A 57671-nucleotide genomic window follows, 5' to 3' on the forward strand; every position below is an offset into this window, starting at 1 on the left:
ACAAACGTGCCACGGTTTCACTTGGCTATATTGGCTTGTATGAAGTGGCTTCTGCCTTTTACGGCGGTGCTTGGGAGGACAATCAAGAGGCCAAAAACTTTACACTGGATATTTTAAAAGAACTGAAAAAAAATGCCGACAACTGGGGCAACGAATACGGCTATCATTTTAGTGTCTACTCTACACCGAGCGAAAGCTTGACTGACCGTTTTTGCCGTTTAGATACTGAAAAATTTGGCATCGTCGAAAATATTACAGATAAAGAATATTACACAAATAGTTTCCATTATGATGTACGCAAAAATCCAACGCCTTTTGAAAAACTTGATTTTGAAAAGGATTATCCAAAATACTGTTCTGGTGGTTTTATCCACTACTGTGAATACCCCATGTTACAGCAAAATCCCAAAGCACTTGAAGCTGTCTGGGATTACGCTTATGACAAAGTTGGCTATTTAGGAACCAATACGCCAATTGATCATTGTTATGCCTGTGGTTTTGAAGGGGACTTCCATCCAACTGAACGTGGCTTTGAATGTCCAGAATGTGGCAATCATGATCCTAAGACTTGTGATGTCGTTAAACGGACTTGTGGTTATTTAGGTAACCCGCAAGCTCGCCCAATGGTACATGGTCGTCACAAAGAAATTTCCTCTCGTGTGAAACATTTAAAAAATTAAACTCGATTATTCTATAGAAAGAAGTTTTGCTGATGCGTAATCCGAAACCACAAGAATGGAAAACCGAAGACTACAGCCAAAAAAAGATTGCCGATTACAAAGCGTTCAACTTTGTTGATGGCGAAGGTGTACGCAATAGTTTATATGTGAGTGGCTGTCTCTTTGCTTGTGAAGGTTGTTTTAACAAAGCTGTCCAAAATTTCAATTACGGTACGCCGTTTACAGAATCTTTAATGAATCAAATTATTGAAGATTTGTCCCATGACTATGTCCAAGGTTTGACTCTTTTGGGTGGTGAACCCTTTCTGAATACAGATGTTTGTCTTAGTGTAGTCAAACGTGTGCGGGAAACATTTGGCTCAGCCAAAGATATCTGGTCTTGGTCAGGGTATACCTTTGAAGAACTACTTTTAGAAACGCCTGATAAGCTTGAACTACTCCATTCAATTGACATTTTAGTCGATGGGCGTTTTGAACTGGCAAAACGTAATTTAAATTTACAATTTCGTGGCAGTAGTAATCAACGGATTATTGATGTACCCAAATCACTTGCTGCTGGCAAAGCTGTTATTTGGGAAAAATGTCATGACGCCGAAACGTCTTATGAACAAATCAAAAAATCAATTTAAAAAAGTTAGCCCTTTAGCCATCTCTTGAGGATGTGGCTAAAGGGCTAACTTTTTTCCCATAAAGGTAAAACAATGTTTTCATACGCTAGTGGATCTAAATTCGTTAAAGTAATGCCTAATAAACGGATTCCTTGTTCTAAACCTAAAATATCTTCCCAAATTAAATTCGCTTGATAGAAAAGTTCTTCTTTTTTAGAAATATATTCAGGTAATGTCACACGTTTCGTAATCGTCGTATAGTCAGTATAACGAACTTTCAGGACTACTGTTTTGCCATGTTTTTGCACTCGTTGCAATGCATGCTCAACACCTGCTGCTAATTGTCTCAATTGAGCCGTAACCTGCTCTTCCGTCGTTAAAGGGGTGCCGTAAGTATGTTCCTTGCCTACCGACTTACGATCTCTAGTCACTTGAACTGGCGCATCATGGATACCACGGACTTTACGATACAATGAATAACCCATTTTACCGAATAACCGAATCAACGTCATCTCATCTTGCTTGTATAAATCTGCTCCAGTAAAAATCCCTAGTTCATGCATTTTAGGCACTGTTTTTTTCCCGATTCCGTGGAAATCTTCAATCGGTAATGCTTTCAAAAAATCTTCGGCCTCTTCTGGTAAGACAACCGTCAGGCCCTTTGGTTTCTGGAAATCTGATGCTAACTTGGCTAAAAACTTATTGTAACTAACACCTGCCGAGCAAGTTAACTGCAATTCATGCCAAATATCATATTGGATCATTTTCGCAATTTTAATAGCCGACTTACTGTTGACCTTATTTTCAGTTACATCTAAATACGCTTCGTCAATAGATACTGGTTCAATCACATCTGTATAGCGGCGAAAAATTTCACGGATTTCTTGAGAAATTTCACTATATTTCTGATAATTACCTGGCTTAAAAATGGCACTTGGACATAGTTCATACGCCTTTTGAGCACTCATAGCCGAGTGAATACCGTACTGTCGAGCAATATAATTCGCTGTGGTCACCACTCCTTTGCCCCCAGTATCACTTGGATGGCGCGCAATAACTAACGGATGTCCTACTAGCTCTGGATGATCTCGTTCTTCAACTGAAGCAAAAAACGCGTCCATATCTATATGTATAATTTTTCTCGACGTATCTTTTTTTAAGGGAAAACGTAATTCGCTCATCATTTTGATTCGCCTCCTCCCTCCATTATATACGAACGTCCGTTCTTTTTCAAATTGAAACTTCTTTATTTCAACCAGAAAAAGCTGAAAATCCGTGAAGTTATAAACACAGATTTCCAGCTTTTTAATTAAACAATCAATTGTTTTTGTTGATTATAGTAGCCTTTATAGGCAAGATACGTTGCAATCACTGAACCAATACTTGTTGCTGATAGCAACATAAAAGTCACCATAATCTGATATTTTATCGCATGGACCGGATCAACGCCCGCAAAAATCAAGCCTGACATCATCCCAGGCAAACTAACAATTCCGACAGTTTTGGCAGAATCAATCGTCGGTGCCATTCCGGTTTTCACACTTTGTTGGATAATTGGTAAAGAGGCGAGTTTGATAGTTGCACCTAATGCTAGTTTCTCCATTACCGCTTGCCGTTGGTTTTGAAAAAGAGTATCTAAATTGCGATAGCATAAACCAATTGCCACCATCGAATTGCTGGCAATCATCCCACTGATAGGAATGATTTGAGAAGGAATAAATTTAATAGAACCAGAAAAAATCAAAATACCAATGGTAATTCCTGTGCTACAACCAATTGCAATGAAAGAAATCAAAAAGCCCTTTTGTAATTGCTGGCTGCGTTTTTTTGCATTAAAGGCTGCGTTGGAAACAATCACCAAAACCATGATGAGCGTTAAAATCAGGTTATTGACTTGAAAAACATATTTTAATAAATAGCCGACTGCGACTAATTGAATGACTGCTCGAATCACACTAATAATAATATCTTTGGTAAAACCTAATTTTTCTTTAGTACTAATAATTAATGCGACCACCACTAGCATGGCTGAAAAAAATAAGGATAAATTATTAACTGCTAAATCCATCTGTCGGCGCCACCTTTCCTGCTACAATACGAATCACTTGCTGTGCTTGCTGAATTTCTTCGGTATCATGCGTGACACGAACCAGCGTGACTCCTTGCTCTTTGTTTAATTGGTTTAACAATTGATTGACAATCTGTTTGCTTTCTTCATCTAATCCCGTTGTAACTTCGTCTAATAATAAAACATCTGGTACAAAAATAATGTTTCGTAGCAAAGCAACCCGTTGTCGCTCACCACCAGAGAGTTCAGCTATTTTCTTTTCAAGATAAGCAGCGGGCAATTTCACTTGTTGGAGCAATGCCACGACTTTTTCCTGATTAAACGCTTCTTGTCTGACGGTAAATGGAAATAATAAATTATCATACACGGTTTCACCAAATAAAGTTGGCTGCTGAAAACAATAAGAAACCTTTTGGCGGTATGTTTCGATTGGCATTGTAGTAATTGGCGCTTCTTGATAAAAAATTTCGCCTTCTGTAGGACTTAATAATGAAGATAAAATTTTTAAAAATGTACTTTTCCCGCTACCTGAAGGACCAACAATTGTTGTATTGCTGCCTGTTTCAAATGACAAATCAATATCAGAAAGAATGCTACGACCATTTACTTGATAAGACACGCCTTCTGCTCGCAATAAATTACTCATGTTTCTCTCCTTTTTTAAATGGAATGATATTCTTTATATACTTCTTGTTTTTTTACATTTCTCAATTTGGCCACTTCTTTGATTGCCTCTTTGGAACTCCGTCCCTCTTCCTCCATTAAAACTTGCACATGTTCCTTGAGGGAAATAGCTGGCATTGCTGCTATTGTCTCTTTCTCACCAGTAAATCCGCTAACTAATAAACAACACTCGCCTTTTAGCGTATTTTCTGCTAAATATTCTGTTAGTTCACCTAAGGTACCACGCAAATACTCTTCATGAAGTTTCGTTAATTCTCGACAAATCACAGCGGGGCGTTCTTGACCATAGACTTCAGCAAACGTTGCGACCGTTTTAGCAATCCGATAGGGGGACTCATAAAAAATCTGTGTCGGCCGTTCTTCTTTTAATGCTGATAACACGTCTTTCTGTTCTTTTTTCTTTCTTGGTAAAAAACCATAAAACGTAAATGGCTGTGGTAAAAGACCCGAGGCAATCAAGGCGGTCATTCCTGCCGTAGGTCCTGGCAAGGCAATCACTGCCAGTTCTTCTTCAAGACATGCTGTAACCAATTCATGACCAGGATCACTAATTGAAGGCATACCTGCATCGCTAACTTGGGCAATCGTTTCACCACTCAGCAATCGTGTAATCAGTTGAGGAATTCGCTCTTTGTAATTATGTTCGTGTAAACTAATTTGTGGTGTTGTAATCTCAAAATGATTTAGCAATTTTTGTGTGTTTCTTGTGTCCTCACTAGCAATCACCGTTGCTTCTTTCAATATGTTTAAACAACGAATACTCATATCTTCTAAATTGCCGATCGGTGTTGGGACAAGATACAATTTTCCTTTTGTTGTTTGCTTATCAAAACTTTTCTGTTTTTGCATAGCGCATCCCTCATTTTCCTTTTTCGTTCTATAAATAGATAAAGGTTTGATTTGACAATCGATTGACTGTCAAACCAAACCTTTCCTTTTTATTTGCAGTGTCCACTAGACTTAACGCGTACGTTCCCCATAAATAACATCAAGACAAAAGGCACATTCTTCATCATTTTCACGTCTTGAACCATATAAAATATTGCAGACATGGAAGCCCTCTTCATAAAGTTTTTCCAAATTCATACGTGATTTTGATAGCTCTTGTTTTTCAGTTTCAGTTGTATTTCCTGCTAACTTATTCAGTTCTTGGAGATGCTCCCGTAAGCGTTGGTTTTCGATTTCTAACGTGGTATTTTTTTCTACCAACTCATGGAGTGCTGCTTTAATTTCTCTTAATTGTGTCACGGAACTGTCTAAATCAGTTTCCAACGAATTTAATCCATCATAGAGCGAACGTTTATCCATTTTGATCACCTTTTTCAGCAGCAACTTTCGCAGTAGCTTCTTTGATTTCTTCGTAATCATAATCCGCTGCGATTTCACGACCATGCAGACGAACTTTGACAATCCGACTTAATAGATTCAACCCGACGACTTTGCCTTTGCCATCTGGTGTTATTACTTCTTTTCCATAATCTGGTAATTCTTTTTTAGCGGCTTCATATTCGTCGTTTTCATATTTCAAACAACACATTAAGCGGCCACATAATCCCGAAATTTTGACAGGATTTAAAGATAACCCTTGATCTTTAGCCATTTTGATTGAAACTGGCATAAAATCTCCTAGAAATGTTGAGCAACACAGTTGTCTGCCACAAGGGCCAATGCCACCTAATATTTTCGCTTCATCTCGGACACCAATTTGACGTAACTCAATTCGCGTCCGGAAAATAGCCGCTAAGTCTTTGACTAATTCACGAAAATCAATTCGCCCATCTGCCGTAAAGTAAAAAATCATTTTGCTACGATCGAAGGTATATTCTACTCGCACTAATTTCATTTTTAAGTCATGAGCTCGAATTTTTTCATTGGCAATGCTTTTGGCAGCTTCTGCATCAGCCAAATTTTTTTGTTCTTTTTCTAAATCATTGGCTGTTGCTTTATTTAAAATGGGTTTTAGGTCCTCTGGTAAATCGTCTGAATCGACTGTTTTTTTAGGAATAGCAACAGTAGCTAATTGTTTTGACTGTTGAGATTCAACGAGTACTTTCTCATTATAAATATACTCAGATTTTCCAGGAGCAAAATAATAGATATGACCGGCTTCACGGAAGCGAACTCCTACTACTTCTACCATTTTATTCCTCCTAATCTAGTTCAAGTGAACGTCGCTTCAATCGGTTAAGGAACTTGCTGAAACAACTAAGTTCCTACTATATTATGAAACTGAATGCCACTTGGCACTTTTTTCCTTTATGATTTAGGGTGAATCATTTGGATAACTAATTGTTCACAAACATTTTGCCAACTAACATTGGCAGTCCATTTTTGGCGTGCTTTCAAAATTAGCGCCAACCGTTCCGCCTGCTCTTCCGTTATTTTTTTGGCTTGCTGTGTCGCAACACTTTCTTCCAATAATTGACGGTAATAAACCATGAGCAAGTCAAAGCTAAGCGCTTGTTGTTCTTTTTCCTTAAATACTTTGACCATTTTCTTCTGAACGTAGATAAATGCCTGTAAATCATTACTTTTTAGATAATTAAACCATTGCAAAATGATTTCCCTAGCTTCATTAAACCATTCATCTTGAGAGATTTCAACTGCTTTCTCAAAACTATTTGTCAGCTCAGCTAAAAGGGTTGCAGTCTTTTCACCAATCCCCTGTTTGATTAAGCGATCAATTAATGTTTTTTTGACTAATGGTTGAAAATGTAAGGTTTGGCATCGTGATTGAATCGTTGGTAAAATTCGAGAAAGCGAAGTGGTTTCTAAAATAGCTAAAATTTGTCCTTCCGGTTCTTCTAAAAATTTTAAGAGACTATTGGCTGCGCCGGTACTCATTTTATCTGCTTCTTGAATTAAGAAAACTTTTTTAGCAGTCTCGACCCCACTTTTAGAAAACTCCGCTTTTAATTCACGGATTTGGTTCACTTTGATGGTTTGCCCATCTGGCGCAATTCTTAAAACATCTGGATGTTCATTTTCATTAATCCGCACACAATTATGGCATTCGTTACAAGGCTGTTGATTTACTAAATTCGTACAAAAGACATGTTTCGCCATCCATAAGCCAAATTCTTGTTTTCCAGTTCCTGTATCTCCTTCAAAAAGATAAGCATGGGCAAGACGACCATGCTCAAAACTTTTTTGGAGTTGCTTGTACAGCAAAGGTTGCATTTGCTGTAGCTGTTGTGCTTCATTCATCTTAATATTGATGGAATCCTTCAACTGGTAAGACGAAGCAAGTAGCGCCGCCTACTTCAACTTCCACAGGATAAGGAATTTGGCCATCCATTGTGATATCTAAAGTCACAGGTGTTGAAACATATTGTTTTCTTGATTGACATGTTTCTTTAATTAAAGCTAATGTTTCGTCGACACGTTCATCATCAATCCCAATAATAAATGTGCTGTTTCCCGCTTTTAAGAATCCACCTGTTGAGGATAATTTTGTAGCACGAATATTGGCATCAATAAATTCGTTGGCTAATCGGTTACTATCTTTGTCTTGTACAATGGCTAAAATAATCTTCATGGTCTACACCTTCCTATAATTAAAAGTTTTCTGGATAACGTTCAATAATCGCCTGATACGTTGCTTCTACGACAAGTTCTAAACTCATCCGTGCATCAATCTTTTTGATACGTTGTGGATTTTCTTCTGCTAATTTCAAATATTCATGACGAACACGTTGATGAAATTCTAATCCTTCTGAATCTAAGCGATCAATTTGCTGTGTTCGATTTTCTTGAATCCGCCGTAAGCCAGTATCTGAGTCAACGTCTAAATAAATTGTAAAATCTGGTGAGACACCTTCTGTCGCAAACGCATTAATTGAAGCAATTGGTGCAATCCCAATTCTACGCCCAGCGCCTTGGTAGGCTAATGAGCTGTCAACAAAACGATCACATAGGACTAAATGACCCGCTTCCAAAGCTGGCAAGATTTTTTCCACTAAATGTTGACGACGAGCAGCTGCGTAAAGTAAAGCTTCTGTTCGCTCATCCATTCTGTCATTTCTTGGATCTAAAATAACTGTTCGAATCTTTTCGGCAATCGGTATGCCGCCTGGTTCTCTTGTGGTGACAATTTTTCGTTTTGACTCTTTAGCTAATCTTTCAGAAACTTCCTTCAAAACACTGGTTTTGCCAGCGCCATCTGGACCTTCAAATGTGATAAAAATACCCTGCACGTGCGAAAACTCCAATCAATTTTTACTTGTATCTATTATACTTCATCTTGCTCTATCAGTCTAATTGAAATCCTTATGTCCTATTTAAAGTGATGCATCCGCTGAAAAAAAGAAACTGAAAAAGAAGTACTGAAAAACTTGAACTGCGACATTTTCTCACAGAAACGACCTACTTCGATTTCAACCTCTTTTTCCAACGATGTTTCTTTTAAATTTCTCGACGTCCTTCGACTGCTTTTAGCAAGGTTATTTCGTCTGCATATTCAATATCGCTGCCGACAGACAAGCCGTGTGCCAAACGAGTAACGGTGATTCCAGCTGGTTTAATGAGCCGTGATAAATACATCGCCGTCGCTTCTCCTTCAGTGGTAGCGTTGGTTGCTATAATGACCTCTTTCACTTCATCATCGTGCAATCGTTTGATCAAAGAGGCAATATTAATATCTTCTGGTCCTGTTCCTTCCATCGGTGAAAGCACCCCGTGGAGTACGTGATACAAGCCTTGATATTCACGCATTTTTTCCATTGCCATAACGTCTTTTGGTTCTTCCACTACTAAAATAATACTACGGTCACGATTTTTATCTTGGCAAATTTCACAAGGATCTTCTTCAGTAATATTTCCGCAAATACTACAGAAATGGAGATCTCTCTTGACACTAATTAGCGCTTTTGCAAAAGCATTAGCATCTTCTTCTTTCATATCAATTGTATAAAAAGCAAGCCGTGTCGCTGTTTTTTGACCAATTCCTGGTAATTTCATATAACTTTCAATCAATTTTGCAATCGGTTCTGGATAATTCATGAGGCTTCTACAGTCCTTTCTTAGCAAGGCGTTTCTGTTATTACTGAGCGAGTTATAACAGATTTTGCGTCACTGAATATCTTATCACGCCCTGTCAAAAAAGCAACTGACAATTACTGCTTTCTAATACAAAAACAAGTCGTTAGTTACGAGCACTAAACGACTTGTTTTTGTATTAACCAATCCAGGTTTCGTGTGTATAGGCCATTTCCCAAAAAGCGTATTCCATCTCACTGCTGATAACAAAAGCGGTGATCATAGCTGCTTGTTCTTGTGGTGAACTTTCTTCATATAATTGGTCTAACAGTTGGCGTTCCTCTTGGACGTGTTGGTACGCTTCCTCCCCAGCATAGGTTTCAATCCAACGTTGGTACAGTGGCTCTGGTGAGTGTTGTTTGACTAACTGTGCACCAATTTCTTGATAGAGCCAAGAACAAGGCAACATACTTGCTGCGGCCGTCTTAGGCGTTCCTTCAATAAGTTGGCGATACATATGAGAAACATAGTGATAAGCGGTTGGTGCAATCGGTGTCGCTGCAACTTCTTCTTCCGTAATTGCTAGTTCTTCAAAAAAAGTTTCACGAATAGCTAATTCGCCCAACGCGAGATTTTCCGCATTTGTTAAGAGTAATTTTTTCAATCGAGGTTGTTGCGTTTGTGCCGCAATCAAGCGATAAAGTTGACTAAAGTGTTTTAAATAGTAATGATCTTGAATTAAATAGTAGCGAAAAATCGTTGGACTCAAGGTTCCTTCATGTAACTCTGTGATAAAAGGATGCTGAAAACTTCCTTGCCAAGAAGCTTGCGCTTGTTCTTTGGCTTGTTCTGTAAATGTCATAGGTTTCTCCTTTACGTTAGAAAAATAAACAAATTGGTAAAAATGATGATCAAAATAGCAAGCCCAAGACTGACTTTTGCTGACACAAAATGCTCTTTTCGACTTCTGGTGGCTCCTTCTTCATAGCCATGGGCAGACATTGCTTCCGTATATTTATCTCGCCAGGAAACAGCAACGAGCAGTGTTTTAACATAAAGCATCGGCGACCAAAAATGAAACGTTTTGCCACGGAGTAGGCTTGCTTCTTTTAAATCATTAATTTCTCTTTTCACTTCCGGTAAGGCGTGAACCACCACTAAAATTCCATAAACAAAGTTTGGTGCTAGCCCCTTTTGTTCCAATAACAACAATAATTCTTCAAAATCAACGCCTACAGCAAAAGCTAGTCCTAAACCGGCAAAGGCATACGTTCGACTAAACAAAAGCCAGGCTTGTTGACTACTCGTACCATACAAATAAATAGACCAAAACGTCCCGATTGCTGGTAAAAGTGGCAAGAAAAATAACCAAAGCAGTAAGCGGGATTTTCGCTGGCCTATTAAAAAAATGACACAACCCATAAAAACCGCCAAATTTGCCAAAATTGACTGAGAAAAAGATAATTCAAAGGTCAAAATAAGAATCAAAGAAGCATAAATTGCTGCATCTGTTTGCTTTATTTGCATGTGGTTCCCTCCTGCCAGATAATCAGTTGTTGCTGCAGCAATTCTATTCGGTAATTGCTCACGCCAGAGAGAGGTTCTAGCCGATGCGTGACGATTAGAAAATCTTGTTGCGCACTTTTTTCTTTGATCCATTCAACAAAATAATTGCATGCTCGCTCATCTAATCCAGCAAAAGGTTCATCTAAAAGTAAACAGTCCAAATCTAAGCTCAGCAAACTAATTAATTGCACCATCTTTTTTTGCCCTTCACTTAGTTGAAAAACACTGTGCTCTAGTTTTTCTTTTAAACCTAAAAAAGTTAAGGCTTCCTCTTGTTTTCTTCTTTTTTCTGCTGTCATGTTCTGACCAAACAAAAGCTCTTCTCGTAAAGTCAACGTGACAAACTGACGATTGGCTTGTTGCACCGCTAATGTCATGTGTTGATACAATTTTTTTGAAGCCCGCAAGCGGCGGCCTGCCAAGAACATTTTTCCTTGATATTTTTGTCTCTGAACGATGGCTTTTAATAAGGTGGATTTCCCCGCCCCATTTGGCCCCGTCAACGTGGTAATTCCTTTAAAAAAAAGCGCTTCTTTTTCTTCAAGTAGCACTCGTTTTCCCTGAGACAAACGAAAATTTTTCAATTGGAGCATTGGTTGTTTTACCACAGAATTTGTGAGTTGAAATGTCTGCGGTTTTGTTTTGATAAACGTCAACGGTTGCTTTTCAAACTGGCCATTTTTCAACGTGACGACTTGGTCCACAACATCAGCGTAATCGCTGAAATCGTGGTCGCACACCAAAATCGTTTTGCCTGCTTGATGGAGTCTTGCTAAAATTTGAATAAATTGTTTTCGAGAGGTTGGATCAATACTTGCAAAAGGTTCATCTAATAAAAGAATATCTGGGTTCATTGCTAGCAGAACTGTCAACGCCGCTTTTTGTTTTTCACCACCAGATAACGTCGCTAATTCTCGTGTGAATAAGGTTTGAGTCTGAACAAGTTGAAGCGCTGTTTGGATTTTTCGATTCATTTCTTCAGGCGGGATTCCTAGATTTTCTAAAGCAAAAATCAGTTCTCGTTCCAAGGTTTTCATTGTAAATTGTTGACTGGGATTTTGAAACAGCATGCCAATTTTTTGCGCCTTTTCACGAGTTGATAATTGTCGGCGTTCCATTCCTTCAATCAAAATTTCTCCTTGGTAATCAAGCGGAGCAAATCCGGCAATCAATCGTAAGAGCGTTGATTTTCCACTACCACTATCGCCAATTAATAAGGAAAACGTTCCTTGAGGAATTGCTAAATTTGTCTTTTCAAACAAGGGTTGTTCTCGTGAAAAGGACACAGCTTTTAATTGGATACTATTCATTTTGCCTTCACAGCTAACCCTTGCGCAGACTGATACATTCGTAAAATAACTTTCGTTAAGAAAATACCAAAGAAACAAATAGAAACGAACCGAACGCTAATTAAAGCAATGTTCATCCCCAGACCGTAATTGCCATAACCAAACTTAAAGTATTCATACACATAACTAAAAATAGTCGTCCCAATCGCACTATAAAATAACGTTAGTGTATCGTACCGTTTGTAGCGTGTCACAAAAAAGCCACTTTCACTACCTAGGCCTTGAATCACACCAGAAATTAATACACTAGGTCCGAAATACGAACCATAAAGCATTTCTGCCAAAGCGGCTAAAACTTCCGCCAAAACAGCACTTCCCGCTCGTGGAATCAGCATCGCTGCAATTGGTGCCACCATGGTCCACATTCCAAATAAAAGCTCATTGGCAAATGGACTCAGTCCTAATGGTAACAGCGCAGCATTCAATAACGCATAGAGGAACCCTGCCCCCATAAAAACACCGCCAAACAAAAAGGCTAAAAAAGCGAGTAAGACGACTTGTTGCAATGACCATTTTTTCAATAAAAAAACTCCTTTCTCTTAACAAAAAGCAAAAGGAGTGACTTAAATAAACCCTGATAAAAGAAAACACACTCATCCTAGGACAGAATGAGTGCGTGAAAAATCAAAGTAAATCGGCATTTCCCTGCGACAGTACTAACTGCATCAGGTTCAATGGGTATCATCTCAGCCATAACAGCACCCCAAATGTTTTTTATTAAAATGTACTTTTACTATAGCATAGAATAATTATAAAAACTAGTCTTGGCACTTTTTTCTTTCATCAAAAGCTGAAGAAATCAAACAATTTTGTAAGATAACTGTTAGGCAAATAAATGGTTGGTTTTTCTGAACTTTGTTATATTGTTCTTTATGAAAGAGAGGCGTTTATACTATGGGTAAAACATTAACTGGCTTTCATTTGAAAGTCATTGGGGTTATTTCAATGGTCTTTGACCATCTATTGCAATTTTTTAGTTTTTTAGGCGTGCCTGGTTGGTTCGGATGGATTGGACGAATTGCTGCACCTATTTTCTTATTTGAAAGTTCTGAAGGCTTCATTCACACAAGCAATCGGCGAAAATACATGTTCCGGTTATTGTTAGGTTTCTGGATTATGGGGATTCTGAACGGCATTTTAAATGCGTATTTTTCAACAGGTGGCTTAATTATCAATAATATTTTTGGGACGTTATTTTTAGGTACGGTCTACATGCAGTCTATGGACTATTTTAAACAAAAACAAATTGGTAAAGGGCTTCTTTGGTTTATTGTGCCTTTATTAATCAGTGCTCTACCTCTCGTTGTTTTTAGTTCTCCAGACATATTAAGCAACCCTGCTATCTTAATTGGTTTCCAAATTTTCAATCTGATTGTGCCATCACTAATGATGACAGAAGGTGGGTTTTTATTTGTTCTCTTGGCCGTAGCTTTTTATTTATTCCATGGCAAAAAGTGGTTACAAATTTCAGCAATTGGCGTTGTTGCGTTGATTTCAGCAGCCAGCTATAATTTCCAAGAACTATTCGGGGTGAACCACCAATGGATGATGATTTTAGCAGCGATCCCAATTGTTCTTTATAATGGTGAAAAAGGCCGTGGCATGCGGAATTTCTTTTATATTTTCTATCCAGCTCACATTGCTATTTTTGCAATTATTAGTTTCTTCATGCAACGTTAATTATTTTCTGCTTGACGATTGCCTAAAAACTGTTTACAATGCAACATGTAAACAAATCGTACAGATAACACGCAAGTTGCGTGTCGAGAGAGAGGCGGTTTCTATTCTTATAGAAACTGCTTCTATTTTTTTACGAAAAAATGAAAACTATAGAGGTGATTAAATGGAACAAAAAAACGTACGATTATTCCCTGCCGTTTTAGCGACAGGAATTATGTCTTTTGCTGGCGTATTAATTGAAACAGCAATGAATGTAACCTTTCCGACATTAACAAAGGAATTTGGTGTTTCCACCGGTACCGTGCAGTGGGTGACAACGATTTATTTATTAGTTATTTCTATCATGGTGCCCTTATCCAATTATTTATTAAAAACCTATTCGCTAAGACGCTTATTTATCGTTGCGAATCTTTTCTTTTTGATTGGTTTAGCGATTGATGTCTATTCGCCATCTTTCAGTATCTTGTTATTAGGCCGACTCTTCCAAGGGGCTAGCACTGGGATTGCTTTGCCACTGATGTTTCATATTATTTTGAACTTTACCCCGCTGGAAAAACGAGGAACGATGATGGGGGTAGGCACATTGACCACTTCAATTGCTCCAGCCATTGGTCCAACGTATGGTGGAATCTTAACATCTTCCCTGTCTTGGCACGCCATCTTTTTATTCTTAATTCCTGTTTTACTACTTTCTTTGTTTATGGGATTATCGGCTATTCCAGAAATACCTGTTAAAAAAACCACCACTCTTGATTTGGTTAGTTTAATTGGTATTGCCCTGTTATTTAGTGGTTTGTTGATGTTTTTAAGTAAAATTGGCACATTGTTTGGCTGGCTTTCACTTCTGGCAGCCGTTATTGGCTTTGTTATTTTTTATAAACGAGCAACGACCGCTGAACAGCCACTAGTTCGTTTGACAATTTTAAAAAATCCCGCCTTCGTTTTATTTTTATGTGGCTTTTTAGTTTGTCAATTCTTATTGTTAGGTATTTCCTTTGTCTTACCAAACTTTGTTCAAATCGTCCTTGGAAAAAATGCGTTTGTAGCTGGGCTAGTCATGTTGCCAGGTGCTACAGTCGGGGCCATTTTGGCACCACTTTCTGGACGAGTGTTGGATCAATACGGCGCTAAAAAACCTATATTATTTGGCTTAAGTTTGGCGACAATCGGTTGGCTAGCTTTAACAATTTTACTAGAGATGCCTGTTTTATTAGGATTCGTCGCTGGACATGTTACCTATATGATTGGTCTAGGTTTTGCATACAGTAATATGATGACGACTGGTATGAGCTTGTTAGAGGAGAAAGATTTTGGCGACGGTAATACGTTATTTAATACACTTCAACAATTTTCTGGCGCTATTGCGACGGCCATTGTAGCGACGATTATTAATATCGCTCAAGACCACGCAGATAATTTTGCTCAGGGGACAACGATGGGCTCCCTCATTTCTCTGATTTTCTTGTTAACCTTATTAGTAATTGTTTTAATTGCTTGCTGGAATTATTTCCGCAAAAAAGCTTAAAAAAAGTAGCTGGTCCGTTCCGTAGTGACCAGCTGCTTTTTTCTAGTTTTCTAAAGATAGTTGTTTTTTTGTTCTTCTTGCTTCCGAATATAAAGTACGAACAAGACGGCAATCAACACGATAAAGCCACCAAAAATCGGTGTATATGTTACTGATAAATGTTCTGTGACCACCCCACCTGTCATTGAGCCGACGGTAATCCCAATATTAAAGGCTGCAATATTAAAAGCTGAGGCCAAAGTGATATCTTCTGGAACATACTTTTCCGCTAATTCTACAACATATAGTTGTAAACCAGGTACATTCATAAAGGCAAATAGACCCAACATCAAACTTGCTAATAAGCCTAGAAGACTGTTATCCATTAAAACAGTAATAAATAAAAAGACTAAGGACAGAATTAATAAGCTAAACATTTTTACTAACGAATCTAAAGGTTTTTTATTTGCCCAGTGACCACCTACTGTATTGCCAATTGCGACCATTACGCCATAAACAACTAAAATAATCACTACCGCGTTGGCTGAAAAGCCTAAATTTTCCAATAACGGTGACAAGTACGTATATGCAGCAAACGTTCCACCATAACCAAAAGCAGTAATTAGAAAAGAGAAAACAAGGGGTTTGTTCGTAAAAATCCGCGTGATTCCTTTTAAGTCAACCTTCCCTGGTATCGGTAAATTTTTGGGAACTAAAAAATAACTAGCAATCAGTCCCACCAAGCCAATACTGGCTATAAAAAGAAAGGACATATGCCAAGCTGTTTGTTGCCCAATAAACGTCCCTAAAGGTACGCCAGTCACTGTTGCAACCGTTAAGCCTGTAAACATAATAGCAATGGCGCTGGCACGACGTGATGGCGGCACAACATCTGCGGCGATGACAGTCGAAACAGACATGAAAATGCCATGCGCCAATGCAGAAAGTATCCGCCCTACCAATAAAATAATAAACGTTGGCGCAAATGCAGCAATTAAATTCCCACTAATGAAAAGAAGCATAATCCCCAGCATTAATGAGCGACGATTCCATTTTCCTGTCAAAATTGTTAATAACGGCGCCCCAATTGTCACACCTAAAGCGTACAAAGAAACAGTCAAACCTGCTTGGGAAAGACTAATATGAAAACTTTTAACAATCATTGGTAATAAACCCACACTAATAAATTCTGTTGAACCGATTGCGAAAGCATTGATAGCTAATGCAAAGAGCGTTAAATTTGGTGAAATTTTCTTTTCCATTCTCTTCCTCCTAAAAAACATTTGAATTTCAACAAAAATTACTATATACTAAGATTGAAATTTTGATAAGTACCTACTTTTTTGTATCATAGGTACCTTTTAGTAACTTTTGTTTATTATCAATCTATTAAGGAGGAATGTTTTTTGGAAACTCGTACATATGCGATTGGTGTCGAAGCAACGATGGATGTTATTGGCGGCAAATGGAAACCAATTATTCTGTGTAATTTACGGCACGGCGCCATGCGCCCTAGCGATTTAAAACGCGGCATTACTGGCATTAGTCAAAAAATGCTGACACAACAATTACGGGAACTCGAAGAAGACAACATTATCGAGCGAAAAGTTTACAACCAAGTTCCACCAAAAGTCGAATATTATTTAAGCGATTATGGTCAAAGCCTCTCTGCTGTCTTAGATAACTTATGTAATTGGGGAGAATCCCACGTGGCTCATTTGCAAGAACAAGGCCAAGAAATTTATTTAAAATGTGAAGATTAGTGAACAAAACGTTTATAAACTATATTAAGAGGGAACTTTAAGCTATTTAAAGCCTGGGGAAAAATCTAAAATGATTTTTCCCCAGGCTCTTCTTATGCTTTAATAACTTGAATATCTTGCGTTAATTGGGCCCAATGATTAGTAGGTCCGTGACCATGTCCAACAGAAATTGCTTGGCTAATGGCCCCTTGTATAAACTGTTTGCCAATCACAATCGCCGCTTCTAACGGCGTACCTTTTGCTAATTCGGCTGCGATACACGCTGAAAAAGTATCTCCTGTTCCATGAGTATTTTTCGTTACAATTCGTGGTGCACTTAGCCAAAAGCTCGAACCGTCTTCCATTAACACATAATCAGCCGCTTGTTGATTTGTGCTATGTCCGCCTTTCATAATAATATTTTTTGTGCCCAATTGCTGTAATTTTTTTGCTGCGGTCTGCATTTCTTGTTCTGTCTTGATGGTCGTCTCTAGTAAAACTTCCGCTTCTGGTAAATTAGGTGTCACGACCGTTGCTAATGGCAACAGTTGCTCTTTAATCGTTTGAACTGCCTCGGCTTCTAACAAATGATGTCCACCTTTAGCCACCATTACAGGATCGACAATCAACGGACCAAAATCAACTTTCTGCAAATTGCGAACAACAGCTTCGACACGCTCACTATCTGCTAACATCCCCGTTTTCGCTGCCCCAATTTTAAAATCAGCCGCCAGTGATTGAAATTGTGCATCAATAAATGAACTAGGAATCGGTAAGCTATCTTGCACGCCATACGTATTTTGTGCCGTCAATGCAATGACAATATTTAAGCCAAATGCCTGCCGTGCTTGAAATGTTTTTAAATCTGCTTGCATGCCAGCTCCCCCACCAGAATCAGAACCAGCAATCGTGACTACTTGTGGGGTCAAATTATATTCGGTCATTTTCTCGCCTCCAACATTCGCTCCGTTACACGCATCAACCCTTGAACTTTCTCGGTTATCTGTTCAGCCAGCATAATTTCACTGACCAGTGAAACACCAGCCACTCCCGTTCCCATAAGTTGTTCTATATTCTCTTCTTTGATTCCACCAATCGCTACAACAGGAATCGTGACTGCTGCGGCAATTTCAGAAAGTGTCTGCAAAGAAGTTAACGGACTGTCCTTAGTCGTTGTGGGGAAAATTGCGCCCACGCCTAAATAATCAGCGCCCTCGTTTTCCGCTTCAACTCCTCGTGCCACCGTTTTGGCTGAAACACCTACGATTTTTATGGACCCAACCAGTTTTCGCACAAGAGCAACCGGTAATTCATCATCCCCTATATGCACACCTGCCGCATCCACTGCCAAGCAAATATCGACACGATCATTAATAATCAACGGAATCTGATACGCATCTGTTATCGCTTTAACTTTCACTGCTAATTCGTAAAAGCGCCGTGTTGACACTTTCTTTTCGCGCAGTTGGACCAATGTCACTCCACTGCGACAAGCAGTTTCAATTCGTTTTAAAAATTCAGTATCACTAAAATCATACCGACCTGTCACCAAATAAACTTTCAATTGTTCTCTCATAGCACTCGTCCTTTCACCGCCTCAAACCAATCCTTCTCCTTCATTAAAAGAGATAACTGATTTAACGTATTTTGGCGAAAATCGGCCAGCCCTTGGCTCTTAGTCTTGGCTTTTTCTCCGCAAAGATTAAAATAGCTCACTGCGGCTACTGCCGCAGTCATTGGCGCGTTGCCTTCACCTAATAAAGCGGCAACTAATGCGCCGACTAAATCGCCCGTGCCAGTGAAACAATCCAACTCAGGAACGCCATTTTGTAAGACAATCACTTGCTCTTGGCTAACCAAGACATCTTGAATCCCTGTTGCTAAAAATACCGTCTGGGGAAACTTTTGTGTTTGTTGACGTAAAGCTTGAATCAGCTCCTCAATTGCTTCTTCACTTTGATCCAAAGGGCTGCCATCCACTCCTCGGCCATGACTCACCAACTGGCAAAAAGTCCGCATTTCTGAAAGATTCCCTTTCACAACGGTTGGCTGATTGTGCACCAGCTTTTCCCCGACTTCATTTCGAATATCACTGGCGCCATAACCGACTAAATCGACTACGGTCGGTTTATTCACTTGCCGAGCATAATCACTAGCTGCTAACAAGCTTTGCTCTCGTTCTTGTGATAAATGGCCTAAATTCAAAACCAAGGCACTGGTTTGCTGAAACAACTGCGGAAATTCCCGGGGATCATCTGCCATAATGGGTTTAGCATCAATATAAAGTAATGCATTCGCCATAGACTCACACGTAATTTCATTCGTAATGCACTGAATTAATGGTGCCGTTGTCAGTGGAAAAATCGTTTCAAACTTAACGCTTGTTTTCATAAAAGTACCCTCCCAAAAATAATTCCTGTGTTTGTTTAAATACCCGAGTTTCTTTCAGTTTTACTAAGACAAGCCAAGCAATCACTGAACCAATCAGTGTGGCACCAATAAATCGTGGTGTATAAATGAACCAATAAAAATTCTGCTTACTGCCAGTAAACCAAACCATTACAGGATAGGACAATAACGAGCCAATGATGCCTGTCCCAAAAATTTCCCCTAGCATCGACCAGCCTAATTTTTGTCCCCATTGATAAAATAAACCAGCAAAAAACGCGCCAAAGACGGCACCTGTTAACGCTAATGGCGGAATACCTAAGAACGTCATACGGATTAAGCCGCAGACAAGTGCCATGAGAGTTCCGTAAAGAGGACCTAATAAAACTCCGGCAATAATGTTCATGACACTGGACATAGGGGCCATTCCCTCAATTCGCATTAACGGCGATAATACAACGTCCATCGCAATCATTAAAGCCAGTAACGTAACTCTGTGGATTCGATTTTTTTCCACGTAAAAAAACTCCTTTCTGCGAGAAGCAAAAGGAGGCGCGACTGAAAAAGACAGAAAAACCCAACCACAAATAAACGTAGTTGGGTGCAATAATCGGTCAAAATTTCAAGACATTTCCCTGCGCCAGTCCTAACTGTTTCAGGTTCCATGGGTATAATCTCAGCTAATAGCACCCCAAATGTTTCTCTTCAATTGGCTTTAGTATAGCATAGTTTTTTGGAAGCGACTACTAAAATTGCCAAAGAGTTTTCCCACAAAAACAGAAAAAACGTCATGCCCAAAAAGTTCGATTTTTTGGGCATGACGTTTTTCATACTTTCGTTGGTCTTATTTTTTAGAATCCTGGCATTCCTTTGGTGTATTTACCTAAAGTTGCTTCGGTTTCTTTTTCAATTTTTACTAACGCATCGTTGACAGCCATAATGACTAAATCTTGTAACATATCAACGTCTTCAGGATCAACCACGTCTTCTTTAATGGTCAAATCTTTCATTGTGCGATCACCAGTAAAGGTCGCTGTCACAAGTTGATTGGTTGCTTCACCGATAAATTCTTTTTCATTTAGCGCTTCTTGCGCTTTGGCCATTTCTTTTTGCATTTTTTGTACTTGTTTCATCATGCCTTGCATGTTGCCCATTCCTCGCATCATAATTCCTCTACTCCTTCGTATTAATCATCTAGTACTTCGACAAGCTCTTCACCAAACATAGCGATTGCTTCATCTACTACTGGATTTTCTTGTGAATGTTCATTTGTTACAGGCGGTTCGTCCGCTAGACGAGCCATTTCATTTTCAGGTTCAGAATGATTCAAACTGCCCTGATTTTGGTTAATAAAACTTTGTCTTAGTTTTGGCCAGCTTTCTCTAGTAATGCAGACCATCTCTGGTGTATAGTCCATCAAACGGCTTAAATTATTATTGAAAGCTAACTGCATCTCTTCATCGTCTGTTGCACGAGCACAAACAATCTCATAGTCAAATGCCACCACGATCCCCTTAGGACTTGCTGCGACAGGTTCACTAGCCTTTAGCATCGCTCGTTGAGTCACAGATAATGTTTGCAGTAAGTCTTCCCAAACATTTTTCACATTCATTAAATGTGTTCTAGTCGCTTCGTTTAAGACTTGATATACGCGTTCTGTGGGTACGCGGAACGAACTTTTTGGCGCTTGTGGTCGTGCTTGTTGACGTGGCGCATCTGCTTCTTTGACAGCTACACCGTGTTTCTTTAATTCAGCCAGTTCTTTCTTCAGTTGCCCGATTTGATTTTGTAAATCTGCTAATTCTGGATTTCCCTCTGCACTACCACCTTGATTAGTTGTTTCTGGCGTGTTGTGTTTATTGGGTTGCACCGTTTTAGCTAATTTGACAGTGGCTACTTCCAGATAGATATTCGCATTGTTGGTAAAGCGGATCTCATTTTGTGTGTCACTTAAAATTTGGATTAGTTGGTAGATTTTTTCAGCAGGTGTTTGTGTAGCTAGTTCCTTAAATGCTTCTGTCAAAGTTCCTGCTTTTTCTGCTAATAACTTCGGTGCTTGCTGATACATCAGCAAATCTCGACAATATAATAACAAATCTTCTAAGAAACGGCGCGCTTCTTTACCTTCGCCTAAAATACTTTCCAAGCCTTCTAATGCTCGTTCAACATCACCGGCGACACAACACTGAATATAATGATCCATCATTTCATAGGTTAGGCTGCCTGTCACTTGCATTGCATCTTCCAGTGTTACTTTTTCATCACTAAATGAAATCGTTTGATCCAAGATACTCAAGGCATCTCGCATCCCACCTTCCGCAGCACGTCCAATCACATAAAGGGCTTGTTCCTCATAATCGAGAGCCATTTCCTGCATGATATGGGCCATATGATCGACGATATCTTGCGTACTAATTCGCTTAAAATCAAAGCGTTGCGTCCGTGAGATAATCGTTAACGGAATCTTGTGTGGTTCAGTCGTTGCTAAGATAAAAATAACATTTTGTGGCGGTTCTTCCAAGGTTTTTAAAAGTGCATTGAACGCGCCTGTTGATAGCATATGAACTTCATCAATAATATAAACTTTGTACTCGGCTTGTGTCGGTGCATACTTTGCTTTATCACGAATATCACGGATTTCTTCCACGCCATTATTACTCGCCGCATCAATTTCAATGACATCATTTAAACGACCTTCCGTAATGGCTACACAGGTTTCACAAACATTACAAGGTTCACCATCTTGACTATGTTTACAGTTAATCGCTTTAGCGAAAATTTTTGCGGCACTGGTTTTACCTGTACCACGAGGGCCAGTAAATAAATAGGCATGAGATGTTTTCTTTTGCACTATCGCATTTTTCAGTGTCTGAGTAATTGCTTTTTGTCCTACTACGTCATCGAAACGTTGTGAACGCCAGACCCGATAAAGTGCTTGATAAGCCATTTTTTACCCTCCCTTATTTTTCATTCTTATCTATTATACGTGATTTTTAGTCATTCGGCATCTTTTTTCTTTTAATGAGTCACTGGCGCAACCATTGCTAAAAAAGCCGCTTTTCCTTCACTTGTTTCTGCAAACGCACTGGCTTCTTTTAATCGCTGTTGATACGCTGAAGCGACAGTTTCAAGTGCCTGCGTTTTCTGGTTGTTCCAAGTCGTTAAACCTTGGACTTCTGCTAACGTTAACGAAGGCTTTGCTTGAGGTCGACTAAAAATTAAGTCCATGACATATAAAAGTTCTTTTCGTCGGGCAACGATTTGTATCTCATCCGTTGGCAGTTTCAGCATTTGCCATTGCTCAAAAATATCATTTGCGGCTTGGGCAACTTCTGACGCATTCGGTCCCTCTAAGCGAAATGTCGCAACTGGCCAATTCACCATTCCTGCGTTGATTAAAGGATAGTTAGCTAACTCAACATATTCTGAAATGCTCGCTTCGGCTAATGGAAATTGTTGCAAACCCGTTTGATAATAGACATGCTCATTTTGTTCAAAGACAGCATCAATCCCAGCAAAATAATGAGGAAAGACCTCAACAATTTTCAACAATTGCTGAAAAGTCTTAACTGAACGTTTCGCTGCCTGATGTTTTTCAAACGCAATCACACCTTGTTGCTGATATTGTGCCTGTTTTACAAAGGAAAACCCCCAGCTTTCGCCATCTAAGTTCATTCGAATCACTCGATGGTTCGTAGTCGCAGGAAATTGCTGACTTCCCTGGTAGCCTTCTGTTGCCATGCACCATTCACAGCGGGGATAGCTTTGTGCAGAGAGCGTTGCTTTTGACGCCTCACTGTGGACCTTATTTGCTAAAAAATCACCATAGACTGTTGAAAAAACAACAGGTTCTTCCTGTTCAATGACCGTACCGTTTTTTTGACAAAGTTGGTAAAAATACTCGGTAGCCTCTTGTGGCTCTTTGGCATAATGTTGCGCAAAAAAAGCATTAACCACAGAAGGTGGCGGTGTCAACAAATCCATCAATTGCACCATGAACTGTTCTTTTTGTTGCTCTGTTTTTACAAGTTGATTGGCACTCGCAATTTGACACAATTGTTCCGCCAAATCAGCGGCGGGTGTTGCCACAGGCCGTATGTCTACTTCGCCTAATTCTTGTTCACCAATCATTGATAATAAACGATTCTGAAGATATAAGCGATCCAATTCCATCCAACCACCTGCTTGAATAGCAAGTGTGGTAAAATCGGCAATCATTTGACTCGTGGTCATCGCTTCATTCCTCCTATTACTTTTCTTGATATCCATGTGGATGAGCTTGGTGCCATTGCCAAGCGGTGGCGATAATGTCCTTGACCTCAGTTACTTCTGGTTGCCAGCCTAAAACTCGTTTGGCTTTTTCACTAGAAGCAATCAACGTACTAGGATCCCCTGCTCGGCGTGGGGCGATTGTCGCAGGAATTTCTTGGCCTGTCACTTCGCGAGCAGCATCTAACATTTCTTTAACAGAATAGCCGTTGTTGCTTCCCAGGTTAAAGACGTCACTTTCGCCGCCATTTTTCAAATATTCTAAAGCCAAAATATGTGCTGCAATCAAGTCTTCAATGTAAACATAATCTCGAATGCACGTGCCATCTGGTGTATCATAATCATCCCCCAAAATACTTAGCTCTGCTCGTTGGCCTAATGCCACTTGTAAAATAATTGGCACAATATGCGTTTCTGGCGTGTGATCCTCACCAATTGAGGCATCTTTTTTTGCTCCTGCAACATTAAAATAACGCAAAGCAACATATTTCATTCCATAAGCGTTGTCGCACCATTTCATGATTTTTTCCATCATTAATTTACTTTCCCCATACGGATTTTTAGGATTCGTTGGGGTTTCTTCTGTAATAGGCATTGCTTTTGGTTCGCCATAAGTGGCCGCTGTGGAAGAAAAAACAATGTGTTTCACCCCGAATTCTTGCATGACTTCCAAGGCAATTTGCGTGCCGTGAACATTGTTATTGAAATACATTAACGGTTTCTCCACGGATTCTCCTACTAAAGAATTGGCCGCAAAGTGCAACACCCCTTCAATTGATTCCTTTTCAAAGACACTACGTAAAAAAGCTTTATCACGAATATCGCCTTCATAGAAAGTCGCTTGTTCATGAACTGCTGAACGATGCCCCGTTAATAAATTATCAACAACAATAACGGCATATCCTTTTGAAATTAATTGATCGACGGCATGTGAGCCAATGTAGCCTGCGCCACCTAATACTAAAATAGACATAAATACGCTCCTTTTACTCCCTAATTTCTTTTTCTATTGTACCATTAAATAAGGTTTACTTCTGAATTATTTCATTTTGTAAACAGGATTTAATTTGGCCATTTCTCCTTATTCATTTTTCCTATAAAAATACAGAAAAGACTTGGTAAATTTTAACAAATCTCTAAATTAGTCGTAGAGTTTATGAAAAATCATTGTAACTATTGGATTTTTTTGCTTTTTTCCGTCATAATAGAAACAAATACAATTTGAAAGAAGGAATGAACGATGAAAAAATTTGTATCAGGTATGTTAGTCGGTACTGCTATCACAGTTGCTGCTTTAGCCGGTGTGGCTACAACTATTAAAAAAACAGTCATTGATCCAATTGAAGAAAAAGAAGATATGATTGAAGAAAACCGTAAAAAAGCGATGCGTAAACGTATTGCACGTTAAAAAATAGCTGTGACGTTGAGATAAAAAATCTAACGGCAAGAAATCAACAGGAGCGCTTCTGGCTTGGTTGATTCTCTTAAGCATAACAAGTGGTCATCCATCAAAGCGATGGATGACCACTTGTTATGCTTTCTTTTTTACCAAAGGAGCTGACTATTTTTCTTAACTATTAAAAATAGTGGCAGCAATCCGATCCATATCGCGCATATTCCAAGGATCCACACCCGGACGAGCTGCAGCGGCTGTTAACCAATGAATACCTTCTGTTGGAATACCACAACTAAAAAGGCCTGTCGCCACCTGTCCATCTTTTGTGATGACTTGATTCGTGGCAGGCACAATCAAGAGTGCACCTGTTTTGACTATTTGACCATCGGCTAATGCCAGTTGATGGAGCGTAGCTAGCTTATCGGCTAACAACTGCCTCGTTAAAGGATTCAAACTTTTTTCATTATTAACTTTGGGAATGCGCGCTTCAATTAAAAAGTGACTATTATACCGATTTTCCGGAAACAAATTAGCATAAGTAATAAATTGACCCGCTTTCATTTCGACACGCATTTCTGGCCCCAGAATCGTGACTAATCCCAGTTCAACTAACGCCTGTAGCTCTTCTGTTCTTTCAACAGAAGGTCCCACTGACAAAAAGGTATTCAACGGGGTAAACCAATGCCACAACCACTTTTGACTCTCGTCATTCGTTAATAACCCTTCATCCAAAACAAAGCGAATCTGATCTCTTAAATCTTTTAAACTGTCTAAAGCAGTGGTCAAAGGACCGCTAAGATTGCCTTTCTCTGCTTCTTGAATATCCCATTTTAAATACTCTAGTAAAAACGAACGAAAACTTTCATGAGTGGTTTTCTTTGTTTCAGGATGTTCTAACGCTTGCCAATCAAACCAATCTTGTTTTTCAAAGTGGGCTAAGCTTTCCGACGCTCCCTTGGTTTGAATAAACAGCTGTTGAAAGGCCTCTTTAGAAAGATGCGGATATTTTTCTTCGATTAAGCAAGTGTAATACACATATTCCACTTCTTTTTTTAAATACCAAAAAAACTCTGCACCTGTAACCTGTCCTTTTTTACGACATTCAGCTAAATACGTTTCGGTTAAAAAAACAGGCTGATAGGTTTCCCCGTAACCTTTTTGATTAATCCCTCGAGGATGAGAAGGAAAACCGCGACCAGAACCAGCAATAATAATAGGCTCTCTTCCAGAAGGTTCATAACGTAAGCGGCCATTTTGACGAGAAAAAACACCCCCGCGGCCAATCGTCAAGGCAGATAAATAGTCAAAAAATGCCAAACCTAAGCCTTTTAACACAACGGGTTGTTTTGCGGGTATATTGGCAAGTGCCAATAAAGCATCCGCCGCATTTTTAGGAGAAGAATAAAACAAACGATGCTCCTTGGCGTAGTCCGCAAGCTCTTGTTCAACAGTCGTTAATTCATTTTCTTGGTGACCCATGGCTAAAATTACTTTGTCTGCCGTAAACTCAATGGATTGGGTGTACACATAATAGTTATCCTCTCCTGCCCGTACAGCAGTTACTGGCTCTTTAAAAAACGTCAGCGATGTTTGTTCGTTACATCGCGTGGCTAAATACGTATAAAACCATTTTTGGTACATGCCATAAAAAGCCCTCGAGCAGTGATCATTCGGTCCAAGGCGATGACATTCTTTCAACAACTCAAGATAATTATAGGGTTGTTGCTGTTGAATGTACTGCGCAGCTTCTGTTTGGGTCCATTCATAGAGAGTGGGTCCCTTGACAATTGGTCCTTCGCCACTAAAAGATTCATCTGTAAATAAAGTGACTTGACTAATCACGGTGTTCATTAATAAATAATTAGGTTGCTCTGCTCGCCAAATTTTTCCACCTGGACCGTATGGATCAAACAACGTGAGCTGAACATTTATTTCCGTTTTACGAGCCCATTCAATGACTCGTTCTGCAGCTGATAAGCCTCTGGGTCCAGCACCTACAATTGCAATTTTCATCCAATCACCTACTCTATTTTTCTAATAATTCTTTTAAGACAACCGCTTGATTATGCACTGTATCTTTCGCCCCATAGACCAGCGTGACTACTGGCTGATTTTTTACAATCGTCTGTAACTGCTTAAACGCTGTGGCAGTTGGCTCATGTTTCAATTCTTCTTGGTATTTTTGTTTAAACTCAGGATACTTATTTGCTTCATGATTAAACCATTTCCGTAGCTCTGTACTTGGGGCCACTTCTTTGAGCCATTCATCTAACTTTTCAGATTCCTTAGATTTTCCTCGTGGCCAAACACGGTCAACTAAAACACGGTAGCCATCTTGCTCTGTCGGTGCTTCATATGCTCGCTTGATTTGAATCATCTGCCTTCACCTCTTCTCTTTATTGTAGCTCAAAAAGTGAGGACTGACAAAAAGCAGCATCTCTATTAAACTTTCCTATACAAAAAGAGTTGGTCTCAATGAAGACCAACTCTTTTTGTTATTAACTATTTCTCTTTTTCACTTTCCCAGTCCAGCCATCATAGCCGCCTTTTAAAATATAAATATCAGTATAGCCATTTTTGCGTAATAAATTAGCTGCTCGGATACTTAAAGCTTTCTTCTGATCATAAAGATAAACAGGTTGATCCTTACGAAGAGAACCAATTGTTGTTTTTAACATGCTGTATGGCATGCTGCGCGCCCCTAAAATATGCCCAGCATCAAATGTATCTTTCTCACGAACGTCAATCACTTGTGCTTTACGCATTGTTTCTTTAAATTCTTCTTCCGTCAGCATTTTTGCTGAACGTTTCACCATAATTTTCAAATATAATTCATTGAATACCATCGCTAGTACAATAACTAGCAAAATGCCATTGATTACCCATAAAATACTCATTCTAAAAAGCCCTCTCTATTTCTCTTTTGAAAATTGTAATGCTAGTGAAGCGGCACCAATGACGCCGGCCTCATTACCTAGCTCTGCTAATTTGATTTTTGTACTATTTCGAACTTGCGGGAAGGTAAATTCTTGGAAATATTTTTCGACACGACTACGTAAAAATTCTCCTGCTGCAGAAACACCTCCACCGATAACCACGCTATCTGGATTTAACGTGTTACCTAAGTTTCCTGTGGCTAAGCCTAAATAGAAACAAACACGATCCACAACCATTAAAGCAAAATGATCGCCTTTTTCAGCAAATTCAAAAACATCTTTACTCGAAACATCTTGTCCATCATCAATCGCTTGTTTCAGTTCAGAGTCACCTGCAAACTCTTCTGATAAATGACGTGCAACACGAACGACACCAGTGGCACTAGAAACAGTTTCTAAACAGCCACGTTTCCCACAGGTACAGTCAAAGCCGTTAGGATCAACCGTCACATGCCCAACTTCACCAGCGCAGCCAGCAACACCGTGGAGCAATTCTCCCGCTGCAACAATGCCTCCGCCAACACCTGTTCCTAAAGTAATAAAAATCACGTCGGGATTGTTTTCCCCCGCGCCCTTCCAACGCTCACCTAAAGCGGCAACATTGGCATCATTATCTAATGCAAACGGAATTCCTAAAGCAGATTCGATTTGTTCTTTGACAGGCTGTACAGTCGTCCAGTTTAAATTATAGGCACCTACAACAGTTCCTTTTTCAATGTCGACACTTCCTGGTGTTCCCATACCAATTCCCACAAAATCTTCTTTTTTCATATTATAAAGATCTATACGGTGACGAATACTTTCAATAATTGATGGCACAATATGCTTGCCATCTTCTAAAATATTCGTTTCAATACTCCATTTTTGTTGAACAACGCCATCAGTTGTTAAAATAGCAAATTTGATGGTCGTTCCACCTAAATCAATCCCAATAATCTTCTTATCCATTTAGTCGATTCCTTTCTGCTTCCCTCTAGATTCTTCTATTCGATGCTCTCTTTGCAAAATATGCCGGGCCTGTAAATACGTATCTCGGTCTACCAATTGACCTTCATACAATTTTTTTAATTCAATCATCATTAACTCAATATCATAAATCCGTGCACCGACATAAATATACATCCCAAACTGTTTAAAAAGTTGTTGTACATCATATAACGTTTCCATACGAAAACACTTCCTTATTATACAGGTAAACCGTATTTTTTAAAACCCAATAACAGACAAATTACGACAAGAAAAATAAAAATTAACGTGGCCATAATTCGCTCGTGCTTATTAAATGCTTCTTCACGATTTGGAACAGCAAAAGCCGTCGCTACTAATAGTCCACCGATTAGACCGCCAACATGACCCATCATATCTACAGAGCTACTAAACAAGTTAAATAACAAATTAATCACAATAAACATTGAATAGCGTTGCACCATATACATAATCGCTGGATTGTCTCTAAAATGGCGTCCTAAAATAACAAATGCGCCAAACAAACCAAAAAGCGCTGTACTAGCACCCGCTGAGACACTGTTGGGTGTCCCAAAGGCAAAACTGGCGATATTTCCAGCAATCCCACTCAATAAATAAATGCCCAAATAGCGCCAATGCCCATAAATTGCCTCAACCTGTGCGCCGATATAATAAAGAGTAACCATATTCAAAATAATATGCATAAACCCAATGTGAAGAAACATTGGCGTGATAAACCGCCAGTATTCATGATTTTGAGCTACCAGTGGACGAACCATTGCTCCCCAATTAACTAAGTTTAAAATATTTTCTGATCCTCCAGTTAATTCCAATCCAAGGAAAACAATGATTGAAATACCTAAAAGGGCATACGTAATGAACGGCTGATTTTTTAGCCGTTTCAATTTCATTTCTGTTTGATAATTCATTCCATTCCTCCTATTGTATAAATAATTGTTCGATTGGCTGATCAAACGCTTCTGGTTGCCATTGCTCATGGAGTTGTTCACTAAAAACTAAACTACATGAATGGCCCGAAAAATGTTCCAAATAACGATCATAAAAACCACCGCCAAAGCCTATTCGATAGCCAGCACGATTGAAAACAATCCCTGGCACAATCAATAAATCAATCGCTGTAGCTGTTATTTCTGCCGCTGTTAACGGAGGTTCTTCCACGCCAAATGCACTGGTGTCATAAACCGTCTCTGGAAAGACTTGATAAAAGTGCATTTTGCCTCCTTTAAATGTTCGCGGCACCGCCACTTGCTTGCCCTCTTGCATGGCCCTTTCGAAAATTGGCTGTGTTGATAATTCTAGCGGTAACGACCGAATCATTCCGATTGTTTGTGCTTGTTGCCATTGCTGACTAGCAAACAACTGTTCATAGAGACTTGATTCTTTATGTTGTTTAATTTCTGGATGTTGTTTTAGCCATTCCAGGGCAGTTAAGCCCACTTTTCTCAACTTGTTTTTCTCCATGTACACCTTCAACCCCTTTTCTGTTAAGTTTATAGAAAGTGTTCTTAAAAAACAAGCTGATTCCCCTTTTCTCTTTGAAAAATCCCGTTATTTTTCTAACGTTTTTGACGCTTCTTTAAAAAAGTCAACAACCAAATCCATTGTTTCTCCTTTCACTAAATGCCGCTCACCGATTTCCGTTATAAATTGCGTATTTCTCGCATACGTTTTCCCAGACACTAATTGTTCAAAATCAGCCATGTCTTCATAGGGAATTTTTTCATCTTCCGTTCCATGCCAAAACAGCATCGGTCGTTCTTGCAGTCTTTCTGGCGTTTGTGATAAATCGTATTGATGCACCCAACTTAGCAACAGTGGCAAGTCTTTAGGCACAAAAATAGCAAATTCTTTCGCCCGTTGAATCACTCGCTGAATATAGCGCGCCGGATAGGGTGTTCCCATTAAGCAAGCAGCAGCTTGAATCTCAGGATGTTGGGTCATAAGAGCGCTGGTAGTAATACCGCCCATGGATACACCACCCACGCCAATCCAATTTTCTTTAATCAACCCTAATTTATGAAAATGATGGATAATTACTGGAAATTCAATCAAATTATATTGAATGCTACTCCAAAATGTAATCGAAGGAATCGTGGAAATAGGTCCTGTTTTTCTTTCTCCATGGTTCATGGCATCTGGTAAAATGACCCGAAACCCCTCGTGTGCTAATTTTCTTGCTTGTGTTAAAGATAATTCTTTAGCTGATTGCCAACCATGATAGTAAACAATTAAAGGTAATGCTTCGTTTTTTTGCTCTTCTGTTGTCACTTCTAATGCTGGAATTTTTGCTATGTAGCGATGTCTAATACTGATTTTCATTCATGATTCCTCCATTATAAAATATCTTCTCTTATTTTACCGTTTTTTGATAAAACCTGCTCCTTATATGATTTATCAAAAAAATCACAAAATATGCGAATTCGCATTTTCCTATTTTATTACTTTCCGTTATAATCATTTTATTAAATACAAAGGGGTGTTTTTATGGTTAAAATTGAGGAAAAAGGCAAAGTAACATTTGGACAAGCTTTTAAAGATTATTTTCGTGGATATGTTGATTTTAAAGGTCGGACCACACGTGCTGGTTATTGGTGGATGACACTGGTATTAAGCATTTTAGCACTTATTTTTTATATTGCCATTGTCGGCAAAGCCGTGTCAGCAATTTTAGCAGCTGAATATTTTGAAACCTATGATTTTGGAAACTTATTACCGTTGATGCTTTTTGCACTTGTTTTATGGTTAGCTTTATTATTACCAACGTGGGCAATGTGTGTCCGTCGTTATCGTGATGCTGGGATGACAGGTTGGGGCGTGCTTGTTTTATATCTACTTTCTATTGCCTGTAGCTATACACAAGTTTTCTCTGTTATGTCAACACTGAAATATGATGTTCAAACAGATACTGTGATAACAGGTGGCAGTCCCGTCTTCTTATTTTTCACTCTTGTGATTAGTCTGTTTTTCTTCTTACTAACAGTCTTACCGACAGATAAACTAACAACAACTAGCCAAAATAGCGTCTTACGCTTCTTCTTCCGTTACAAAGAAGTGAAGTAAGGAAAAGTTTTAAGCCTTTCTTTTAAAAGAAGGGCTTTTTTCTTATTTTAAAATCTTTATGATAAAATAAGAACTAGTCTAGCTAAAAAAATGGAAGGAGAAAATATGGCTACTTTTAAACGGATTCTGAATCTAGAAAATTATATTTTTAGTTTTTTTATTTTATTTGTCTTTTACGGCGCAATTAACTCTCCCTATTCGCTGGTAAAAATTCTTTGGGGAAAGCCTAAGCACTTGCTTGTTTTACTTCCTCTATTAATTATTCTATTGTTGATTATTTATAAAAACAAAAAATTTCTTTACACTAAGATTCAAGCGCTCTGGCACTTAATAAAAACCCATGATCGTGTGGTTATTATTGGTAGTTTGATCAGTTTATTTTTACTACAACTTTTACTCCTGACGCAGATTACTGTGCCGATTGGCTGGGATGTTTTTGACAACTTTCATAGTATTACCACTGAAAATAAGGATTATTCAAAAATCGTACTTTCTTTAAACCCCAATAACGAATTTTTCTTTTTCATGATGTATTACCTGAATAAATTTTTGCGTTTCATTGATGTAACAGAGAGCTGGAGCAATACTTGGTTTAGTTGGCAAGTGGTTAATTGCTTGTTTATTAATAGCAGTTTATTTCTCTTTTGTCATGCCTCTAAACGTGTCTTTAATCCATTAACGGCCTTCGTTGCTTATAGTTTATTTTTTCTTTCTTTCGGATTGTCTCCATGGTTACTAACGCCTTATACAGATACGGCCGTCTTATTGTTCATCAACCTAGTTTTTTTTGCATATAGCCTTTTTGACCAAGTTTCCCATCCCTTCATAAAATATTGTTTATTACTGTTTATTGGAATTGGCCTAGCTTGGTGTTTTTTAATGAAACCTTCGTCTATTATCTTTTTTATTGCATTTAGTTGTATCAAAGTGCTGCAACTTCTTTTAGTAAATCGGAACAAACAGTCTATCGTAAAATTAACCGTGGTTGCTCTCTTTTTACTGACTGGTTTCGCCAGCGCATATTATAGTTTTCAATTTTTTGTGGAAAAACAAACGATTACGGAAATCGATAAAGAACAAGCCAAACCTTGGACACTTTTTGTAATGATGGGTTTGACTGGAACTGGCGGTTACAATGATGCAGATACACAAGCAGTAAATCAGTTGCCTACACAAAAAGCCAAAAAAGCTTATACCATAAAAACGATTCAAGACCGTTTAAAAAATAAAGGATTCTTCGGTTATCTCCGTTTTCTGGCTCAAAAAAATCGTCATAATACTGCCAATGGTGATTTTGACTGGGGTTGGGATGGCGGTGATTTAATCCCAGAAACACCTTCTAAAAATCGTTGGCAAGAACACTTGCGGTCACTGTATTATCCGCAAAATCCCAAAAGTAACTATCTACGAATTTATATGCATTTTTTCTATTTACTCACATTACTAGGTCTATTGTTCAGTATCCCTCTAAAAGATTCAAAAAATAACTACGCGATTTTAAAATTAGCTTTCATTGGAGCTATTCTGTATTTATTGCTCTTTGAAGGCGGCCGCTCTCGCTATCTAATCCAGTTTATGCCGTTTTGGTACTTGTTATCAGCGAGTGGTTGGCTGGGGTTGAGAGAGATTCGAAGATACAAAAAAACAGTAAAATAGAAAAGAGGATTGAGTTAAAAATGAAAAAAAGTTTACTGGGGTTGATTGTTTTTTTATCCTTACTGACCCTTACTTCTTGCAGAAATAAAGTGACCACAAAAGAGCTAATGGCAAACGAGTGGGCCGTAAACTCCAACGTTGATGAAGTAGTAATGATTGTATCATTCAGCGAAGATACCGCTACTTTCAAAATCAATACAGATGAACACACATCAACTGCAAAAAATGATTTGGAAAAAGCAGGCGAAGAATTAGGTAAACAAATTGCAAATAAAATAGAATACAAAGTCAAATACCATCTAAAAAACAATCAAATTCGTTGGAAAAATGAAGGAAAAGAAGTAGCTTACAAGATAAAAAAAGAAAAGCAAAATCTACTTTTCACTCCTACTAAGACAAACAATTCTGATAACCAAACAAAACTAGTTTTGAAACCTTACACAAAGAAAAGTATTGATTCTTCCACTCAAAAAGATAAAACGGAAGAAACCAGCTCTAATTATCAAAACGTCTCATCTGAAACAAACCAATCTACCTCTTCATCTACTACTAAAGAACCGCTACCACAAGTTAGCTTAGCTGATTTTATAGGCGGTTGGGGTATTCCTCAAAGTGATAACTTATTTTTTATAAATGCTGACGGAACACTCACTAGCATAACTCAATCGAATGTTCCTCTTCAAAATGTAAGTTTTTCTGTGGATGAGAATGGTAATCAAATAATGACGTTTCTTTTGAATAATACGCCCCGAACAGTAACGAAAAATAATGATGGTACTTTAACTGTTAATGGACAAATATACACTTATCTAGGTAATATTACGTTGGAACAATTAATTGAAAGAAATAATCAAACTCAACAAGTTTTTGAACAATCTGAACAGCAACCACCACAAAACTCTGATTCTCGTGAACAAATACAAAATTCTAAATCAGACCAACCTATATACGATACGGTACGAAGTGGTGAAGGTGGGCGACAGTTAGCCGAAAGAAATGGTTTAACCTTAGAAGAATTATTAGCATTAAATCCAGGCATTGAAACTTCTGTTTTTTATCCTGGTCAGTCATTACGAATTAAATAGAAATTTAGGTATACTAATAGATAATAGTCTATGAAAGTAGAACTGGACCATCTACCATTTACTTTGGGATACCAGTTGATGGCAATAGGTTTGACGAAGTGGAACTAGACCTTGTACCGACTGGCTCAGCAAAAATTGCGACATTTGATATAGCAGTTGGGCATTGATTAACAGCATGCATATAATTTGATAATATGGAATATAAACAAAAATGTCTAAGGAGCCTAACATTCTTTCAAGAAAGAATGTTAGGCTCCTTTTATTCAGACAATTTCAGCCACTCTTTGCGATTGCAATAGGACATAGTTTTTACAAAGACAAAATGATAAAGCAAACCGTAAGCTAGCCCCAACATATTTAACAAAATTCTTAAGTAAAGACTTGTTTCTAGCCCAAATATCATAGAAGCTGCCATGATAGCACCAACACAATTAAAAATCGTTTTACTTTTATAAGATGTGCATAAGCCTAAACAAAGTCCTCCTAAAATACCAAGTAGGTTCGTTGGTATATAAAATAACAAGATAGCCGATACTAGAGAACCAATAACGACCCCTATTATTCGTTCTTTGGCTCGTTCAGACAATTTAAACGTATCATACCCAGAAAATAATGACGAACTAGCAAATGTTGCCCACATAAAGCGGTCAATCTGAAGGTGCGTTCCTATAAAAAGTAATAAGCTAATGCCTAAAGCGTAATAACCAAACCAAATATTTCTTTGATTAAAAAAACCATTTTCTTTAACCATCTGTATAAAAGTAATCTCCTGATCCAACTTTTTATGTTTCACATGATAAACAAAAGCTAAAAGTAGATAAGCAAACACTAATACAAAGAAAGTTTGTTCTAATTGCTGAAACGATTGATAGTGAACCGTGCCAACTAAATATAAGTAGGAGAACGTATACAAGCCAGGATTACCCATTTTAGGGTTTTTACCAGTTAAGAAAAACAATGCCAGCAAGCAGATAAAATGAAGACCCCATTGTAAAAATGATACAGAAATCAGTGAAATTAGTGGACTAACACCTAGAATTGTTAACACGATTCCTAAACTAAGCAAGGCCTGTTTTTCCCTGTAGCCATATGAGACGAAACGGATACTCAACAGCAAACAAAATAATACAATTGAAAAAGGCGCTACAGCTTTTCCAAAGAAAAAAGTAATCGTCGACACCCATAAAATCGCAAACGAAACTAATAAGATATCCCTTATTAACAAGGCGCGCCAAAAATATCTCCGCTGTTTTTTAGTGTCCGCTTGATGAATTTTTTGTTTTAAAATAAATGGATCTAACTGCAATAATTGATAAAAAGTCACCTAAAATCATCTCCTAAAAATCGACTCTTCTCAATTCATTATTCCAACTTTTCCTTCTATGAAATTATAAGAAAAGTAGTTGTGACGAACATTTTACTACAACTTTTTTTCTGAATCAATACATGCTTTATTTCTTAATTCAATACCTCTCCCGATACGATTTGCTTACTTCATAAAAAATAAGCCTAGAAAAAATCAAAACGATTAATTCTAGGCTCAAAATTAAATAACTGTTGAACAAAAGCTAGCACTTTTTTACATAAACTTTTCCAACAGATCCATTTCTTTTTCTAATTCTTTTTCATCATACTTATCATACTTACCAGCTTCGTGTGCAATTTTTTTAATCTCATGAATGGCTTTTTTTTCAACAATCCATTTCTTCATACTATGTTTTTTTGTATCCTCATCTAGCGAGTCCAACTCTTCTAAACTTGCATCCAATTTATTCAAAATGTCTGCAATTTTTGCTAATGCTTGCGCTTCTTTTTCTTCATAGTTTGACATAATAGACACCTCTTCTTAAGTATTTTTCTACTTTAAGTGTACGTCTCTGTCGTTTTATTTGCAACTAATAACTCAACTGCTTCTCGGTACGGAGGATAAGGGATTCGAACCCTTGCACGATGTTACTCGCCTAACGGTTTTCGAGACCGTCCCCTTCAGCCAAACTTGGGTAATCCTCCCTCTACATTCCATCTACAAATGAACATGTAATGAATCAATAGATAAAAAGCCTAGACCCTTACACAACAAGGATTCTAGGCTCTGTCTAACTAAATTATTTAGTTTCACGGTGTAAAGTAACTTTTCTTTCACGTGGGCAATATTTTTGTTTTTCTAAACGATCAGGATTGTTACGTTTATTTTTATTTGTTAAGTAGTTACGTTCTTTACAAGAAGTACACTCTAAAGTGATGTTTACGCGCATGTTTTCCCCTCCTACTAATAATTGATCTTTCCAAGAGATTTCTTAGACTTGAATATCATACCATTTTTTTTGTCATTTGACTACCCTTTTGGGCAAATTTGTAAAGTAGTTCTACTTTACAAATTTTATTTTTTGTACATTTCCATATACGCTTCTAAAACTTCTTTGGCAATCGTTTGATTTGGTTTGGAAGATTCATCATTTAAGTGTGGTAAAACAACGCTAATTGCAATTTCAGGATTTTCGTACGGCGCATAAGCCACCAAGTTACTATTAACCGTTGTATGGTTTACTCCATTAGCATCTGTTGCTTGCGTTTCGGCGGTCCCTGTTTTAGCAGCAATCGAAAACTTGTCTGATTTTAAACCACGTGCAGTTGTAAAAGGACTAGTTCCATTTACCACATTATAGAAACCTTGTTGAAGAATTCCTATCTGGTCTTCAGAAATATTCACCTTATTCAAAACTTTTGGTTCAATTTCTTTTAAAATTTTTCCTAAAGCTCCATTTTCATCATTGCCATAGATTCCTTCTACCACATGGGGTTGCACGCGGATACCATTATTTGCGACAGTGGAAACGTACTGTGCTAATTGTAACGCGCTATAGGTATCATATTGTCCAAAAGATAGGTCAAGAAGATTACCGCCTTGTGGCGCAGAAGACGAATCCTTAAAGTCCTTGTTTTGAATTCCTGTTGTTTCTCCTGGTATATCAATTCCAGTTTTCGTTCCCATACCATATTCTGCAAAAGCTTTTCTTAATTCTTTAAAGACAGTGTCATCTCCTACTTCATAAGGGAAAATCATATTGGGATAATAATTCACACCCATCATTTTAAAGACTAATTTCATCATATAGGCATTCGAAGAATATTCTAACGCTTGCTCCGCAGTTAATTGCATGGTTGTTCCGCCAGAAGCATTCCACCAAGAAGCTTTTGGATTACTACCTGCTAGTAAAATAGCTTCATCTGTTAAAACGTCATTGCCTTTAATGACGCCTGTTTCATAACCAGCTGTTAAAGTACCTGCTTTCACAACTGATCCAGGAACTTCAGAATTCAAAATAGGTGCTAAAGGATTAGGTGTGACTTCCCCAGTTGCTAAATCATGATGAAATCCGGACATCGCTAAAATAGCACCTGTTTGAGGGTTCATAGCAACGACATATGCATTTTCTGAGTATGGTCCAATGGTTTTGACTATTTGTGAATAGTTTCGTTGTAAAATTTCATCAACTTTGTTTTGGAAATTTGAATCAATCGTTAATTTTAAGTTGGAACCTTTTTCCCCTTTGGAAATTGGGGTTTGTGAAACAATCTTTCCGTTATTGTCTAAAACGACTTCTGATTTTGCTTTTTTACCTTGTAGAACGTCTTCATATTGTTTTTCTAAATAGCTAGTCCCAACACGGTCATTTCGTGCATAGCCTTTTTTCAAATATTCATCGACTTCTTCGGCTGGCAATCCTTGTTTTTCAGTTGAAACGGTGCCCAACAGGCTACGTAATGCACCACTTTGAGAATAATCACGCGTCCAATCAGTCCCTGTTGAAACACCAGATATTTCCGCTGTGTGTTCACCAATTGTCGCAATTTCACCTTCTGTTACCCCTTCATTCTTGATGAAGACCGTGTTCATTTGTGACGCGGCATTCATTCGTTTAAAAATCGTCACTGCTTGTAAGGTTCGGTCATCAAACGCAATTTCTTCAGGGGTGACTTTTTCAACGGCTTTGGCATATAATGTGCCTTCGTCCGTAATTTTGTTGCCTTTTTCATCTTCTTTATCTTGATCGGTTAAACGGGCTTGGGCTGCTTTTAAATTTTCAGGATTCGCTAACCAATAATCTTTTTTATCACGGTCCGTTAAGTTTGGATCAACTGGAACATTAATAAGTTCGTTGACTTTATTCGCAATCGGTAAAATATCTTTTCCTTCAATGTTTTTTCCTCGTGTGTAAGTGATTGCTAAATTGGCTTTGTTAGAAACCAAGACTTTTCCTTGTGAATCATAAATTTGTCCTCGAGGGGATGGTGTCGTGATTTGTAGTGAAGAATTGGCAGTGATTTTTTTGTTAAACTCTTCTCCTTCTACAATCTGTAAATACCCTAAACGGACAATTAATGAAACAAATAAAGTGAATATCACAAAAAATAATAAGTTCAATCGAAAAGGAATATGTGGCTTTCTACCTCGTTGACTCTTTGCTGCGGCATCTGTTTTTTTTATTTTATCTATAAATGAGTTTTTCTTCATACCTCTAGTCCCTTCACTAAAAAGTTTCGCATTCTCATTGTAACAAAAATTAGTCAAAAAATCAGGATTATTCCTAGCTCTAAGGAAATATTTAATTATTTTGTTGTTGAAAAAAGTCAAAAGGACTTCTGAATTCAGAAGTCCTTTTGACTTTTTCTCTTTTTTTAACGGCTGTAATTGTGAACTTCAGCAGCCATGCTGTCAATGAAAATTGATAAATCTTCGACAGAAGTTTCTTTGCTTCCATAACGACGGACGTTCACCGTTGCATCTTCCATTTCTTTGTCCCCGACCACTAATTGATAAGGTACTTTTTGTGTTTGAGAGGCCCGAATTTTGTAGCCCATTTTTTCGTTACGATCATCGACTTCAACACGTAAGCCTTGTGCTTGTAAACGTTCTTTGATTTCATAAGCATACTCAGAATGCGCTTCTACAGAAACTGGGATAATAGTTGCTTGAATTGGTGCTAACCAAGTAGGGAAAGCGCCTTTGTAAACTTCTGTTAAGTAAGCCACAAATCGTTCCATTGTTGAGACGATACCACGGTGGATAACAACTGGGCGATGTGTATTTTCACCATCTTCGCCAACATAAGTTAAGTCAAAACGTTCTGGTAATAAGAAGTCTAATTGGATGGTTGATAATGTTTCTTCCATTCCTAAAGCTGTTTTTACTTGAACATCTAACTTCGGACCGTAAAAGGCAGCTTCACCTTCTGCTTCAAAGTAATCTAATTCTAATTCATCCATGGCAGCTTTTAACATCGCTTGCGCTTTTTCCCACATCGCATCATCATCAAAATATTTGTCTGTATTATTTGGATCACGATAGCTTAAGCGGAAACGATAATCCGTAATGTTAAAGTCAGCATAGACTGCCACCATTAACTCCAAAGTACGTTTAAATTCGTCTTTAATTTGGTCAGGACGAACAAAAGTATGGCCATCGTTTAAAGTCATTTCACGAACACGTTGTAACCCTGATAATGCGCCAGATTTTTCATAGCGGTGCATCATCCCTAATTCAGCGATTCGAATTGGTAATTCGCGGTAACTATGAATGTCATTTTTATAAACCATCATATGGTGTGGACAGTTCATTGGACGTAATACCAGCATTTCGCCATCGCCCATATCCATTGGTGGGAACATATCTTCATGGTAATGATCCCAGTGACCAGATGTTTTGTATAATTCCACATCTGCCATAATTGGTGTATACACATGTTGGTAACCTAAGCTAATTTCTTTGTCCACAATATAACGTTCAATTGTACGACGAATGGTTGCGCCTTTTGGTAACCAGAAAGGTAACCCTGAACCAACTTCTTGTGAAACCATAAATAAATCTAATTCTTTTCCTAATTTACGGTGGTCACGTTCTTTGGCTTCCTCGCGCATTTTGATAAATTCTTTTAAATCTTTTTTATCGAAAAAGGCAGTGCCGTAAATCCGTTGCATCATATGATTGTCAGAGTTTCCGCGCCAATAAGCACCAGCTACTGAAAGTAATTTAAAGACTTGAATCCGTCCTGTTGAAGGGACGTGAACACCACGACATAAATCAACAAAATCGCCTTGATCATAGACAGTGATGATTTCATCTTCTGGTAAATCTGTAATTAATTCAACTTTGTAAGGATCATCAGCAAATAATTCTAACGCTTCTGCACGTGAGATTTCTTTACGAACGATTGGGTTATTTTCCTTCACAATTTTCATCATTTCGGCTTCAATTGCAGGTAAATCTTCCGCTGTCACAGGGGATTCCCCATTATCTGTATCATAGTAGAACCCAGAATCAATCGCAGGACCTACGCCAAATTTAATGTTAGGGAAAAGACGACGTAAGGCATTAGCCATTAAATGAGCTGACGAATGACGTAAAATTCCTAAAGCATCTTCATGATCAGGCGTCACGATTTCAAGCGAACCATCTTCTACGATAGGACGATCTAAATCGATTAAAACACCATTGAATTTACCAGCTAAAGCTTTTTTGGCTAAACTGTTGCTAATACTTTTAGCAACATCAAATGTTGTAACCCCAGAATCAAACGGTTTGACAGCGCCATCTGGAAAAGTAATGTGAATAGACATAATAAAATTCTCTCCTTTTAATTTTTTTGATTTGAAGCGTTTCATTGTGTTCCTGTTTTTCACAATGAAACGAAACAGCCACCTGTTCCCCTTGTTAAAAAACAAAAAGTCCTAGTATTCTAACGAATACTAGGACGAAAATATCGTGGTTCCACCTAATTTTGAACACAAATAATCTGTGTTCCTCTAGCGTGTTAACGGTGCGACCGCCTTTGTTTCAACAAAGGTTTCGAAAGTGGTCATCCCTTGTGCCAATCTGGAAAATTTTCAGCCAAGATTTTCCTCTCTAATAGATCGCGGGCAAGTTCAGTTGTCTTTCTCATCAATCATTTATGCACTTATTTAACCACTTATTTTCAGAAAAAGCAAGTGATTCAACAGAAATTCTCTGAAAACTTATTTTTTCCATTCGCCGCCTTGTGCATAGCGGTCTTTTTTCAATTCATTGACAATCACATGGATATTCTCTTTTGGTGCACCAGCATTTTTTGACACAGCTTCTGTAATATCTTTGACCATATTAGTTAACTGTTCTTCTGTGCGGCCTTCAATTAATTCTACATGTACAAATGGCATCTTCGTTCCCCCAATTTAAATTGCTTGTTCTGTTTGTATCATAGAGCGGGTTATGACGCTTGTCAATAAAAAATAGCCTATGTTCAGTAAAAGCTAAGATAGCTTTATTGATAAACAATTAATTATTATTTTCTGCTAAGTATTCTTCTAACGTTAGACTCGCTTTTTGAATCTCTAGTGCTGCTTTTTTACCCACATATCGATAATGCCAAGGTTCATAACTAACACCCGTAATTTCCACTTTGTCTGAAGGATAACGAAGAATAAATCCATATTTATAGGCGTTCTTTGCCAACCAAGCGTAGACTTCTTCGTCAGTAGATCGCTTACTTTGCGCATTTATATCCACTGCTAAACCTACTTCATGTTCACTAGTTCTCGGCACTGCTACCCAACTTTCAGCTGTTTCAATCGCTTCTTGTTCGCTGAATCCTTGATCTTGAAAAGCCTGTACTTTTTCTGCCATAATTTCTTTTTGCTCTTCATTTGTTCGATAACTAGAAGTGACTTCAAGATAGAAGCCTTGTCTTTTGGCATCTTTAAACATCCTGTTCAAAGCTGGATAAATTCGTTTATCCACTGCCTGTTTGTTAGGTAATTTTTTTAATTGGATTTGATAATCTTCAGGAATCTGATGCGTTTGATTTACTAATAATAATTTCCATGATTGATCGCCTTCTTCAGGAGAACTCATTTTTTCCTCTTCCTCTAAACTGAGGGCTTGCTCATTTCCTATTGAAACTATTTTTTTCTCAGCAACTTGTTTAACAGCCATTCCCACAATAAAAAGCCCTAAAATAGCGACACCAATTGTAACTTTAAATTTCATTTTTATTTCTCTCCTCTTTACTTACTTAACAAAATTAGTATAGCAAGCTAGTAAAAAGGAGCCTTCTTTTTTTTCGCAAGAATTTCTAACGATTTTCTTACAAAATCGATAAAGAAATCATAAAGGTAGTTTTTTCATTTTCGCTTTCAGCTGAAAGCACCCCGCCATGCAGCTCCACAATTTTTTTAGCAACCGCTAAACCTAGTCCTGCGCCTCCTCGGTTTGTTTGACGGGCAGTATCTAATCGGAAAAATTGTTCAAAAATTCGGGCTAATTTTTCTGGTGGAATAGTAGGGCCATGATTTGTAAAATAAATATTTACTCGTTGATTTTCATTATCAACTTTAGTGGAAAGAGAGATGGTTGTTCCTGCATAGCTGTAGTTAATGGCATTTTGAACTAAGTTATCAAAAACTCTTTGCATTTTATCGACATCAAGATGAATAGACAAAGCCTCAGTAAAATCTGTTTCAATAGTTAACTGTTTTTGTTTCAACATAGGTAAAAATTCATAACTTACTTGATTTAACATACGATCCAAGCGAACACTCGTCGGTTCTAATTCAATATTCGAGAGATTAAATCGAGCTATTTCAAAAAATTCATTAATCAACTCTTCTAAATGCTCTGCTTTTTCTAATGAAATAGCTAAATATTTTTCTCGTAATTGCGTCGAAATTTCCAGTTCATCATGAAGAAGTGTTAAATAACCAATGACTGATGTTAAAGGCGTTTTTAAATCATGTGCTAAATAAACAATCAAATCATTCTTTCTTTGCTCAGCTTCCTTCGCTTGTTGCTGGCGTAAGTTAACTTCTTGACGGATTTGATTCAACTCTTTGTCAAACTCCATTAAATTTGCTGACAAGGCTATCGGTTCTTCGGAATTCTGATAGAGTTTCCCTGTTGCCTCCAATACTTCTGTTAATTGATTGATGCTTTGCAACCATATCCGAAAAAGAATGATTACTGAACCACCTAGAATTACTAAGCTAATTAAATAAACGTAGTTCTCCTCAATTCCTTTGGCTAAAAGGTAGAGTGGATCTTCCATGCCCCATCTACGTAATCCAAACAAAAAATTACTAAAAAAATACAAGACTGCTGATAACGCCAATATTCCCAAACTAAAAAACAAAAACTTTGTTAGTAGTTGTTTAATCATTCGTTCTTTAAATTGCTGTTTTCCTGTTTTTTTCTTTTCAGTCAATTTTATACCCCACTCCCCAAACAGTTTTAATAAACTTTGGCTTCCTTGGTGGTTCTTTTAATTTTTCCCTTAAACGGCCAATATGTGCCATCACGGTATTTCCATTGTTTTCCAAATATTTTTCACCCCAGATTTCTTCAAACAATATCTCTGCTGGGACTACTTCTCCCTGACGTTCTGCTAAATACCAAAGAATTGAAAATTCTAATGGCGTTAAAAATATATCCTCCCCGTATAGTTTACTTGTATGATGTATTTTATTTATCACCAAACCATGAATATCTATTTCTGTTCCTTCTGTTTCTTGTTGTAGACTCGCCTGTGAATTATATTTACGAAAACGTCTTAGTTGTGTTTTAATACGTGCGACTACTTCCAATGGATTAAACGGCTTTGTAATATAATCATCAGCGCCTAAAGTTAGCCCAGTAATTTTATCAATGTCCTCAATTTTAGCGGTTAAAAGAATAATAGGGAAAAAATATTTTTCCCGTGCTTTTTTAACCATTTGAAAGCCATCAATATCTGGTAACATTACATCAAGTACCGCTAAATCGAACTGATTATTTGCCATTGATTCCAGAGCAGGTTTCCCTCGATAAAATTTTTCTACTTCATAACCGTCACTCGTTAAATATACTTCCAGCAAATCAGCTATTTCTTGTTCATCATCTACTAATAAAATTCTTTCTGCCATGGTTTTGCTCCTTGCTTGTCCATTTATAAATTATCTATTCAACTAAAACAGCACCAAAAAGACTGCTCATTTGCCCTTTTGGTGCTGTAAATAATCATTTATACTTCTTCGCCGTAATCCACAGGTTTATCAAATTCACCTGGTGCATCATCATAGATATGTCCGTAAATAATTACCGGCATTCCGTCATAGGATACGTCAAAGATTTTTGAAACTTCTGTTCCTGGCGTATTGATACAGCCATTACTACCAGCATCGGTTTTAAAGGCTTCTTTATCGCCGTACTTATCCAATTTATGGTCGGAGTCATGAATCCCAATTTGTGTGACAACGCCCCCTTGACTTAATAACGGCATCCAATATTTTACTGGCACACTGTATCGAGAACCATCAAGCATTTGACCTTCTAAATTCACATCGGTTGTCCGATATAAAATTGTATGGAATCCTGGTACTGTTGCAGTTCCTTTGTTATATCTGCCAGTAATGACATCTGTGGTGACTATTTTTTTGCCATCAATGAAACAATACATTTTTTGATCTTTTAAATCAATTTCAATGTAATTATTGGCAATTTTACTATTTTCTTTGGTATCGCCAACCAACGGAGCAGTGATTGCATTCGTTTGTTCTTGGCTATTCAGCGCGTTTACTAGTAGTTCTTGCGTTTTGGCCCCATCAATCGACCAGCCATAACTTCCATTGTTTTTAAAACGACGTGTCGTGCCGTGAACATCTGTAAATAAAACTGGTTGATTAGCAGAACCATATGTTGTTTCTAATTGTGTCACCCAAGTAGTTAGTTTTTCTTTGTTGATTGTGCCATCATCATTCAGCACGTTTTGAATTTGTGTTTTATCAAAGGCTACTTTTTCACCATTAATATCAACTGTAATTGTTTTATTTAACTTGTTATTGAGCGTTGTCAATGTTGCCTTTAACGTTTGATCCTCTTTTGTAATTTCAGGGGCTTTATAAAAATCTTTGGCATTGTATTGATAGTTGCCTTTTCCCGCTTCAACATCCGCAATAATCTGCTGATTTAAGCGCTGTGTGTCCACTACTGTGCCTTGTTCTTCGGGAACAATTTCAAAAGTGCCATTGCCTCGACGGATACTCGCATTTTTGCTTGGTTTCCCCTCTGAAAAACTCAAAGTTGCTAATTTGGCTTCTAGTTCTTTTTTGAATGCCTCGTTTAACGGTAGCTTCACCTTGCTACTGTGTAAATGGTCTTTTAAAAATTTTTGATCCAATTGGTATTTTTTAGGAAGTTGAATTTTTTCTTCTTTTGTCCCCGTTTGAACCACAACTTCTTCGGTTTGATTAACTTGCGCTAATTTTTCTTCCGCTGCATTTACATTTAACCAGCCTACAGAAACTCCATTTACTTTTGTAGTTGGTAAAAAGTGACTTTGAAAATAAACATAGCTGCCCCCAGCAACCAGAGCTAGTCCAACCAAAGAAGTAATAATTACTTTCTTTTTATTATTTTTTCCTGATTTTTGACGACGTGTATTACGCACTTGCATTTCTTCTTTTTTCATTTGTTCATCCTTTATATCAATAATTTTAGGTTTATTTCTTAGAGTCTAGGCAACAAACAACTGCGGTGATCTACAATCAAAAAAACTTCCCTTTCTCTCGCAGATTAATTTTTTCAATTATACACTATTTTTACGTTGTTTTCAGCTTATTTTCCTTGTAAATCCTTTAATCTTAAAGAATTTGTATACTCTGTGACTTTTTTTGCTTCTTGTAAATGATACGTAAACTGGGCCATTTTAGCAAAATCCTGAGCGACGACGTCAAAAAAGGCTTGTGTCTTTATTAAGCTGTTCCAACAAGCTTCTTTACTAGAAAAATCCAGCAACGATGCTAATTGATCCATCGTGTCAGGAGTGACATAATTTTTCAGATACTTAAATTGTTTCCCAACAGAAATTGGCTCCGGTTCCTGCCAAGCCGCTTGCCAAGAAAGCAAGCGCAACAGTTCCTGCTGACAATATTCATAGAGATGTGTGACAGCGTAAAATAGTTCATTCCGACAAAGCCCCTTAACTACATACGTACTAACCCACCAAAATTCATTGCAACAATCGTTAAATTGCTGCTGATTCGGAACTGTTACTGTATAATTTTTATCAGATGCTACAGGTAAAGGTGGCAAATTTTCATCTTTGTCTAACAAGATAATTGCTAAAGAATCGCCTTCATGCCAATTGTCTTTTTCTGCGAGAGGACACAACGTTAAATCGATACGTTGACCATCTTCAAATAACATTAAAAATGTTTCCCGCGTCTTCGGTTCTGTGGGAAATAAGGTCATTTCCTTGGGACGTTGCATAATTAATGGTTGACCAAATTTTGCTGTCCACGTTGCTGTTTCAAAAAACTCAGCACATGGTTCTACAATATAAACAATGTCGAAATCTTGAAAACTATCTTTTGGCGCTTTCACATTCGTACGAGAACCCACCATTCCCACGGCTCGAATGTGTTCTTCTTGTTTTGCTACATCCATAATAAGTTGAAACATTTCTTCTTCTGTACGCATTCACTCGCTCCCTCTCTTCAAAAGTTTCTATTAAAACATAGATTTTTTTATAAGTCTTTTGTTTTCTATCGCTTTTTCTATGGTACTTCGTATACACTAACATTACAAGGAGGGATGTTTCATGCATTGGTTAAAAATAACAAGTTTATCCATTGTCAGTTTTGGCTTTTGTATTCTTTTGATTTTAGGTCTACTTATTTTTACTGGCAAAAATACGCAACCCACCGATAAACCAGATGCTATTTTAATTTTAGGGGCCCGTGTTTTAGGGACGTCTAAAGAAACCGCACTGCCCAGCCGTGTTTTGCAAGCTCGGTTAGATGTGGCTATCCCCTATATTAAACAACACCCCGAGACACCCGTTATTGTTAGCGGAGGGCAAGGAGCAGATGAGCCGGCTACGGAAGCCGCGGTTATGAAACAATACTTGCTAAATAAGGGTGTTCCAGAAAAACAGATTCTCTTAGAAAATCGTGCCACACGCACCAAAGAAAATATTGTCAATTCACAAAAACTCCTTTCTTTTAAACGGCTAGTGATTGTTACTAGTGACTTTCACATGTATCGCTCGCAACTTTTAGCCAAGCGAGCAGGCATCTCAAATGTTTCAGGCATCACTGCGGCTTCTTCTTTTCCAAAAGATATCAAAAATTTTGGTCGAGAGCTGCTTTCTTTAGGCTATGCCTTACTCTTTGATTGGTAAAAGAGCGTCCTTCGCAAGACCATTTTGCGAAGGACGCTTTTATATTCTGTGGATTTGCTCACTTTTGTTCTCTTCTTCTTGTGTTTAAATTATAAAAATGATAACATATCTTTGTTAGCGCTTACAAATAATATTTATTTTATAGGAGGAGAAAGTTATGGGGCATCAATTGAGCACTCATTTTTTTAACAAGAAAACAGGGATTATTTCAACTTTTTTAAGTTTGATACTTTTAGTCGGTGGTTTACTGTTTGCACTACCTGCATTTGAAGTACAAGCAGCATCAACTGTTACACCTAAAACAGTCATGTATGTAGAAGTAAACAACCACGATTTTAACAATGTGGGAAAATATACTTTAGCTGGAACCAATCAACCTGCTTTTGATATGGGGATTATTTTTGCAGCCAATATTAATTATGATACGGTCAATAAAAAACCTTACTTATATCTAAATGAACGGGTCCAACAAACTTTAAACGAAGCTGAAACACAAATTCGTCCAGTTCAAGCACGCGGCACTAAAGTCCTATTGTCTATTTTAGGCAACCATGAAGGCGCTGGCTTTGCTAACTTCCCAACTTACGAAAGTGCGGATGCCTTTGCAGCTCAATTAGAACAAGTCGTTAATACGTATCATTTAGATGGTATTGATTTTGATGATGAGTATGCTGAATACGGAAAAAATGGAACGCCTCAACCAAATAATTCTTCGTTCATTTGGTTACTTCAAGCCTTAAGAAATCGCTTAGGCAATGATAAATTAATTACTTTTTATAATATTGGACCAGCGGCTGCGAACTCTTCTGCTAATCCTCAAATGAGTTCTTTAATTGATTATGCTTGGAACCCTTATTATAGTACCTGGAATCCGCCACAAATTGCGGGGATGCCTGCTTCTCGTTTAGGTGCTTCTGCCGTTGAAGTTGGTGTCAATCAAAATCTAGCTGCGCAATATGCTAAACGTACGAAAGCGGAGCAATATGGTATTTATCTAATGTATAACCTCCCAGGAAAAGATTCATCTGCGTATATCTCGGCGGCGACACAAGAACTTTATGGTCGAAAAACGAACTATTCACCAACTGTTCCAACACCTTAATATTATCTCGTGTCTACAAGCGCCAACATGTAAAGAGTTAAAAGCCAGCTTACTACAAGCTGGCTTTTTGGTATCTTGAGCGAATCGTTTTACACAAAAAAAGACCCGCCCTTTGGGTAAGGACGGGAAAGGAGTTAAAAATGAAAAAGTGTTTTGTGTTGTTAAGGTTGTTTGTTGATATGCTTATATCTTACAAACTAAATGTGAAGATTTTGTGATCATTTCATTCTTATTTTGCTACTTTTATAGGAATTAAATAGATTGCCACGAGACTATCTTTAGTTGCCTTGTGCATCCGTTATTCTGACTGCTCCTTGTGGTGTTACTCTGAAAAAACCGACAGTCCCAGTCCCTCCATTTGCAACCATCTGTTTCGATTGGGCTCTAAAAAAGAAGTCATTTCCATTCATACCAAAAAATCCAAGGTTCGTATCATCATTTTCTGCATCAGTCAGTGTACTTCTGATACATGCCTCTGCTTTTTCTTGTGTATCGATGATTTTTGCCTCTTCATTTTGGTCTTGAATTTCCTCTTCAGAAGAACGATAGTAATACTCTTCCGCAGGATAATTTCCACTATCTTGAGTAATTAACAATCGTGGTTTCGTCTTATCCGATTGGTCGCCGTTAGGATTTTCAACACCAATTTTATATAATAATAACGCAGCACCAGTAGGCCCCCACCTAATACTTAAGCTTGTAATTGGTCGCGACTCATCAGTAGGTGAATCCTTCGTAATCATTCCTCCGGTATTTGTACTACCATCAGGATGAATGATCAAACTCTCTCCTTTACCATTTTTCCATGTTCCAACTAAAGTAGTAAAATCGCCAGCATTAATCGCTGTAGTATCTAAATCAGCTACAGTTAGCTGACTATTGTTTTCATCAGCTGTCGGCTCTTCATTTTTCACTGATTCGTTAGACTCGACACTGCTGCTCGCTTGTTCGTTTGTCTTATCAATTGTTTCACTTGTTTTTTCATTCGTCTCTTCAACTTTAGAGGATGCCTCAGTTGAAGCGGTTACTTTCTTTTCTTTTGGTTCCCGACAAGCAGTTAATGATAAAACCGCTAGCCCGACAAAAAACGCTAGCATTCCCTTTTTCACGCCTATTCACCCCGTTCAATGATCTATCTTACTAGACTATTGTACTATTAATTCAACTGTTTAGACAAATATTTATGGAACAGACAAAAGTTGAACCTGTCATTGAATGCTTTGTGTCACATGGACTTATCAATCAACTTTCTTTTTTCTATATATTATATGAAAAAAAAAGAGCCTGGGACAAAAATCACTTTGGATTTTTGTCCCAGGCTTAAAAATTGATAAACGGCGGGAACAGAAGCAACTCCTTCGGAAATAAGCCGAAATTCTCCAAAAATTATAGAACAATTTTCGGAAATTCCTTCTTATTTCTCGGAGTTAAACGCTTCTGTCCCGACCTCTTTCTAAATCTTAAAACAAACGAACAAATGGATTATTCAGGTAAATCTACATTATGATGAACTTTTTGAACATCTTCTAAATCTTCTAAAACGTCTAACATTTTTTCAAAGTTCGCCAAATCGTCGCCTTCTAATGTTACTTCGTTTTGTGGAACCATTTCTAACTCAGTAACCGTGAATTCTTCAATGCCTTTTTCTTTTAACGCTTCTTGTGCATGGTGGAAATCTTCTGGTTCTGTGTAAACGATAATTTGACCGTCTTCTTCAACAACATCGCGAACATCAATGTCTTTTTCCATTAAGTATTCTAAAATTTCATCCGCATCGTCACCAGCAAAGCCAATGATACCTGTATTATCAAACATGTAGGAAACAGCACCGCTGACACCCATGTTTCCGCCGTTTTTACCAAATGCGGCCCGCACATCTGCTGCTGTTCGGTTCACGTTGTTTGTTAAAGCATCAACAATGACCATTGAACCATTTGGCCCAAATCCTTCATAGCGTAATTCAGAATATTGTTCATCTGCTGAACCTTTTGCTTTTTCAATAGCGCGATCAATAATATGTTTTGGTACATTGTATGTTTTGGCGCGTTCGATTACAAACCGTAATTTTTGGTTTGCATGAGGATCAGGGTCTCCTGACTTCGCTGCTACGTAAATTTCAATCCCGAATTTTGCATAAACACGGCTATTGTTTGCGTCTTTGGCAGCTTTTTTCTCTTTAATATTTGCCCATTTACGGCCCATATTCTCACTTCGCTTTCTCTGATTTGTTGTTAGTATCTTATCCCTTGTTTATTATACTGGGGAAACTGATTTTTGTTAAGTATTTTTTAGGTATCTGGCGAAAATCGTAAGGGAAACCGACCAAAATTTTGTTCTTTTAAAGAAGAATCTCCCATCTGGTATAGTTGATTGGCGCGAATATCTAACGAAAGCATTGCGCGGTTTTCTTTAGATACTTTGGAAATTACCGGCAATTGAATCTGTGCTTTGGTTTCTTTTAGATAAGCTTGTCCCTTTGACGTAAATCCTAGCACATGGAGATAACTGTTTTGCCAAACAGTTTCAACTTCTTCTTTGGTCATATTTAACAATATATAGGTTGCTAATCGTTGCAATCTTGTCCAAGTATAACGCTTCGTTTTCATACGTTCCATTAATTCGTGAAAAGAACCTGCTGCTTGGATTTGATCTTTTAGTCGATATTCAAGTCCTTCCGTCATTTGGTAAATGGCTTGTAACTCTTCTAACGAGGATTGAACAATTTTATACTTTAGGAAGGGCCAATAGTTTTCCCATGAAATCATTGTCTGTGTTTGTAAATGTTGTGCGGTTATAGAAGGAACCGTTGGCAGCACTTGCGTTATTTCTTGTTGAAAAACACTTTGCCTAATCGCCGTGGCGCTAGCAACTTTCCCAGAAATCGTTGCATCATGAAAGCCCGCTTGTTTTCTAGCAATTGGGTAGAGCGTCATCGGGGTTGGATACGTGGCATTTTCCTTTGCATAACTCATCCCCAAAATATGATTAGGCGAAGAAAAATCAAACCTGCTTTCAGGATATACTTGACGAAAAACAGCAGTCATTTTTTGTGGATAACTCAATTGTTTGTCTGTCAATGCGTGGAACGTTTGATCAATTAAGGATTGATTTTCTTGGACAAACTGGCCGAAAGCCGCATAATCAATTGCGCTTGTACTATCTGTTCCAAAACATAAGCTCTCACATTGCAACGCCTGCAATAACTTTATACCGCCTTTGGCAAAGTAATCCGCAGACTGTACCGACCAAGCTGTCGGCAATTCAATGACTAAATCCACACCATTTTGCAAAGCTTCTTCTGCTCTGGCCCACTTATCTAGTAAGGCTGGTTCTCCTCTTTGTAAAAAATTTCCACTCATTATAGCAATCACTACTTCAGCTCCGCTTTGTTGGCGAGCTTGTTGGGCATGATAGCGATGTCCATTATGAAAGGGATTATATTCCACGATAATGCCACAGGCTTTCACTCTAGCCACCTCCGTTATAAAAAAATGGACTTATCAGCAAAGAGACAAACGTTTTTAAGCGCTGTCCCAAGCTCATAAGCCAAATCTTATTAATCTCTTTGACAAACAAAGAACCAGCGTTCACTTGTTTCAGTTGGTGCTTCATCTGTAAAATCTGCATAAACTTTGACATTCATGAAACCAGCACTTTCTAACATTCGTAGATAGTTATCTAACGAATAGGTTCGTTCTTGATGCAATTCATCATACCGAACAAAGTGTTCATCTGTTTCCTGTTCTTTCACAAAAAATGTTAAGAAATGTTCGATGCTGTGTTCTTTTTCACCAGCGTAACTATCCCATAGAAAAGCAAATTCTTCTGTTTGATAATGATAGCTATATTCTGGAAAAACTGAATCAATTTTGTAAGTAGAATGAACATCAAAAATGAACGTTCCTTCCTCTTCTAACGCTTGATAAACTTCATCGAACACTTGTTGTACTTCTTGGCGATTAGCCATGTAGCACAGTGAATCAGAAAAACAAGTGATGGCTTGGTATTGTCCCACTTCAGATAAATCTAGCATATTTCCCTGAACAAATTGAACTGGCACTTCTTCTTCAAAAGCTCGTTCACTAGCAATCATCAACATTTCTTCTGATAAGTCTAAGGCTGTCACATCGTAACCACTTTTTGCAAAATCAACTGCTAAAGCGCCTGTACCACAAGCCATTTCAAGAATTTGTTGGGTTCCTTGTGGGAGATGACGATTGGAAAAATCCAACCATTTTTGGTATAGGCTTTCGTCCATCACTTCGTCATAGACGAAAGCAAACGTTTCATAGGCCATTTTAGTCGACCCAAGCGCTTAGATCAACCATTGGGGCATCTGACCATAATTTTTCTAAGTTGTAAAAGGCACGTTCTGAAGATTGGAATACATGGACAATAACATCGCCTAAATCGATTAAAATCCATTTTCCGCCTTCTTTACCTTCCACACGCTTGACTTCTACTTGATTTTTGGCTTCTTGTTCGTTAATTTCATCAACAATCGCATTGATTTGACGTTCACTATTGGCTTGGCAAATTAAAAAATAATCTGCTAATAATGAAATCTCTCTTACGTCTAATGCGACAATTTCTTCTGCTCGTTTTGAATCTGCTGCTTTGACAGCAATTTCTAAAATTTTCTGGCTATCTATGATAGTTCCCTCCTAGTAATTCTTTCTTCTTTTATTTTTGATTAACGACCCATTGATTGTAGGTCTCTAACGTTTTTGGATAAATTTTATGTTCTTGTTCAATCAAATGTAACAAGGTATGTTTCGTTTCATAAGCAACCGCTGCATCTAAGTCAACAAGGGCAATTTCACGGGCTTCTTTCACACCTGGAAAATCACGTCCTGGTTCAATGTAATCTGCGACATAAATAATTTTATCTAGCAAGCTCATCTTAGCAGCCCCAGTTGTATGCACACGAATTGCCTGCAAGATTTCTTCGTCATCAATGGCTAATTCCCGTTGAACAATATCCGCCCCAACTAAGCCATGCCAAATTTCATTGCCATAGTTTAATAAAGCCAAATCAAAACCATCTCGGCGAATAATCAACTCGAATTCATCGTTTGGACGTTCTTTGGCGTAATCATGCGTCAAAGCAGCAATACTGGCTTTCGCTTCATCGGCACCATATTTCGCTGCCAAGGCCACAGCTGTTTCCTCGACTCCTAACACATGGCGAAAGCGACGTTCACTCATTTGCATTTGAACTTTTTGCATTAATAATTCACGTTGTGCAGCATCATAATTTGTTATCCAGCTCATCTTGATACAGTCCCTTCTCTTGAATATAGTTTATCACATTCTCTGGAAGAAGATAGCGTGTTGAGCAACCACTTTTGACTTTTTGTCTAATCAAAGTGGAACTAATCGCCATCTGCGGAACATCGACCCAAATAATTGGATAGGTAGATTCCGTTGGATAATTAGGACGCCGAATGCCGACAAATTGAACTAAATGGAGTAAGTCATCAATCCGATGCCATTTGGGCAAGTATTCCACCATATCTCCACCAATTATAAAATAATAATCAGTATCTGGATTGGCTTCTTTTAAAGCTTTCATCGTATCATACGTGTAACTTTTGCCTTTGCGAATTAATTCAATTGGCTCAATATCTAAGCAGGGATTATCAGACACCGCTAGTTCTAACATTGCTAACCGATGTTCGCTGCTAATTGTTTTCTTTTCGTCTACATGTGGTGGTAAGTACGTAGGCATTAAGTAAACTTTGTCCAAACCTAGTTGATTTTGAACTTGATCGGCCATGACAAGATGTGCTAAATGAACGGGATTAAAATTACCACCTAACAAGCCGACTTGCTTTCTTGTTTGAAAACGTAACGGTTCCTCTTGCAAGAGAACGTCCGCTCCTTGACGCGCTTGTCTTTTTTCTCCCATTGTTCATCCCTCCAATATTAAATCTCTTTGACTGCTGCTGAAATTTTTTGATATTTTTCTTTACTTGATGGCTTGAATAAGACCAACACGCGACCAATAATTTGTACCACATCGCAATGAATGGCTGCTGTTAGTTCTTCTGCAACCTCTTCTGCTACTTCATCTGTATTTTGTAATAACGTAATTTTAATCAATTCACGTTTTTCCAACGCTTCATCAATTTGTGTAATCATTGCGTCATTCAAACCACCTTTGCCTACTTGAAAAATAGGTTGTAAATGGTGTGCCTGACTACGTAAATAACGTTTTTGTTTTCCTCTAAGTTTCAAATTGTTTGCCTTCTCTCTAAAATTTAAATTAATGCTTTTCTACGTAAAACATCGACACCTTTAGGCGCCCAACCAGCGACTACACCAGGTTCTGTGACAGTAATCCAACCCAGACCAGCAAACACAATATCCGTTTTTTCTTTCACGGAAAATTCAAAGCGCACTAATTCAGGAAACTCAGCGACTTCATCGGCACGTGGAGGCTGCAATAAGCCACCAACATGTTTTTCATAAAAAGCATCGGCGGTTGCTGTTTTTGTTCGGTGTAAATTTAAGTCATTGGAAACGTAGGCAATGAAGGAACTTTTAGCACCTTGGACATAATCAAAGCGAGCCAAGCCACCTAAAAACAAGGTTTGTTCAGCATTTAATTGGTAAACTTTTGGTTTGATTTCTTTTTGCGGTGCAATAATTTTCAAGTCTTTTTTACCTAGGTAATGTGCCATTTGATGACGGTGAATAATTCCCGGCGTATCGATTAAGAAGTGGCCATCGTCTAATGGAATTTCAATTTTATCTAGCGTTGTTCCAGGAAATTGTGATGTCGTAATCACATCTTGAACACCCACTGTTTGTTGAATGATTTGATTGATTAATGTTGATTTTCCAACATTGGTCACACCTACGACATAAACGTCTCGGCCTTCACGATATTTTTCGATTGTATCTAATAACTCTTGCATTTCTTGTGGTTTCTTGCCACTTGTTAGTAAAACATCAACAGGGCGTAATCCTGCTTCATGGGCCCGTTCTCTCATCCATTGAACCATTTTAGGTTTTTTTAATGATTTAGGCAAAATATCCACTTTATTGCCAACTAACAACACAGGATTATCTCCGATAAAACGATGTAGTCCTGGAATAAGAGAGCCATTAAAGTCAAAAATATCCACTACGTTCACAATCAGTGCATCTTCTGTTCCTAAACCATTCAATAAACGTAAAAAGTCATCATCTGTTAATTGGACATCTTGAATGTCATTATAATGTCTTAAGCGAAAACAACGTTGGCAATAAACTTCCCCTGTTTCCATTCCTTTTTCGAAAGCTGTTTTTGGTGTATAGCCTAATTCATGAGGATTTTCCGTTTGGATAATCGCACCACAGCCAATACAATGAATTGCCTCTGTCATTCTAATCCGCCTCTCCATGTCATTTCTGGATGTTTTTTTGATAAGTATTTCATAATTTTCCGTTCAAAGAACCGATTGATTCTAGTATTCCAGCCATCTGTATCGACAATCGGTTGAACTAAAACATTGCGTATACCCGCTGCGTTAGCTCCCCGAATATCTGTCATAATCTGATCGCCGACCATTAACATTTCAGATGGCTTCAAGCCTAATTTTTTTTCTGCTAATTTGAAGCCACGTGCGGTTGGTTTCAAGGCACGTGCTACATAATCTAAGTCAAACTTTTCAACAACGCGTTTAATCCGGCTGTCTTTGTTGTTTGAAACAACAAGGACGGTAATTCCTGCATTTTTCATCTCTAATAACCAAGTTTTTAATTCTTCTGTTCCATCGGGATTATTCCAAGCAATTAACGTATTATCTAAGTCAGTTAGTACTGCCTTAATCCCCAGTTTTTTTAATTGTGCGGGGGTAATTTTATAAATCGCATCAATCATCCATGTCGGTTTATATTTTGAAAACATCGTGACTCCTCTCACTGACACTATGTAGTTTCTTCGATTTTAAGAGACTGAAACATAACTAAACAATTATGCTTCAGTCTCTACCTATTGTATTATACTGCATTTTGCTGAAAATTTCTATAAAGGACGGTCGTTCCTTGTAAAAGAACAAGTAAAATAAAAGAAAAAATAAAAAAAGCCACCCATCAACCCCTGAAAAGTTCGTTGATGAGTAGTAACTTCTAATATTTGCGAAAACGTTGGTATCTTTTTTCTAGTAATGTTTCCGTATCTAATTTAGCTAATTCAGTTAATTTTGAAATGAACGCTTTTTGTAACATGCGATTAATTTTTGCTTGTTCCAGAGGCTGACCGTTCATAACTTCTGGAATTACTTTATCTACAATAGCTAATTCCTTCAGCTCTGTCGCTGTGATTTTCATCAATTCTGCTGCTTCTTTCGCACGACTGCCATCTTTCCACAAAATAGAGGCGAAACCTTCTGGCGAAAGAACCGCATAAATCGTGTGTTCCAACATCCAAACTTCATCTGCGACTGCTAAAGCTAAAGCACCGCCACTACCGCCCTCACCAATGATGACTGAAATGATTGGCACTTTCAAATCAGACATCTCTAACAGGTTTTGCGCAATGGCTTCCCCTTCTCCCCGCTCTTCGGCACCAATCCCACAATAGGCACCAGCAGTGTTCACAAAGGTAATGACTGGGCGATTAAATTTTTCTGCTTGTTTCATTAAACGTAACGCTTTGCGATACCCTTCAGGATTAGGTGAACCAAAATTACGTTCAATATTTTCTGGTAGATTTCGACCTTTTTGGATACCTACCACTGTAACTGGTTTCCCTTGCA

At 38.0% G+C, this 57671-nt stretch carries 64 protein-coding genes, 1 tRNA gene and 2 riboswitches (2 of these 67 cut by a window edge); of the genes, 11 read left to right on the forward strand and 54 right to left on the reverse strand.

Translation table 11 applies throughout. The features are described from left to right. Positions 1 to 680 carry the end of an anaerobic ribonucleoside-triphosphate reductase gene (gene nrdD, locus IGK03_RS11090; protein WP_002382497.1) on the forward strand. 1504 nt of this gene lie to the left of the window's left edge, so the window shows 680 of its 2184 coding nt (coding positions 1505-2184); its start codon lies beyond the left edge, outside the window; the stop codon is at positions 678 to 680. A 32-nt stretch (positions 681 to 712) separates the two neighbouring features. After that, complete coding sequence (nrdG, locus tag IGK03_RS11095; protein ID WP_002356379.1) at positions 713 to 1309, forward strand: anaerobic ribonucleoside-triphosphate reductase activating protein; 597 nt, start codon at positions 713 to 715, stop codon at positions 1307 to 1309. 44 nt (positions 1310 to 1353) lie between these two features. Here the strand turns inward: nrdG and dinB are convergent, their stop codons facing one another. The 14 genes from dinB to IGK03_RS11165 all read right to left on the reverse strand — a co-directional run bounded on the left by dinB (position 1354) and on the right by IGK03_RS11165 (position 12453). Then, positions 1354 to 2469 carry a DNA polymerase IV gene (gene dinB, locus IGK03_RS11100; protein ID WP_289858165.1) on the reverse strand — a complete coding sequence of 372 codons (1116 nt, stop codon included), beginning with the start codon at positions 2467 to 2469 and terminating at the stop codon, positions 1354 to 1356. A gap of 128 nt (positions 2470 to 2597) precedes the next feature. Then, the gene (locus IGK03_RS11105; RefSeq protein ID WP_002381411.1) at positions 2598 to 3356 is read right to left on the reverse strand and encodes an ABC transporter permease; all 759 of its coding nucleotides are present in this window, start codon (positions 3354 to 3356) and stop codon (positions 2598 to 2600) included. After that, positions 3340 to 4002, reverse strand: coding sequence for an ABC transporter ATP-binding protein (locus IGK03_RS11110; protein ID WP_002356375.1), 663 nt, complete (start codon positions 4000 to 4002; stop codon positions 3340 to 3342). The genes IGK03_RS11105 and IGK03_RS11110 overlap by 17 nt, the downstream gene beginning before the upstream one ends. 14 nt (positions 4003 to 4016) lie before the next feature. Beyond that, positions 4017 to 4889: a 16S rRNA (cytidine(1402)-2'-O)-methyltransferase gene (gene rsmI, locus IGK03_RS11115; protein WP_002356373.1), complete on the reverse strand. Its 873-nt coding sequence runs from the start codon at positions 4887 to 4889 to the stop codon at positions 4017 to 4019. A 111-nt stretch (positions 4890 to 5000) separates the two neighbouring features. Further along, entirely contained in the window at positions 5001 to 5348 is a 348-nt protein-coding gene (locus tag IGK03_RS11120; protein WP_002356372.1) for a DNA replication initiation control protein YabA, read from the reverse strand. Next, complete coding sequence (locus IGK03_RS11125) at positions 5341 to 6180, reverse strand: PSP1 domain-containing protein (protein WP_002356371.1); 840 nt, start codon at positions 6178 to 6180, stop codon at positions 5341 to 5343. Before IGK03_RS11125 ends, IGK03_RS11120 begins: the two co-directional genes overlap by 8 nt. A 116-nt stretch (positions 6181 to 6296) precedes the next feature. Continuing rightward, a complete protein-coding gene (gene holB, locus IGK03_RS11130; protein ID WP_002389791.1) occupies positions 6297 to 7247 on the reverse strand; it encodes a DNA polymerase III subunit delta' in 951 nt (316 codons plus the stop codon). 1 nt (position 7248) lies between these two features. Further along, positions 7249 to 7578, reverse strand: coding sequence for a cyclic-di-AMP receptor (locus IGK03_RS11135; protein ID WP_002356367.1), 330 nt, complete (start codon positions 7576 to 7578; stop codon positions 7249 to 7251). A 19-nt stretch (positions 7579 to 7597) separates the two neighbouring features. Continuing rightward, positions 7598 to 8236 (reverse strand): dTMP kinase, encoded by a 639-nt coding sequence (gene tmk, locus IGK03_RS11140; protein WP_002356366.1) that lies wholly within the window; start codon positions 8234 to 8236, stop codon positions 7598 to 7600. A gap of 208 nt (positions 8237 to 8444) precedes the next feature. Beyond that, positions 8445 to 9041 carry a recombination mediator RecR gene (gene recR / locus IGK03_RS11145; RefSeq protein WP_002356363.1) on the reverse strand — a complete coding sequence of 199 codons (597 nt, stop codon included), beginning with the start codon at positions 9039 to 9041 and terminating at the stop codon, positions 8445 to 8447. 175 nt (positions 9042 to 9216) lie between these two features. Next, positions 9217 to 9879 (reverse strand): thiaminase II, encoded by a 663-nt coding sequence (gene tenA, locus IGK03_RS11150; protein WP_002362330.1) that lies wholly within the window; start codon positions 9877 to 9879, stop codon positions 9217 to 9219. Positions 9880 to 9890: 11 nt separating this feature from the next. Further along, positions 9891 to 10544, reverse strand: a complete 654-nt coding sequence (locus IGK03_RS11155) for a CbiQ family ECF transporter T component (protein WP_049095894.1) — start codon at positions 10542 to 10544, stop codon at positions 9891 to 9893. Further along, complete coding sequence (locus tag IGK03_RS11160; RefSeq protein WP_049095896.1) at positions 10535 to 11893, reverse strand: ABC transporter ATP-binding protein; 1359 nt, start codon at positions 11891 to 11893, stop codon at positions 10535 to 10537. Before IGK03_RS11160 ends, IGK03_RS11155 begins: the two co-directional genes overlap by 10 nt. Continuing rightward, positions 11890 to 12453 carry an ECF transporter S component gene (locus tag IGK03_RS11165; protein WP_002359429.1) on the reverse strand — a complete coding sequence of 188 codons (564 nt, stop codon included), beginning with the start codon at positions 12451 to 12453 and terminating at the stop codon, positions 11890 to 11892. The genes IGK03_RS11160 and IGK03_RS11165 overlap by 4 nt, the downstream gene beginning before the upstream one ends. 104 nt (positions 12454 to 12557) lie before the next feature. After that, positions 12558 to 12648, reverse strand: a riboswitch (TPP riboswitch). Between the two features lie 178 nt (positions 12649 to 12826). Here IGK03_RS11165 and IGK03_RS11170 point away from each other — a divergent pair. Beyond that, positions 12827 to 13612, forward strand: coding sequence for a TraX family protein (locus tag IGK03_RS11170; protein WP_002356353.1), 786 nt, complete (start codon positions 12827 to 12829; stop codon positions 13610 to 13612). 163 nt (positions 13613 to 13775) lie between these two features. Then, positions 13776 to 15137, forward strand: coding sequence for an MFS transporter (locus tag IGK03_RS11175; protein ID WP_002362334.1), 1362 nt, complete (start codon positions 13776 to 13778; stop codon positions 15135 to 15137). 50 nt (positions 15138 to 15187) lie between these two features. Here IGK03_RS11175 and IGK03_RS11180 read toward each other — a convergent pair whose 3' ends face one another. Continuing rightward, the gene (locus tag IGK03_RS11180; RefSeq protein WP_049095899.1) at positions 15188 to 16378 is read right to left on the reverse strand and encodes an MFS transporter; all 1191 of its coding nucleotides are present in this window, start codon (positions 16376 to 16378) and stop codon (positions 15188 to 15190) included. Positions 16379 to 16522: 144 nt separating this feature from the next. Here IGK03_RS11180 and IGK03_RS11185 point away from each other — a divergent pair, with 144 nt between their 5' ends. Further along, the gene (locus IGK03_RS11185; RefSeq protein WP_002356348.1) at positions 16523 to 16879 is read left to right on the forward strand and encodes a winged helix-turn-helix transcriptional regulator; all 357 of its coding nucleotides are present in this window, start codon (positions 16523 to 16525) and stop codon (positions 16877 to 16879) included. 92 nt (positions 16880 to 16971) lie between these two features. Here IGK03_RS11185 and thiD read toward each other — a convergent pair whose 3' ends face one another. The 8 genes from thiD to galE form a co-directional block, all read right to left on the reverse strand. Next, a complete protein-coding gene (gene thiD / locus IGK03_RS11190) occupies positions 16972 to 17802 on the reverse strand; it encodes a bifunctional hydroxymethylpyrimidine kinase/phosphomethylpyrimidine kinase (protein ID WP_002362487.1) in 831 nt (276 codons plus the stop codon). Continuing rightward, the gene (gene thiE / locus IGK03_RS11195; RefSeq protein WP_010776065.1) at positions 17799 to 18434 is read right to left on the reverse strand and encodes a thiamine phosphate synthase; all 636 of its coding nucleotides are present in this window, start codon (positions 18432 to 18434) and stop codon (positions 17799 to 17801) included. Before thiE ends, thiD begins: the two co-directional genes overlap by 4 nt. Beyond that, positions 18431 to 19249, reverse strand: a complete 819-nt coding sequence (locus IGK03_RS11200; RefSeq protein ID WP_002397896.1) for a hydroxyethylthiazole kinase — start codon at positions 19247 to 19249, stop codon at positions 18431 to 18433. Before IGK03_RS11200 ends, thiE begins: the two co-directional genes overlap by 4 nt. Next, positions 19233 to 19721 carry an energy coupling factor transporter S component ThiW gene (gene thiW / locus IGK03_RS11205; protein WP_002356342.1) on the reverse strand — a complete coding sequence of 163 codons (489 nt, stop codon included), beginning with the start codon at positions 19719 to 19721 and terminating at the stop codon, positions 19233 to 19235. Before thiW ends, IGK03_RS11200 begins: the two co-directional genes overlap by 17 nt. Before the next feature lie 140 nt (positions 19722 to 19861). Then, positions 19862 to 19950: riboswitch (TPP riboswitch) on the reverse strand. A gap of 147 nt (positions 19951 to 20097) precedes the next feature. After that, complete coding sequence (locus IGK03_RS11210; RefSeq protein WP_002382484.1) at positions 20098 to 20412, reverse strand: YbaB/EbfC family nucleoid-associated protein; 315 nt, start codon at positions 20410 to 20412, stop codon at positions 20098 to 20100. A gap of 20 nt (positions 20413 to 20432) precedes the next feature. Beyond that, positions 20433 to 22193, reverse strand: coding sequence for a DNA polymerase III subunit gamma/tau (gene dnaX / locus IGK03_RS11215; protein WP_002367228.1), 1761 nt, complete (start codon positions 22191 to 22193; stop codon positions 20433 to 20435). A 71-nt stretch (positions 22194 to 22264) separates the two neighbouring features. Beyond that, positions 22265 to 23515 carry a UDP-glucose--hexose-1-phosphate uridylyltransferase gene (locus IGK03_RS11220; RefSeq protein WP_033625117.1) on the reverse strand — a complete coding sequence of 417 codons (1251 nt, stop codon included), beginning with the start codon at positions 23513 to 23515 and terminating at the stop codon, positions 22265 to 22267. Then, the gene (gene galE / locus IGK03_RS11225; RefSeq protein ID WP_104662295.1) at positions 23496 to 24488 is read right to left on the reverse strand and encodes a UDP-glucose 4-epimerase GalE; all 993 of its coding nucleotides are present in this window, start codon (positions 24486 to 24488) and stop codon (positions 23496 to 23498) included. Before galE ends, IGK03_RS11220 begins: the two co-directional genes overlap by 20 nt. A 267-nt stretch (positions 24489 to 24755) precedes the next feature. On the opposite strand from galE, the gene IGK03_RS11230 reads away from it, so the two are divergent. After that, positions 24756 to 24923, forward strand: coding sequence for a DUF3042 family protein (locus IGK03_RS11230; protein ID WP_002356337.1), 168 nt, complete (start codon positions 24756 to 24758; stop codon positions 24921 to 24923). 162 nt (positions 24924 to 25085) lie between these two features. Here the strand turns inward: IGK03_RS11230 and IGK03_RS11235 are convergent, their stop codons facing one another. The 8 genes from IGK03_RS11235 to IGK03_RS11270 all read right to left on the reverse strand — a co-directional run bounded on the left by IGK03_RS11235 (position 25086) and on the right by IGK03_RS11270 (position 31153). Continuing rightward, positions 25086 to 26924: an FAD/NAD(P)-binding protein gene (locus tag IGK03_RS11235; protein WP_033625119.1), complete on the reverse strand. Its 1839-nt coding sequence runs from the start codon at positions 26922 to 26924 to the stop codon at positions 25086 to 25088. Between the two features lie 13 nt (positions 26925 to 26937). After that, the gene (locus IGK03_RS11240; protein WP_002362343.1) at positions 26938 to 27288 is read right to left on the reverse strand and encodes a DUF488 domain-containing protein; all 351 of its coding nucleotides are present in this window, start codon (positions 27286 to 27288) and stop codon (positions 26938 to 26940) included. Positions 27289 to 27409: 121 nt separating this feature from the next. Continuing rightward, on the reverse strand, positions 27410 to 27808 hold the full coding sequence (locus IGK03_RS11245) for a rhodanese-like domain-containing protein (RefSeq protein ID WP_002356334.1): 399 nt from the start codon (positions 27806 to 27808) through the stop codon (positions 27410 to 27412). A 15-nt stretch (positions 27809 to 27823) separates the two neighbouring features. Further along, entirely contained in the window at positions 27824 to 28795 is a 972-nt protein-coding gene (locus IGK03_RS11250) for an ROK family glucokinase (protein ID WP_002356333.1), read from the reverse strand. Next, a complete protein-coding gene (locus tag IGK03_RS11255; protein ID WP_002356332.1) occupies positions 28796 to 29014 on the reverse strand; it encodes a YqgQ family protein in 219 nt (72 codons plus the stop codon). A 17-nt stretch (positions 29015 to 29031) separates the two neighbouring features. Continuing rightward, on the reverse strand, positions 29032 to 29742 hold the full coding sequence (locus tag IGK03_RS11260) for a rhomboid family intramembrane serine protease (RefSeq protein WP_002362481.1): 711 nt from the start codon (positions 29740 to 29742) through the stop codon (positions 29032 to 29034). Positions 29743 to 29752: 10 nt separating this feature from the next. After that, entirely contained in the window at positions 29753 to 30295 is a 543-nt protein-coding gene (locus IGK03_RS11265) for a 5-formyltetrahydrofolate cyclo-ligase (RefSeq protein WP_002394065.1), read from the reverse strand. 87 nt (positions 30296 to 30382) lie between these two features. Beyond that, complete coding sequence (locus tag IGK03_RS11270) at positions 30383 to 31153, reverse strand: alpha/beta fold hydrolase (protein WP_002356329.1); 771 nt, start codon at positions 31151 to 31153, stop codon at positions 30383 to 30385. Positions 31154 to 31318: 165 nt separating this feature from the next. On the opposite strand from IGK03_RS11270, the gene IGK03_RS11275 reads away from it, so the two are divergent. The 3 genes from IGK03_RS11275 to IGK03_RS11285 all read left to right on the forward strand — a co-directional run bounded on the left by IGK03_RS11275 (position 31319) and on the right by IGK03_RS11285 (position 34635). Continuing rightward, a complete protein-coding gene (locus IGK03_RS11275) occupies positions 31319 to 31894 on the forward strand; it encodes a DUF805 domain-containing protein (protein ID WP_002356327.1) in 576 nt (191 codons plus the stop codon). Between the two features lie 90 nt (positions 31895 to 31984). Further along, entirely contained in the window at positions 31985 to 33550 is a 1566-nt protein-coding gene (locus tag IGK03_RS11280; RefSeq protein WP_033625120.1) for a membrane protein, read from the forward strand. Then, complete coding sequence (locus tag IGK03_RS11285) at positions 33502 to 34635, forward strand: DUF4950 domain-containing protein (protein ID WP_029644925.1); 1134 nt, start codon at positions 33502 to 33504, stop codon at positions 34633 to 34635. Before IGK03_RS11280 ends, IGK03_RS11285 begins: the two co-directional genes overlap by 49 nt. A 259-nt stretch (positions 34636 to 34894) precedes the next feature. Here the strand turns inward: IGK03_RS11285 and IGK03_RS11290 are convergent, their stop codons facing one another. The 12 genes from IGK03_RS11290 to IGK03_RS11345 form a co-directional block, all read right to left on the reverse strand. Continuing rightward, positions 34895 to 35959 carry an FUSC family protein gene (locus IGK03_RS11290; protein WP_016618027.1) on the reverse strand — a complete coding sequence of 355 codons (1065 nt, stop codon included), beginning with the start codon at positions 35957 to 35959 and terminating at the stop codon, positions 34895 to 34897. 255 nt (positions 35960 to 36214) lie between these two features. Next, positions 36215 to 36466 carry a hypothetical protein gene (locus tag IGK03_RS11295; protein ID WP_010713122.1) on the reverse strand — a complete coding sequence of 84 codons (252 nt, stop codon included), beginning with the start codon at positions 36464 to 36466 and terminating at the stop codon, positions 36215 to 36217. Between the two features lie 89 nt (positions 36467 to 36555). Further along, positions 36556 to 36645 (reverse strand) — tRNA-Ser (locus IGK03_RS11300). A gap of 95 nt (positions 36646 to 36740) precedes the next feature. Next, positions 36741 to 36890, reverse strand: a complete 150-nt coding sequence (gene rpmG / locus IGK03_RS11305) for a 50S ribosomal protein L33 (protein WP_002356321.1) — start codon at positions 36888 to 36890, stop codon at positions 36741 to 36743. Between the two features lie 125 nt (positions 36891 to 37015). Next, on the reverse strand, positions 37016 to 39151 hold the full coding sequence (locus IGK03_RS11310; protein ID WP_002359399.1) for a peptidoglycan D,D-transpeptidase FtsI family protein: 2136 nt from the start codon (positions 39149 to 39151) through the stop codon (positions 37016 to 37018). A gap of 164 nt (positions 39152 to 39315) precedes the next feature. Next, entirely contained in the window at positions 39316 to 41253 is a 1938-nt protein-coding gene (gene thrS, locus IGK03_RS11315) for a threonine--tRNA ligase (RefSeq protein WP_002359397.1), read from the reverse strand. A gap of 396 nt (positions 41254 to 41649) precedes the next feature. Further along, positions 41650 to 41829 (reverse strand): 2-hydroxymuconate tautomerase, encoded by a 180-nt coding sequence (locus IGK03_RS11320; RefSeq protein WP_002356318.1) that lies wholly within the window; start codon positions 41827 to 41829, stop codon positions 41650 to 41652. A gap of 118 nt (positions 41830 to 41947) precedes the next feature. Next, a complete protein-coding gene (locus IGK03_RS11325) occupies positions 41948 to 42658 on the reverse strand; it encodes a M15 family metallopeptidase (protein WP_002356314.1) in 711 nt (236 codons plus the stop codon). Positions 42659 to 42755: 97 nt separating this feature from the next. Continuing rightward, complete coding sequence (locus tag IGK03_RS11330) at positions 42756 to 43868, reverse strand: sensor histidine kinase (protein WP_010707131.1); 1113 nt, start codon at positions 43866 to 43868, stop codon at positions 42756 to 42758. After that, a complete protein-coding gene (gene vanR, locus IGK03_RS11335; RefSeq protein ID WP_002356311.1) occupies positions 43861 to 44565 on the reverse strand; it encodes a VanR-ABDEGLN family response regulator transcription factor in 705 nt (234 codons plus the stop codon). The genes IGK03_RS11330 and vanR overlap by 8 nt, the downstream gene beginning before the upstream one ends. Before the next feature lie 98 nt (positions 44566 to 44663). Beyond that, positions 44664 to 46109: a L,D-transpeptidase family protein gene (locus tag IGK03_RS11340; protein WP_033625121.1), complete on the reverse strand. Its 1446-nt coding sequence runs from the start codon at positions 46107 to 46109 to the stop codon at positions 44664 to 44666. A gap of 146 nt (positions 46110 to 46255) precedes the next feature. Beyond that, positions 46256 to 47119: an aminoglycoside 6-adenylyltransferase gene (locus tag IGK03_RS11345; protein ID WP_010776112.1), complete on the reverse strand. Its 864-nt coding sequence runs from the start codon at positions 47117 to 47119 to the stop codon at positions 46256 to 46258. Positions 47120 to 47240: 121 nt separating this feature from the next. Here IGK03_RS11345 and IGK03_RS11350 point away from each other — a divergent pair, with 121 nt between their 5' ends. Together IGK03_RS11350 and IGK03_RS11355 are read left to right on the forward strand one after the other, a co-directional pair. After that, positions 47241 to 47822 (forward strand): YdcF family protein, encoded by a 582-nt coding sequence (locus tag IGK03_RS11350; RefSeq protein WP_002359392.1) that lies wholly within the window; start codon positions 47241 to 47243, stop codon positions 47820 to 47822. A gap of 157 nt (positions 47823 to 47979) precedes the next feature. Continuing rightward, a complete protein-coding gene (locus IGK03_RS11355) occupies positions 47980 to 48924 on the forward strand; it encodes an endo-beta-N-acetylglucosaminidase (RefSeq protein ID WP_002382461.1) in 945 nt (314 codons plus the stop codon). A gap of 278 nt (positions 48925 to 49202) precedes the next feature. On the opposite strand, the gene IGK03_RS11360 is transcribed toward IGK03_RS11355, so the two are convergent. From IGK03_RS11360 to IGK03_RS11410, 11 genes are all read right to left on the reverse strand, one after another. Beyond that, complete coding sequence (locus tag IGK03_RS11360; protein WP_025191999.1) at positions 49203 to 50033, reverse strand: DUF6287 domain-containing protein; 831 nt, start codon at positions 50031 to 50033, stop codon at positions 49203 to 49205. Positions 50034 to 50406: 373 nt separating this feature from the next. Then, positions 50407 to 51126 carry a YebC/PmpR family DNA-binding transcriptional regulator gene (locus IGK03_RS11365; protein WP_002356305.1) on the reverse strand — a complete coding sequence of 240 codons (720 nt, stop codon included), beginning with the start codon at positions 51124 to 51126 and terminating at the stop codon, positions 50407 to 50409. Positions 51127 to 51212: 86 nt separating this feature from the next. Further along, positions 51213 to 52400: a nucleotidyltransferase gene (locus IGK03_RS11370; protein ID WP_162782960.1), complete on the reverse strand. Its 1188-nt coding sequence runs from the start codon at positions 52398 to 52400 to the stop codon at positions 51213 to 51215. An 80-nt stretch (positions 52401 to 52480) separates the two neighbouring features. Continuing rightward, a complete protein-coding gene (locus IGK03_RS11375; RefSeq protein WP_002356302.1) occupies positions 52481 to 53221 on the reverse strand; it encodes a class I SAM-dependent DNA methyltransferase in 741 nt (246 codons plus the stop codon). 1 nt (position 53222) lies between these two features. After that, positions 53223 to 53561, reverse strand: a complete 339-nt coding sequence (rsfS, locus tag IGK03_RS11380; RefSeq protein WP_033072556.1) for a ribosome silencing factor — start codon at positions 53559 to 53561, stop codon at positions 53223 to 53225. A gap of 46 nt (positions 53562 to 53607) precedes the next feature. Continuing rightward, entirely contained in the window at positions 53608 to 54198 is a 591-nt protein-coding gene (gene yqeK / locus IGK03_RS11385; RefSeq protein ID WP_002356300.1) for a bis(5'-nucleosyl)-tetraphosphatase (symmetrical) YqeK, read from the reverse strand. Then, the gene (locus IGK03_RS11390; protein ID WP_002379799.1) at positions 54176 to 54835 is read right to left on the reverse strand and encodes a nicotinate-nucleotide adenylyltransferase; all 660 of its coding nucleotides are present in this window, start codon (positions 54833 to 54835) and stop codon (positions 54176 to 54178) included. The genes yqeK and IGK03_RS11390 overlap by 23 nt, the downstream gene beginning before the upstream one ends. 17 nt (positions 54836 to 54852) lie before the next feature. Continuing rightward, positions 54853 to 55164 carry a ribosome assembly RNA-binding protein YhbY gene (gene yhbY / locus IGK03_RS11395; protein WP_002356298.1) on the reverse strand — a complete coding sequence of 104 codons (312 nt, stop codon included), beginning with the start codon at positions 55162 to 55164 and terminating at the stop codon, positions 54853 to 54855. 23 nt (positions 55165 to 55187) lie between these two features. After that, the gene (gene yqeH, locus IGK03_RS11400; RefSeq protein ID WP_002381381.1) at positions 55188 to 56297 is read right to left on the reverse strand and encodes a ribosome biogenesis GTPase YqeH; all 1110 of its coding nucleotides are present in this window, start codon (positions 56295 to 56297) and stop codon (positions 55188 to 55190) included. Continuing rightward, entirely contained in the window at positions 56294 to 56821 is a 528-nt protein-coding gene (locus tag IGK03_RS11405; RefSeq protein ID WP_002356296.1) for a YqeG family HAD IIIA-type phosphatase, read from the reverse strand. The genes yqeH and IGK03_RS11405 overlap by 4 nt, the downstream gene beginning before the upstream one ends. Positions 56822 to 57042: 221 nt before the next feature. Continuing rightward, positions 57043 to 57671 carry the 3' portion of an acetyl-CoA carboxylase carboxyl transferase subunit alpha gene (locus IGK03_RS11410; RefSeq protein ID WP_002362363.1) on the reverse strand. Its footprint extends 160 nt past the window's final position, so 629 of the gene's 789 nt are visible here — the last part of the coding sequence; its start codon lies beyond the right edge, outside the window; it ends in the stop codon at positions 57043 to 57045.

Source organism: Enterococcus sp. DIV2453a, assembly GCF_050533535.1.
GTDB lineage: Bacteria > Bacillota > Bacilli > Lactobacillales > Enterococcaceae > Enterococcus > Enterococcus faecalis.

Coding starts and splice junctions, on each gene's coding strand:
- nrdG (WP_002356379.1), top strand. CDS start 713: ATGCGTAATCCGAAACCACAAGAATGGAAAACCGAAGACTACAGCCAA.
- dinB (WP_289858165.1), bottom strand. CDS start 2,469: ATGAGCGAATTACGTTTTCCCTTAAAAAAAGATACGTCGAGAAAAATT.
- IGK03_RS11105 (WP_002381411.1), bottom strand. CDS start 3,356: ATGGATTTAGCAGTTAATAATTTATCCTTATTTTTTTCAGCCATGCTA.
- IGK03_RS11110 (WP_002356375.1), bottom strand. CDS start 4,002: ATGAGTAATTTATTGCGAGCAGAAGGCGTGTCTTATCAAGTAAATGGT.
- rsmI (WP_002356373.1), bottom strand. CDS start 4,889: ATGCAAAAACAGAAAAGTTTTGATAAGCAAACAACAAAAGGAAAATTG.
- IGK03_RS11120 (WP_002356372.1), bottom strand. CDS start 5,348: ATGGATAAACGTTCGCTCTATGATGGATTAAATTCGTTGGAAACTGAT.
- IGK03_RS11125 (WP_002356371.1), bottom strand. CDS start 6,180: ATGGTAGAAGTAGTAGGAGTTCGCTTCCGTGAAGCCGGTCATATCTAT.
- holB (WP_002389791.1), bottom strand. CDS start 7,247: ATGAATGAAGCACAACAGCTACAGCAAATGCAACCTTTGCTGTACAAG.
- IGK03_RS11135 (WP_002356367.1), bottom strand. CDS start 7,578: ATGAAGATTATTTTAGCCATTGTACAAGACAAAGATAGTAACCGATTA.
- recR (WP_002356363.1), bottom strand. CDS start 9,041: ATGAATTATCCAGAACCGATTGCAAAATTGATTGAAAGTTATATGAAA.
- tenA (WP_002362330.1), bottom strand. CDS start 9,879: ATGACATTTACAGAACAAGCCAAAGAACAAGCGCAAGCTTCTTGGCAA.
- IGK03_RS11155 (WP_049095894.1), bottom strand. CDS start 10,544: ATGCAAATAAAGCAAACAGATGCAGCAATTTATGCTTCTTTGATTCTT.
- IGK03_RS11160 (WP_049095896.1), bottom strand. CDS start 11,893: ATGAATAGTATCCAATTAAAAGCTGTGTCCTTTTCACGAGAACAACCC.
- IGK03_RS11170 (WP_002356353.1), top strand. CDS start 12,827: ATGGGTAAAACATTAACTGGCTTTCATTTGAAAGTCATTGGGGTTATT.
- IGK03_RS11175 (WP_002362334.1), top strand. CDS start 13,776: ATGGAACAAAAAAACGTACGATTATTCCCTGCCGTTTTAGCGACAGGA.
- IGK03_RS11180 (WP_049095899.1), bottom strand. CDS start 16,378: ATGGAAAAGAAAATTTCACCAAATTTAACGCTCTTTGCATTAGCTATC.
- thiD (WP_002362487.1), bottom strand. CDS start 17,802: ATGACCGAATATAATTTGACCCCACAAGTAGTCACGATTGCTGGTTCT.
- thiE (WP_010776065.1), bottom strand. CDS start 18,434: ATGAGAGAACAATTGAAAGTTTATTTGGTGACAGGTCGGTATGATTTT.
- IGK03_RS11200 (WP_002397896.1), bottom strand. CDS start 19,249: ATGAAAACAAGCGTTAAGTTTGAAACGATTTTTCCACTGACAACGGCA.
- thiW (WP_002356342.1), bottom strand. CDS start 19,721: ATGATTGCGATGGACGTTGTATTATCGCCGTTAATGCGAATTGAGGGA.
- IGK03_RS11210 (WP_002382484.1), bottom strand. CDS start 20,412: ATGATGCGAGGAATGGGCAACATGCAAGGCATGATGAAACAAGTACAA.
- dnaX (WP_002367228.1), bottom strand. CDS start 22,193: ATGGCTTATCAAGCACTTTATCGGGTCTGGCGTTCACAACGTTTCGAT.
- IGK03_RS11220 (WP_033625117.1), bottom strand. CDS start 23,515: ATGGATATCAAGAAAAGTAATAGGAGGAATGAAGCGATGACCACGAGT.
- galE (WP_104662295.1), bottom strand. CDS start 24,488: ATGTCTATTTTAGTATTAGGTGGCGCAGGCTACATTGGCTCACATGCC.
- IGK03_RS11230 (WP_002356337.1), top strand. CDS start 24,756: ATGAAAAAATTTGTATCAGGTATGTTAGTCGGTACTGCTATCACAGTT.
- IGK03_RS11235 (WP_033625119.1), bottom strand. CDS start 26,924: ATGAAAATTGCAATTGTAGGTGCTGGACCCAGAGGCTTATCAGCTGCA.
- IGK03_RS11240 (WP_002362343.1), bottom strand. CDS start 27,288: ATGATTCAAATCAAGCGAGCATATGAAGCACCGACAGAGCAAGATGGC.
- IGK03_RS11245 (WP_002356334.1), bottom strand. CDS start 27,808: ATGAGTATTTTATGGGTAATCAATGGCATTTTGCTAGTTATTGTACTA.
- IGK03_RS11250 (WP_002356333.1), bottom strand. CDS start 28,795: ATGGATAAGAAGATTATTGGGATTGATTTAGGTGGAACGACCATCAAA.
- IGK03_RS11255 (WP_002356332.1), bottom strand. CDS start 29,014: ATGGAAACGTTATATGATGTACAACAACTTTTTAAACAGTTTGGGATG.
- IGK03_RS11260 (WP_002362481.1), bottom strand. CDS start 29,742: ATGAATTATCAAACAGAAATGAAATTGAAACGGCTAAAAAATCAGCCG.
- IGK03_RS11265 (WP_002394065.1), bottom strand. CDS start 30,295: ATGGAGAAAAACAAGTTGAGAAAAGTGGGCTTAACTGCCCTGGAATGG.
- IGK03_RS11270 (WP_002356329.1), bottom strand. CDS start 31,153: ATGAAAATCAGTATTAGACATCGCTACATAGCAAAAATTCCAGCATTA.
- IGK03_RS11275 (WP_002356327.1), top strand. CDS start 31,319: ATGGTTAAAATTGAGGAAAAAGGCAAAGTAACATTTGGACAAGCTTTT.
- IGK03_RS11280 (WP_033625120.1), top strand. CDS start 31,985: ATGGAAGGAGAAAATATGGCTACTTTTAAACGGATTCTGAATCTAGAA.
- IGK03_RS11295 (WP_010713122.1), bottom strand. CDS start 36,466: ATGTCAAACTATGAAGAAAAAGAAGCGCAAGCATTAGCAAAAATTGCA.
- rpmG (WP_002356321.1), bottom strand. CDS start 36,890: ATGCGCGTAAACATCACTTTAGAGTGTACTTCTTGTAAAGAACGTAAC.
- IGK03_RS11310 (WP_002359399.1), bottom strand. CDS start 39,151: ATGAAGAAAAACTCATTTATAGATAAAATAAAAAAAACAGATGCCGCA.
- thrS (WP_002359397.1), bottom strand. CDS start 41,253: ATGTCTATTCACATTACTTTTCCAGATGGCGCTGTCAAACCGTTTGAT.
- IGK03_RS11320 (WP_002356318.1), bottom strand. CDS start 41,829: ATGCCATTTGTACATGTAGAATTAATTGAAGGCCGCACAGAAGAACAG.
- IGK03_RS11325 (WP_002356314.1), bottom strand. CDS start 42,658: ATGAAATTTAAAGTTACAATTGGTGTCGCTATTTTAGGGCTTTTTATT.
- vanR (WP_002356311.1), bottom strand. CDS start 44,565: ATGGCAGAAAGAATTTTATTAGTAGATGATGAACAAGAAATAGCTGAT.
- IGK03_RS11340 (WP_033625121.1), bottom strand. CDS start 46,109: ATGAAAAAAGAAGAAATGCAAGTGCGTAATACACGTCGTCAAAAATCA.
- IGK03_RS11345 (WP_010776112.1), bottom strand. CDS start 47,119: ATGCGTACAGAAGAAGAAATGTTTCAACTTATTATGGATGTAGCAAAA.
- IGK03_RS11350 (WP_002359392.1), top strand. CDS start 47,241: ATGCATTGGTTAAAAATAACAAGTTTATCCATTGTCAGTTTTGGCTTT.
- IGK03_RS11355 (WP_002382461.1), top strand. CDS start 47,980: ATGGGGCATCAATTGAGCACTCATTTTTTTAACAAGAAAACAGGGATT.
- IGK03_RS11365 (WP_002356305.1), bottom strand. CDS start 51,126: ATGGGCCGTAAATGGGCAAATATTAAAGAGAAAAAAGCTGCCAAAGAC.
- IGK03_RS11375 (WP_002356302.1), bottom strand. CDS start 53,221: ATGGCCTATGAAACGTTTGCTTTCGTCTATGACGAAGTGATGGACGAA.
- yqeK (WP_002356300.1), bottom strand. CDS start 54,198: ATGAGCTGGATAACAAATTATGATGCTGCACAACGTGAATTATTAATG.
- IGK03_RS11390 (WP_002379799.1), bottom strand. CDS start 54,835: ATGGGAGAAAAAAGACAAGCGCGTCAAGGAGCGGACGTTCTCTTGCAA.
- yqeH (WP_002381381.1), bottom strand. CDS start 56,297: ATGACAGAGGCAATTCATTGTATTGGCTGTGGTGCGATTATCCAAACG.
- IGK03_RS11405 (WP_002356296.1), bottom strand. CDS start 56,821: ATGTTTTCAAAATATAAACCGACATGGATGATTGATGCGATTTATAAA.